Annotated in this window: 40 protein-coding genes, 1 pseudogene and 1 riboswitch (1 of these 42 running past the window's edge); of the genes and pseudogenes, 17 read left to right on the top strand and 24 right to left on the bottom strand. The window is 63.6% G+C overall.

What is annotated here, in order from left to right; genetic code table 11:
• Positions 1–154: 154 nt before the first annotated feature.
• Positions 155–1,324, bottom strand: a complete 1,170-nt coding sequence (locus C7I87_RS08630) for a homoserine O-acetyltransferase MetX (RefSeq protein ID WP_149903802.1) — start codon at positions 1,322–1,324, stop codon at positions 155–157.
• Positions 1,325–1,443: 119 nt separating this feature from the next.
• A riboswitch (SAM riboswitch) is annotated at positions 1,444–1,521 on the bottom strand.
• 136 nt (positions 1,522–1,657) lie between these two features.
• Between C7I87_RS08630 and hisC the strand changes: the two genes are divergently transcribed.
• Together hisC and C7I87_RS08620 are read left to right on the top strand one after the other, a co-directional pair.
• Positions 1,658–2,776 (top strand): histidinol-phosphate transaminase, encoded by a 1,119-nt coding sequence (hisC, locus tag C7I87_RS08625; protein WP_149903801.1) that lies wholly within the window; start codon positions 1,658–1,660, stop codon positions 2,774–2,776.
• A gap of 13 nt (positions 2,777–2,789) precedes the next feature.
• A complete protein-coding gene (locus C7I87_RS08620) occupies positions 2,790–3,725 on the top strand; it encodes a prephenate/arogenate dehydrogenase family protein (protein WP_188393781.1) in 936 nt (311 codons plus the stop codon).
• Here the strand turns inward: C7I87_RS08620 and C7I87_RS08615 are convergent.
• Positions 3,722–4,651 (bottom strand): sugar kinase, encoded by a 930-nt coding sequence (locus tag C7I87_RS08615; RefSeq protein ID WP_149903799.1) that lies wholly within the window; start codon positions 4,649–4,651, stop codon positions 3,722–3,724. The two genes, C7I87_RS08620 and C7I87_RS08615, sit on opposite strands and share 4 nt — an antisense overlap.
• Before the next feature lie 91 nt (positions 4,652–4,742).
• Complete coding sequence (locus C7I87_RS08610) at positions 4,743–5,741, bottom strand: DUF2125 domain-containing protein (protein WP_149903798.1); 999 nt, start codon at positions 5,739–5,741, stop codon at positions 4,743–4,745.
• A gap of 134 nt (positions 5,742–5,875) precedes the next feature.
• Between C7I87_RS08610 and C7I87_RS08605 the strand changes: the two genes are divergently transcribed.
• From C7I87_RS08605 to C7I87_RS08595, 3 genes are all read left to right on the top strand, one after another.
• The gene (locus C7I87_RS08605) at positions 5,876–6,397 is read left to right on the top strand and encodes a gamma-glutamylcyclotransferase (protein WP_149903797.1); all 522 of its coding nucleotides are present in this window, start codon (positions 5,876–5,878) and stop codon (positions 6,395–6,397) included.
• A gap of 122 nt (positions 6,398–6,519) precedes the next feature.
• The gene (locus tag C7I87_RS08600) at positions 6,520–7,467 is read left to right on the top strand and encodes an aldo/keto reductase (RefSeq protein ID WP_149903796.1); all 948 of its coding nucleotides are present in this window, start codon (positions 6,520–6,522) and stop codon (positions 7,465–7,467) included.
• 93 nt (positions 7,468–7,560) lie between these two features.
• A complete protein-coding gene (locus tag C7I87_RS08595) occupies positions 7,561–8,187 on the top strand; it encodes a LysE family translocator (RefSeq protein ID WP_149903795.1) in 627 nt (208 codons plus the stop codon).
• An 18-nt stretch (positions 8,188–8,205) separates the two neighbouring features.
• Here C7I87_RS08595 and C7I87_RS08590 read toward each other — a convergent pair whose 3' ends face one another.
• The gene (locus C7I87_RS08590) at positions 8,206–8,994 is read right to left on the bottom strand and encodes a lysophospholipid acyltransferase family protein (RefSeq protein ID WP_149903794.1); all 789 of its coding nucleotides are present in this window, start codon (positions 8,992–8,994) and stop codon (positions 8,206–8,208) included.
• Between the two features lie 76 nt (positions 8,995–9,070).
• The gene (locus C7I87_RS08585) at positions 9,071–9,976 is read right to left on the bottom strand and encodes a LysR family transcriptional regulator (protein ID WP_149903793.1); all 906 of its coding nucleotides are present in this window, start codon (positions 9,974–9,976) and stop codon (positions 9,071–9,073) included.
• Positions 9,977–10,187: 211 nt separating this feature from the next.
• Here C7I87_RS08585 and C7I87_RS08580 point away from each other — a divergent pair, with 211 nt between their 5' ends.
• The 3 genes and pseudogenes from C7I87_RS08580 to C7I87_RS08570 all read left to right on the top strand — a co-directional run bounded on the left by C7I87_RS08580 (position 10,188) and on the right by C7I87_RS08570 (position 11,743).
• Complete coding sequence (locus tag C7I87_RS08580) at positions 10,188–10,631, top strand: carboxymuconolactone decarboxylase family protein (RefSeq protein ID WP_246696230.1); 444 nt, start codon at positions 10,188–10,190, stop codon at positions 10,629–10,631.
• Between the two features lie 59 nt (positions 10,632–10,690).
• The gene (locus C7I87_RS08575; protein ID WP_149903792.1) at positions 10,691–11,161 is read left to right on the top strand and encodes a nuclear transport factor 2 family protein; all 471 of its coding nucleotides are present in this window, start codon (positions 10,691–10,693) and stop codon (positions 11,159–11,161) included.
• 25 nt (positions 11,162–11,186) lie between these two features.
• Positions 11,187–11,743, top strand: a pseudogene (locus C7I87_RS08570) (pyridoxamine 5'-phosphate oxidase family protein).
• Positions 11,744–11,750: 7 nt separating this feature from the next.
• On the opposite strand, the gene C7I87_RS08565 reads toward C7I87_RS08570, so the two are convergent.
• The 3 genes from C7I87_RS08565 to ftsE all read right to left on the bottom strand — a co-directional run bounded on the left by C7I87_RS08565 (position 11,751) and on the right by ftsE (position 14,225).
• On the bottom strand, positions 11,751–12,476 hold the full coding sequence (locus C7I87_RS08565; RefSeq protein ID WP_149903791.1) for a YdcF family protein: 726 nt from the start codon (positions 12,474–12,476) through the stop codon (positions 11,751–11,753).
• Between the two features lie 110 nt (positions 12,477–12,586).
• Positions 12,587–13,573, bottom strand: a complete 987-nt coding sequence (locus tag C7I87_RS08560; RefSeq protein ID WP_149903790.1) for a cell division protein FtsX — start codon at positions 13,571–13,573, stop codon at positions 12,587–12,589.
• Positions 13,566–14,225 (bottom strand): cell division ATP-binding protein FtsE, encoded by a 660-nt coding sequence (gene ftsE / locus C7I87_RS08555; protein WP_010911739.1) that lies wholly within the window; start codon positions 14,223–14,225, stop codon positions 13,566–13,568. Before ftsE ends, C7I87_RS08560 begins: the two co-directional genes overlap by 8 nt.
• Positions 14,226–14,476: 251 nt before the next feature.
• Between ftsE and C7I87_RS08550 the strand changes: the two genes are divergently transcribed.
• From C7I87_RS08550 to C7I87_RS08540, 3 genes are all read left to right on the top strand, one after another.
• Positions 14,477–15,121, top strand: coding sequence for a hypothetical protein (locus tag C7I87_RS08550; protein WP_149903789.1), 645 nt, complete (start codon positions 14,477–14,479; stop codon positions 15,119–15,121).
• Positions 15,122–15,144: 23 nt separating this feature from the next.
• Entirely contained in the window at positions 15,145–15,687 is a 543-nt protein-coding gene (gene hpt / locus C7I87_RS08545; protein ID WP_027143486.1) for a hypoxanthine phosphoribosyltransferase, read from the top strand.
• Positions 15,688–15,762: 75 nt separating this feature from the next.
• Complete coding sequence (locus tag C7I87_RS08540; protein ID WP_181166417.1) at positions 15,763–16,134, top strand: response regulator; 372 nt, start codon at positions 15,763–15,765, stop codon at positions 16,132–16,134.
• Here C7I87_RS08540 and C7I87_RS08535 read toward each other — a convergent pair whose 3' ends face one another.
• Positions 16,135–17,082, bottom strand: a complete 948-nt coding sequence (locus tag C7I87_RS08535) for a DMT family transporter (protein WP_149903788.1) — start codon at positions 17,080–17,082, stop codon at positions 16,135–16,137.
• A 221-nt stretch (positions 17,083–17,303) separates the two neighbouring features.
• Between C7I87_RS08535 and C7I87_RS08530 the strand changes: the two genes are divergently transcribed.
• Positions 17,304–18,170 (top strand): LysR family transcriptional regulator, encoded by an 867-nt coding sequence (locus tag C7I87_RS08530; RefSeq protein WP_149903787.1) that lies wholly within the window; start codon positions 17,304–17,306, stop codon positions 18,168–18,170.
• Between the two features lie 151 nt (positions 18,171–18,321).
• On the opposite strand, the gene C7I87_RS08525 is transcribed toward C7I87_RS08530, so the two are convergent.
• The 6 genes from C7I87_RS08525 to argH all read right to left on the bottom strand — a co-directional run bounded on the left by C7I87_RS08525 (position 18,322) and on the right by argH (position 26,180).
• The gene (locus C7I87_RS08525) at positions 18,322–19,275 is read right to left on the bottom strand and encodes a DUF4238 domain-containing protein (RefSeq protein WP_149903786.1); all 954 of its coding nucleotides are present in this window, start codon (positions 19,273–19,275) and stop codon (positions 18,322–18,324) included.
• 65 nt (positions 19,276–19,340) lie between these two features.
• Positions 19,341–21,935: a TIGR02302 family protein gene (locus tag C7I87_RS08520; protein ID WP_149903785.1), complete on the bottom strand. Its 2,595-nt coding sequence runs from the start codon at positions 21,933–21,935 to the stop codon at positions 19,341–19,343.
• Between the two features lie 213 nt (positions 21,936–22,148).
• Positions 22,149–23,090 (bottom strand): threonine/serine dehydratase, encoded by a 942-nt coding sequence (locus C7I87_RS08515; RefSeq protein WP_149903784.1) that lies wholly within the window; start codon positions 23,088–23,090, stop codon positions 22,149–22,151.
• A 28-nt stretch (positions 23,091–23,118) separates the two neighbouring features.
• Positions 23,119–24,387, bottom strand: coding sequence for a diaminopimelate decarboxylase (lysA, locus tag C7I87_RS08510; RefSeq protein WP_149903783.1), 1,269 nt, complete (start codon positions 24,385–24,387; stop codon positions 23,119–23,121).
• A gap of 69 nt (positions 24,388–24,456) precedes the next feature.
• Positions 24,457–24,663, bottom strand: a complete 207-nt coding sequence (locus C7I87_RS08505; protein WP_149903782.1) for a lipoprotein — start codon at positions 24,661–24,663, stop codon at positions 24,457–24,459.
• Between the two features lie 116 nt (positions 24,664–24,779).
• Positions 24,780–26,180 (bottom strand): argininosuccinate lyase, encoded by a 1,401-nt coding sequence (argH, locus tag C7I87_RS08500; protein WP_149903781.1) that lies wholly within the window; start codon positions 26,178–26,180, stop codon positions 24,780–24,782.
• Positions 26,181–26,217: 37 nt separating this feature from the next.
• On the opposite strand from argH, the gene C7I87_RS08495 reads away from it, so the two are divergent.
• Positions 26,218–26,898: a thiol:disulfide interchange protein TlpA gene (locus tag C7I87_RS08495; protein WP_149903780.1), complete on the top strand. Its 681-nt coding sequence runs from the start codon at positions 26,218–26,220 to the stop codon at positions 26,896–26,898.
• Position 26,899: 1 nt separating this feature from the next.
• On the opposite strand, the gene C7I87_RS08490 is transcribed toward C7I87_RS08495, so the two are convergent.
• Positions 26,900–29,350: a sensor domain-containing diguanylate cyclase gene (locus C7I87_RS08490; protein WP_149903779.1), complete on the bottom strand. Its 2,451-nt coding sequence runs from the start codon at positions 29,348–29,350 to the stop codon at positions 26,900–26,902.
• Between the two features lie 163 nt (positions 29,351–29,513).
• On the bottom strand, positions 29,514–30,548 hold the full coding sequence (locus tag C7I87_RS08485) for an endonuclease/exonuclease/phosphatase family protein (protein ID WP_149903778.1): 1,035 nt from the start codon (positions 30,546–30,548) through the stop codon (positions 29,514–29,516).
• A 236-nt stretch (positions 30,549–30,784) separates the two neighbouring features.
• Between C7I87_RS08485 and C7I87_RS08480 the strand changes: the two genes are divergently transcribed.
• From C7I87_RS08480 to C7I87_RS08465, 4 genes are all read left to right on the top strand, one after another.
• Positions 30,785–32,137 (top strand): extracellular solute-binding protein, encoded by a 1,353-nt coding sequence (locus C7I87_RS08480; RefSeq protein ID WP_149903777.1) that lies wholly within the window; start codon positions 30,785–30,787, stop codon positions 32,135–32,137.
• 104 nt (positions 32,138–32,241) lie between these two features.
• Entirely contained in the window at positions 32,242–33,126 is an 885-nt protein-coding gene (locus tag C7I87_RS08475) for a carbohydrate ABC transporter permease (RefSeq protein ID WP_149903776.1), read from the top strand.
• 7 nt (positions 33,127–33,133) lie between these two features.
• On the top strand, positions 33,134–34,048 hold the full coding sequence (locus C7I87_RS08470; protein WP_149903775.1) for an ABC transporter permease subunit: 915 nt from the start codon (positions 33,134–33,136) through the stop codon (positions 34,046–34,048).
• Between the two features lie 13 nt (positions 34,049–34,061).
• Entirely contained in the window at positions 34,062–35,162 is a 1,101-nt protein-coding gene (locus C7I87_RS08465) for a sn-glycerol-3-phosphate import ATP-binding protein UgpC (RefSeq protein ID WP_149903774.1), read from the top strand.
• Between the two features lie 43 nt (positions 35,163–35,205).
• Here C7I87_RS08465 and C7I87_RS08460 read toward each other — a convergent pair whose 3' ends face one another.
• From C7I87_RS08460 to C7I87_RS08430, 7 genes are all read right to left on the bottom strand, one after another.
• Positions 35,206–36,288 (bottom strand): ABC transporter ATP-binding protein, encoded by a 1,083-nt coding sequence (locus C7I87_RS08460; protein ID WP_149903773.1) that lies wholly within the window; start codon positions 36,286–36,288, stop codon positions 35,206–35,208.
• The gene (locus tag C7I87_RS08455; RefSeq protein WP_188393780.1) at positions 36,285–37,865 is read right to left on the bottom strand and encodes an ABC transporter permease; all 1,581 of its coding nucleotides are present in this window, start codon (positions 37,863–37,865) and stop codon (positions 36,285–36,287) included. Before C7I87_RS08455 ends, C7I87_RS08460 begins: the two co-directional genes overlap by 4 nt.
• Before the next feature lie 171 nt (positions 37,866–38,036).
• Positions 38,037–39,044 (bottom strand): iron ABC transporter substrate-binding protein, encoded by a 1,008-nt coding sequence (locus tag C7I87_RS08450; protein ID WP_149903771.1) that lies wholly within the window; start codon positions 39,042–39,044, stop codon positions 38,037–38,039.
• Positions 39,045–39,164: 120 nt separating this feature from the next.
• The gene (locus tag C7I87_RS08445; protein ID WP_149903770.1) at positions 39,165–40,517 is read right to left on the bottom strand and encodes a hypothetical protein; all 1,353 of its coding nucleotides are present in this window, start codon (positions 40,515–40,517) and stop codon (positions 39,165–39,167) included.
• Positions 40,518–40,527: 10 nt separating this feature from the next.
• On the bottom strand, positions 40,528–41,577 hold the full coding sequence (locus C7I87_RS08440) for a hypothetical protein (RefSeq protein ID WP_149903769.1): 1,050 nt from the start codon (positions 41,575–41,577) through the stop codon (positions 40,528–40,530).
• 590 nt (positions 41,578–42,167) lie between these two features.
• Positions 42,168–43,394 (bottom strand): cytochrome P450, encoded by a 1,227-nt coding sequence (locus C7I87_RS08435; RefSeq protein ID WP_149903768.1) that lies wholly within the window; start codon positions 43,392–43,394, stop codon positions 42,168–42,170.
• Positions 43,391–43,564, bottom strand: the 3' end of a protein-coding gene (locus C7I87_RS08430; protein WP_149903767.1) for an N-acetyltransferase. It continues 336 nt past the right edge of the window; 174 of the gene's 510 nt are visible here — the last part of the coding sequence; its start codon lies beyond the right edge, outside the window — the gene reads right to left on this strand; it ends in the stop codon at positions 43,391–43,393. Before C7I87_RS08430 ends, C7I87_RS08435 begins: the two co-directional genes overlap by 4 nt.

Genomic DNA, 43,564 nt, shown 5'->3' with positions numbered 1-43,564 from the left:
TTGCTCACAACAGGTTGACACAGGAAGTCTCATGGCTTCGCCTCCTGGGTGGCGCATGACCATGGTCCGAAAAGTTTGCACCTTTTCGGGGTCATGGCTTCGCCTTTCTGTTTGACGCATGACCATGGTCCGAAAAGTCTGCAACTTTTCGGGGTCATGCGCCGAGCCCCCTAGCGCGCGCGGCCGAGCCGATGAAGCCGTTGATGGCGGCAAACAGTTCCGGTTCGTCGAGCAGGAAGGCGTCGTGGCCGCGATCGGTCTCGATCTCGACGAAGGACACCGACGCGCCGGCGGCGTTGAGCGCGTGCACGATCGAACGGCTCTCTTCGGTCGGAAACAACCAATCCGACGTGAAGGACACCAGGCAGAACCGGGTCTTCGTGCCGGCGAAGGCATCGGCCAGCCGGCCGCCATGATCGGCGGCAAGGTCGAAATAATCCATCGACCGCGTCATGTAGAGGTAGGAATTGGCGTCGAAACGGTCGACGAAGGTCATGCCCTGGTGGCGCAGGTAGCTCTCGATCTGGAAATCGGCATCGAAGCCGAAGGTCAGCGCTTCGCGGTCCTGCAGATTGCGGCCGAATTTGCGGTGCAGGGCGGCTTCCGACAAATAGGTGATGTGGGCGGCCATGCGCGCCACCGCCAGTCCTTTTTCCGGGCGCTTGCCGTGCTCGAAATATTTGCCGCCATGCCAGTCCGGATCGGCCATCACGGCCTGCCGCCCGACTTCGTGGAAGGCGATGTTCTGTGACGAATGGCGCGCGCCGGTGGCGATCGGCAGTGCCGAAAAGACCCGTTCGGGATAGCTCGACGCCCATTGCAGCACCTGCATGCCGCCCATCGAACCGCCGAGCACGCAGAACAACTTCTCGATGCCGAAATGGTCGACCAGCATGAGCTGCGCACGCACCATGTCGCGGATGGTGATCACCGGCAGGTCGAGCCCATAGGGCTTTCCCGTGGCGGGGTTGGTCGAAGCCGGCCCGGTGGAACCAAGGCAGCCGCCGATGACGTTGGAGCAGATGACGAAGAAACGATTGGTGTCGATGATCTTGCCGGGGCCGATCAGCACTTCCCACCAGCCCGGCTTGCCGGTCACCGGATTGGTGCTGGCGACATGCTGGTCGCCGGTCAGCGCATGGCAGACGAGGATGGCATTGGAGCGGGCGTCGTTCAGCTTGCCATAGGTCTGGTAGGCGATCTGGAAGGGCGACAGCAGCGTGCCGGCGTCCAGCTTGAGCGGCTTGTCGGGCCCAAAACGCAACACCGGGCTCGACGGTTGGTCGGCCTCGTTGTTGGTCTTTCCTGCACGCAGAGCAGCCATCACGTCTCTCTTGCTGCACCGTGCTTTTGCGGAAATCGCTGCCGATCTCCGCGCCGCCGATGCGTTCGTCCGGCCGGCGGCGAACAATAAAAAACCGGCATTGCCTTCGCAAAGCCGGTTACGTCACGCAAACGGCCCTTTAGCGAATTGTTTAACGTGGCTGCAAGCCGACCGGCCAAATCACCACGGAACTGTCATCGTCCTTCTAGAACTCACCCGCCTCGCCGTCAATGGCGGCCGCTGGCACCACTGCCACCTCTCGACATTGTGTGCCGTGGCTTGTATTTCCGCAGCGGCTTCCGGATGGAGGCGTTTCGACGGATTTTGCAAGACATGAACCAGACACCTGATCAGGCACGTCCGACCCCGCGCGCGGGCATCATGGACATAGACGCCTATGTGCCCGGCAAGAGCACGGCGCCGGCCGGTGTCGCCAAGGTCTACAAACTGTCGTCGAACGAGAACCCACTCGGTCCGTCACCAAAGGCGATCGAAGCCGCGCGCGAAGTCGCCGCCAAACTCGACGTCTACCCCGACGGCACCGCCAGGCGGTTGCGGGAGGCGATCGCCGAGGTGCATGGCCTTAACGCACAGAACATCATCTGTTCCAACGGGTCCGACGAGATCCTTGGCCTGCTGGCGCAGACCTATCTCGCGCCTGGCGACGAGGCCATGTTCACCGAACACGCCTTCATGGTCTACAAGATCTACATCCAGTCGGCGGGCGCCACCCCGGTCGTGGTCAAGGAGGCCGACGAGCGCGCCGACATCGATGCGATGCTGGCGGCCGTGACGCCGCGCACGAAAATCGTGTTTCTGGCCAATCCCAACAACCCGACCGGCACCTATGTGCCGTTCCAGGAGGTGCGCCGCCTGCATGCCGGACTGCCGAAAAACGTGCTGCTGGTGCTCGACGCTGCCTATGCTGAATATGTCCGCCGCAACGATTATGAGGCCGGTATAGAACTTGTTGGCAGCGCCGAGAACGTGGTGATGACCCGCACGTTCTCCAAGATTGGCCTCGGGGGGGCACGGATCGGCTGGATGTACGGGCCGATGCACATCGTCGACGCGATCAACCGCGTGCGCGGGCCCTTCAACGTCAATGCGACGGCGATCGAGGCCGGTATCGCGGCGATCCGCGACCGCGCCCATGTCGAGCGCAGCGTGGCGCATAACGGGACCTGGCTTACCTGGCTGAGCAAGGAGATGACGGGGCTCGGACTGCGCGTGACGCCGAGCGTCGGCAATTTCCTGCTCATCCATTTTCCTGACGACCAGAAGCATTCGGCGGCGGCGGCCGACGACTACCTGACCGCGCGCGGCTATATCCTGCGGCGCGTTTCAGGCTACGGCTTTCCCAACGCGCTGCGCATGACCGTCGGCACCGAAGAGGCCAATCGCGGCGTTGTTGCCGCGCTCACGACATTCCTGAAAAGCCAGAACGCCTGAAAAGCTAGAAGCCATGACATCACCGATGTTTGAAAAGATCGCGCTGGTCGGCATTGGCCTGATCGGATCGTCGCTCGCCCGCGTCATCCGCCGCGAGGGCCTGGCTCGCCATGTCGCCATCTCGACGCGCAGCGCGGCCACGCTCAAACGAGCCGAGGAACTGGGCCTCGGCGATTCCTACACGACGGATGCCAGGGAAGCGGTGCGTGATGCCGATCTGATCATCGTCTCGGTGCCGGTCGGGTCGTCCGGCGCGGTGGCGGAGGAAATCGCACCGGCGCTGAAAAAGGGGGCGATCCTCACCGACGTCGGTTCGACCAAGGCCTCCGTCATCGCGCAGATGCAGCCGCATGTGCCCGATGGCGTCCATTTCATTCCCGGCCATCCGCTGGCGGGTACCGAAAAGTCCGGCCCGGACGCCGGGTTTGCCGACCTGTTCGACAATCGCTGGTGCATCTTCACGCCGGTGCCGGGAACCGATCCGGAAGCGCTGGAACGGCTATCGGAATTCTGGCGTCGCTGCGGCGCCAACATCGACACGATGGACCCGCAGCATCACGATATGACGCTGGCCATCGTCTCCCATCTGCCGCACATCATCGCCTATAACATCGTCGGCACCGCCGACGATCTGGAATCGGTGACCAAGACGGAAGTGATCAAATATTCCGCGTCCGGCTTTCGCGATTTCACGCGTCTGGCCGCCTCCGACCCGACCATGTGGCGGGACGTGTGCCTGCACAACAAGGACGCCATTCTGGAAATGCTGGCGCGGTTCTCGGAAGATCTGGCGTTCCTGCAGCGCGCCATCCGTTGGGGCGACGGCGACAAGCTCTTCGACCTGTTCACCCGCACCCGCGCCGTGCGCCGCTCGATCATCGAGGCCGGCCAGGATATCGACGCGCCGGACTTTGGCCGCCAGGCGGTCGAGCATCCGGCAAAGAGCTAAGCCGTTTCAGGCCAGGTTACTGCCATCATGGCGAGCGTTTCCGCCCGGTTCGGCGCGCCCAGCCTGCCGCCAAAGCGCAGGCATTTGAGCGCGGCGGCCGCACTGGCAAAGCGCAGCGCGTGCTCGATCGGCATGGCTTCCGCCAGTCCGACGGCAAAGGCGCCATGAAAGACATCACCGGCCGCCAGCGTGTCGACCGCCTTGATCCTCGGTGCCTCGACATGGCGGGATGATCCGGCGCTCCGATCGAACCACCAGGTACCTGCCGCGCCGCCCGTGACCGCGACGAACGCGTCGGTGCGGGAGGCCAGGTCCGTGCAGGCGCTCTCCAGAGCCAGCGCGTGGCCGCATATGATGCGGACCGCCGGCTCGGAAGCGACGATGTGCGAGGCCAGCGGCAACAGTTGCTCCAGCACCCCCAGCGGCGCGGTATCGGCATCGAGGATAGCCGGCCGGCCGGCGGCGCGCGCCGCTTTCAGGGCAAGTGCCGCGGCACCCGGCCAGCGCACGTCGGCCAGTACGGCGTCGAATGCCGTGGCGTCGGCGAACGGCAAAGCATCGGGATCAGCCTGCGCGCGCGTGTCGTAGAAGGGCACGATGATACGCTCGCCATGCGCATCGACCAGGATCGAGGCCAGTGCCGAGCGTGCGCCGCCGACGCGGCGCACATGGCTGCAATCGACACCCTCGGCCTTGATCGATGCTATCAACTGATCGCCGACGGCGTCATCGCCGATACTCGCCCACAGCGATATTTCGGCGCCGAGACGATGCGCGGCGCAGGCCGCGCTGGTGGCCATGCCCGAGGCGATCTGGATGCCGTCGGAAGCGATGAATTTTCCCTGATGGTGGGGCAATGTGTCGACACGCAGGATCGTATCCAGCGTGAGCGCCCCGACACTCAGGAGCTTCACGGGTCTGGCCATGGCTGGACTAGATCTCTTTGTTGGACATGATCTCTGGACAACGGAAACCGTTTGTCCGCGAAAACCGGTTCCCACTTTTCGGGATCATGCTCTATTGCACCGGCTTGATCTTGCCCAGCGGGATGAAGCCGAGCGAGGCCTTGCCCTTGGCCACCTTCAGCGGCATCGACGGCTCGCTGCCGAGCAGCGCCAGCGCGCCAAAACCTTGCTCGATCGCATTCTTCTGCTCGGGTATGGCGCCGGCAAGGATAGATGCCACAGCCTTGGGATCCTTGATCCGGATCATCAGATCAGCGTCGACCAGGCCTTCGGCATCGACCGACAGCGGCCCGGAAACGGTGATACGCGCCGTCCCCGACGACAGATCGAGGTTGCGGATTTCGATCCTCTGGCCACGCAGGCTTTTCACCTGCGTGCCGACCAGTGCAACGCCGTTTTTCAGTGTCGCGTCGCCGCTGGCATCGAGCGCCGGCAGCACGCGCCCACCGATCGCGTCGGGGTCGATCTCGAGATCGCCAAAGCTGCCGACATAGTCGAGATCGCCGCTATTCGGCTGCAACTGGCCTGACGCCTTGCCGGCACTGAACAGTTCGACCGGATCGGTGTCGTCGGCCGGATCGGTCTGGCCCGACAGCCCCTCGGCCTGCAGCGATATACGCCGCGGCAGCGGGTACCACAGTTTGACGTTGGCCTGCAGATTGTCCCAATCGATCCAGAGCGGCATCATGCCCGGGACGGAGGTTCGGAGCGGACCGCGCAGATTGGCAAAGGGTGACAAGGGCTGGACGATCTGGGCGGTGGCATTGAAACTACCGGCCGAGGCGGCAATGTTCTTGGCGTCATCCTCATAGGCGAGGTTGTCGCAGGAGACGGCAAAGCTCAGGGGATAGCCACTGACCTGGAGGTTGGCGCAGCCGGCCTGGATGCCGCTCTTGTTGAGCGTGGCAACCGTCTTGTCTGCCTCGGACCTGACCCTGCTGGCCAGGTAGAACCAGCCGGCGCTGTAAAGGGCGAACAGCACGAGGATGAACGCTGCAAGCCACCACAGGCGGCGGCGGTTACCCGGTTGGCGTTCGTCACTTGACGTCATGCTTTGGCTCTCATTAACGCATGGATGGCGTGGACGGATTCTCGATTCCGAACACTAGGTAGACAGAGACGGATGGAAAAAACACCGATTTCCGGTGCGGTGTTGCCATTCTTTTTGCAATCAGGCGCGGCGATATGGGCGATTTTTGGGTGTTCGGCTACGGTTCGCTGATCTGGCGGCCGGGTTTCGCGCATGTCGAAACACGGCGTGCCCGCCTGCATGGCTACCGCCGCTCGCTCTGCGTCTATTCCTTCGTGCATCGCGGCACGCGTCAGCGGCCGGGACTGGTGCTTGGCCTCGACCATGGCGGTTCCTGCATCGGCCTCGCCTTCCGGGTCCCCGGCGAATTGCGCGACGAGGTCATCGCCTACCTGCGCGAGCGCGAGCTTGTCACCAGCGTCTATCTCGAGCGGACGCTCAAGGTTCGTATCGACCGCGGCGGCGCGGTCGAGGCCGTGGCCTACATCGTCGACCGCAGGCACGAGCAATATGCCGGCGCGCTGGATGCGGCGGATGCGGCGGCCGTGGTGCGCGGCGCGGTCGGCCGATCCGGTAACAACGAGGACTATGTGCTGAGTACGCTGAAGCATCTGGAAGCGCTCGATATCCGCGACCACTGGCTGGAGGATGTGGCGCGCCGGATAGCGCCTTTGTGAAGCGCTGGCTGTGCGGAAAAAGGCGGCCAGGCCTTTGACCTCGATGCGGCAAGACCTAGGTTAGGCTCCGAACCCAGCCAGCGGGCGGCATCGCCCGGTCCCAATCATCACGGAGATCCGTCTTGCAGAAACGCCGTCTCGGTCGCACCGACCTTTCCATCGCACCGCTGGTTCTGGGCGGCAATGTCTTCGGCTGGACCGCTGACGAGAAAACCTCCTTCGACCTGCTCGACCGCTTTGTCGGCGCGGGCCTCAATGCCATCGATACCGCCGACGCGTATTCGCGTTGGGTTCCCGGCAACAAGGGCGGCGAATCGGAAACCATCATCGGCAAATGGATGAAGGACCGGGGCAATCGCGACAAGGTGGTGGTGGTCACCAAGGTCGGCTCGGACATGGGGCAGGGCCACAAGGACCTGTCCGCCGCCTATATCGAAAAGGCCGTCGACGCATCGCTGAAGCGGCTGCAGACCGAATTCATCGACCTTTATCTGTCGCACTGGCCGGATCCGACCACGCCCTATGAGGAAACCCTCGGCGCCTATGAGAAGCTGCTTGCCAAGGGCAAGATCCGCTATGCCGGCTGCTCCAACCTCGATGCCGGCCAGTTGCGTGCGGCACTTGACGTGGCAAGCCTGCGCGGTCTGCCGCGCTACGAGGTGCTGCAGCCGGAATACAATCTCTATGACCGTTCCTCCTTCGACGGCCCGCTGCGCGATCTTTGCATGGCCGAGGATATTGGCGTCATCACCTATTTCAGCCTGGCCAAGGGTTTTCTCAGCGGCAAGTACCGCAGCGAGGCCGATCTCGGCCAAAGCGAGCGCGGGGAGAATGTCGGCAGCTATCTCAATCCACGCGGCATGCGCATTCTGGCGGCGCTCGACGCCGTATCCGCCAGGCATTCGGCCAAGCAGGCGGAAGTGGCGCTTGCCTGGGTTATCGCGCGGCCAGGCGTCACCGCGCCGATCGCCAGCGCCACCAAGCCGAGCCAGATGGACAGCCTGATCAAGGCGGTGTCGTTGAAGTTGAGCGCGGACGACGTGGCCGAACTCGACAAAGCCAGCGCCTGAGGCAGCCGGCAAGGCGGACGCACGAACGTCCAAGACGATCCTCATGTCCTGTCATACCGTCCCTCGCACGGGGGCTCGGGGGTAGAGGATCAGATGGCCGGACCGCTTGTTTCGCAGCCGGAGCTTTGGCGCCAATTGCTTGCGCTGTTGCTGGCCGCCACCGTCGTCATGGGTAGCCCGGGGCCGGCGACGATAAGCGTCACCGCTGTCGGCGCCGCCTTCGGCCTGCGCGATTCGCTGCGCTACACCGGCGGGATCGTCCTGGGCACCATCGCCGTGCTGCTGATGGTGGCGACCGGGGTTATGGCGGTGCTTGGGTCGATGCCGAAGCTGGCGCCGTTGCTGCTTGTCGCGTCCGCCGCCTACATCCTCTACCTCGCCTTCAAGATCGCCACCGCCCCGCCATTGGCTGACCGCGCCGCCGACGCATCTCGCCCGACATGGCTGGCCGGTTTTTTCCTCGCGATGGCCAACCCCAAGGCCTACGTGGCGATCGCCGCCGTGTTCGCCAGCGCCTCTGCGAGAGAGGGCGGTGCCGAACTCGGCCTGTGGACGAAACTGGCTGTTCTCGCGGTCATGATCGTTGTCATCCACGCCGTGTGGCTTCTTGCGGGTGCGGCGTTCGCAGGCTTGCTGCGCAGGCCTGTCGCCTCGCGGATCATCAATCTGGTCTTTGCCGCGATGCTGGTGCTGACCACGGTGCTGGCGGTGTACGGTTGACGATCAGGCCAGAGGCCTTCAGGCCTTCGTGCTCAGCTCCAGAAGCCGTTTGATCGCCGTCGGCGGCAGGGCGGGCGGGTTGGGCGCGCGCGATGCCTCGACGAGAAGCTGGTCACAGGCAGCCTCGGTTTCGCCGATCAGCCGCGCCATGAACTCGTCCTTGCCCAGGCCAGGCGGTATTGGCGGCAGGAAGCGTGCCTTGACGGTCCCCGGATAGCGCAGGAACTTGCGGCGCGGCCAATAGAGGCCGGCGACATGGGCGACTGGCACGACCGGAACGCCAAGCTGCGAATAGATTTCGACAATGCCGTATTTGTAGGCCGGCTCATCGCCCGGCGCCCGGCGCGTGCCCTCGGGATAGATGATCAGCTGGCGCGGGTTGCGCGCCATTTCTTCCTTGGTCGCGGCGACCACGGCCTTCAACGCCTTGGAGCGGCTGCCGCGATCAACCGGGATCATGCGCATCTTCAAGATGTACCAGCCGAAGAACGGGATCCAGGTCAGCTCGCGCTTCAGGATGTAAAGCGGGTCCTGGAGGTAAGGAAAGAAGGCGATCGCGTCCCAGAACGACTGGTGCTTGGGCGCCAGGATGAAGGAGCCCTCCGGCAGGTTCTCCTGCCCGGTGATGTCGTTCTTCGTACCGGCGATCTTGTCGTAGAGCCACATCGAGGTGCGCGACCAGAATTTCGGCACGAACCAGGCGCGGTGACGAGGCGACAGGAAATAGTAGGGGGTCCAGAGGATCATCTGGACGATCAGATTGACGTAGAAGACGAAATTGAACGCCAGCGATCTGACATAGAGCATGGGGAGGTCCGGTGAGGAAGTGTGCGTTGGTTACACCAAGCGCGGGGAAAAAGGAAACGGTGCGATGCTGCCCGTTCTACCAGGTCGCCTGCGCCAGGCGCTCCCTCAGGCGCGGGGCGGCGAAGTCGAGGAAGGCGCGCAGTTTCACCGGCAGCCGGCCCTGGCCCGCATGCACCAGGTTTACCGGCCAAGGCTCCGGTTCGAAATCCCCGAGCACGGGGCGCAGTGTTCCTGATCGTACGGCGGCGACGATCTGGTAGGAAAGCACCCGGGTCAACCCGACACCGGCGATCGCCGCATCGATCGCCGCCTCGGCGGTGTTGACCCGGAGCCGTGAGCGGACCGGCACGATAAAATCAGCCTTTTCCACGGTGAAGGTCCAGGTGGCGAGCGAGCCAAGGCCCTCGAAGGTGATGCAGCTGTGCGTCTCTAGATCTCCCGGAGTTTCTGGAATGCCATGTGTGGCCAGATGGGCCGGACTTGCGCAGACGACATGACCGATCGAGCCGACCCTGATGGCGACCATGCGCGAATCCGGCAGCCTGCCGATGCGGACGGCGAGGTCGATATGATCCTCGGCCAACTGGCTTATCCTGTCGCCGAGCGTGAGGCGGATATCCACCAGGGGATAGGCGGCGAGGAAGTCGGTGATGACCGGCAGCACGTGAAGGCGGCCGAAGACGATCGGCGCGGTGATGATGAGTTCCCCCGTGGGGGCGCTGTATTCGCCGCCGGCGGTGCGTTCAGCGTCGCCGACCTCGTCGAGAATGCGGCGGCAGGCAGCGAGATAGGCATGGCCCGCGTCGGTCAGTGTCAGCCGCCGCGTCGAGCGGTTCAACAGGCGTGTCTTCAGGTGCCGCTCGAGTTCGGAGACCTTGCGGCTGACCGTTGCCAGCGGAACGTCCGAACGGCGCGCGGCGGCGGAAAGGCTGCCGCCTTCCGCCGCCGCGACGAAAAGGGACATGGCTTCGAGACGATCCATAGCTTTCTTCCAGAAAATGGAAGGATTGATTGCAAATATGGCGTCTACATCCGCAACATGGAAGGCTGCATATGGGTGGGGTACCTCAACAAGGAAATCCCTTATGCCCCGCATTGCCACGCCTTCATCCATCGCAGCCGCTCCCGCCGCCGCGCAGCCCATGTTGTAGGCCGTGGAAAAACAGCTTGGTGTCGCGCCGAACCTGTTTCGGATGGTCGCCAACAGCCCGGCCGCACTGGAAGGCTATCTCGGCATGATGGGAGCTTTGGCCAAGGGCCGGCTGCCGGCGCCGGCACGCGAGCGCATCGCGCTGGCGATCGCCGAGATCAACAGCTGCAGCTACTGCCTGTCCGCGCATACCTATCTCGGCAAAAACCTAGCAAGGCTCGACGACACCGAGATGCTCGCCAATCGCCATGGCGGTTCCACGGATCCCAAGGCAGCCGCAGCGGTGCGTTTTGGCGCCAGGGTTGCGCAAAGCCGCGGGCATGTCGCCCAGGAGGATCTCGCCGCTGTCAGGCTCGCGGGCTATGACGACGGGGAGATCATCGAGATCGTCCAGCATGTCGCCCTGAACGTCTGGACCAACTATATCAATGAGGTTGCCCAGACCGAGATCGATTTTCCGGTTGTTTCCGCCCGCGATGCTGCCTGAATCCGGAAAGGAGCCGCGGTGCTCGCCGGTCCCCATCCTTCATGCCCAAGAGGAATCCAATGTCTAAGAGCCGCCCGCCGCTTCCGCCCTTTACCGCAGAGACATCAGTCCAGAAGGCGCGCATGGCCGAGGATGCCTGGAACTCGCGCGATCCGGCGCGCGTTGCGCTCGCCTATACGGCGGACAGTCGTTGGCGCAACCGATCCGGGTTCCTGCAGGGGCGCGATGCCATCCAGGCTTTCCTGACGCGCAAATGGAGCCGCGAACTCGACTACCGGCTGATCAAGGAGGTCTGGGCCTTCCATGGCAACCGCATCGCTGTGCGCTTCGCCTATGAATGGCACGACGCCAGCGGCTCATGGTTCCGCAGTTATGGCAACGAGAACTGGGAATTCGACGAAAACGGGCTGATGCGCCTGCGCATCGCCAGCATCAACGACCTGCCGATCGCCGAGGCCGAGCGCAAATATCACTGGCCGCTCGGCCGGCGGCCGGACGACCACCCGACATTGTCGGAGCTCGGACTTTAGAAACGTTTCATGCAAGGAGGTTTCGATGAATGCACACGCTTTTACGAGCGATGTCGCCTTCACGCCGACGGTCAAGGCGATCCAGGCGCGCAAGGGGTCGCGCCAGTCCTACGCCCGCGTCGAGGAGCGCGGCGGTTGGCAAGCCGTCATCACGGCAGACCTTGCCACTTTCATCGAAATGCAGACCAGTGTCTTCCTGTCGACGGCTAATGGCGATGGCCAGCCCTACATCCAGCATCGCGGCGGCCCTGCCGGCTTTCTCAAGGTGCTCGACGAGAAGACGATCGGCTTCGCGGATTTTTCTGGCGCCAGCGCATCAAGATCTGGGGCACGGCGCGCGTTGTCGAAGACGATGCCGAGTTGACGGCAAGGCTGATGCCGCCGGACTACAAGGCGCGTCCGGAGCAGATCATTCTGTTCACCGTCTCGGCCTGGGATGCCAATTGCCCGCAACATATACCGCAGCGTTTCGAGGCGGCAGATGTGGCGGCGGCGCTTGGCGAGCGCGACCGCCGCATCCAGAACCTTGAACAGGAGATCGCGCGCCTCAAGGGCGTTTCAGGGGTTGGCGCCAGGCAATGACGCGGGCTCAGCCGCCGGCGGCGGTCTCGGCCAGCGCGATGCCTTCGGGCGTCGGCTTCACCGGGATAACGCCGCGAGCCAGCGCCAGCAGGTATTTGGTATATTCGGTGAACAGCACCCGCAGTGCCTGCGGCTTGACCAGCCAGCCGCCATTGTCGAGGTTGGAATTGACCACCGGGTAGGGTTCGAGCTTGGCGCCATGCAGCAGCCGGCCCATCTCCAGCAGGCTGCGCGGCATGTGATAATTGTTGGTGACCAGGATCACCGTGCCATAGGCATGGTTTTCCACCCATTTTGCGCTTTCCTCGGCGTTGCCGATCGTGTCGAGCGCGGCTCGATCGATGTCGACACAGCAGGAAAACAGCTGCTTGTCGCCACCGGTCGCCGCCTGGAGTTGGCGACGGCTGGCGGAGGGATGCACGCCACTGATCAAAAGCCGCTCGCCCTTGCCGGATGCCAGAAGTTCCATCGCTGCGTCGAGGCGCGACTGACCGCCGGTCAACACGATGATCGCATCGGCCTTCGCCGGATTGGCGGGCGTGGTCAGGTGGCTAACCTTGTTGGCGAACCAGCCGAAGCCGCCGGCAAACAGTGTTGCAAGGATGAGCAGCGAGAGAGCCGAGAGGCGCCAGGCCGTCCGCAAACGGCTGACCTTGCCGTGGTCGCGCGAGCGAATAACCACTACTGGCATCTGTCCAGCCGTCCCGGTCGAATCCCGCACGTCCATAGCCATATGGTTAATCCTGAAATGCGGCCTTTGATAGATAAAAGACGCACTTTGCGTTACGCAAATTCTCCATCCGTGATCACTTCATCCACACCGTCCAACCGACAACAGGCGTCTCAGGCATCGGGCTGGCGAACGTCGATGTCGCTGAGATAGGCGACGACGGTGACGTGCGAGGTCGCCGCCGTCAGAGCGCCGATGACCAGCACCATCAGGACGACGCCGAGATAACCCGCCGAGCCGATGGCGAAATTACCAAACAAGGCGGTCGCCTGATCGGCCTGCGGCGTTGCCATATTGCGCGACGACCACCAGGAGAACACGATGAAGACGAGCACCGCGGCAGCACCGCCGGCGGCCGCGCCCTTCATGCCGGTGACCAGGAAATGCCGGCGGAATTCGCGTGCGATGAAGCGCGCCTCGGCGCCGACGAAATGCAGCACCTCGATGATGTGGCCGTTGCCGTCCATGGCGCCACGGGTCGCGAACACCACCGTCAGCACTGTCGCGGACAGCATCAACGCCAGCACGGCGACGCCGATGGTCACCGTGGTGCGGGCCATGGCCACCAGCCGGTCGACCCAGGTGCGGTGGTCGTCGAGCGATGCACTCGGCAGTTTCGGCGTGATCGCGGCGCGCATGGCGGCGAAGTCGGGCGGGCTGTTCTCGTCGATGGTGACGATGATCAGGCGCGGCACCGGCAGGTCGTCGATATTGAGGCCCGAACCCAGCCAGGGCTCCAGCAGCCTGGCGGTCGCTTCGCGGTCGATGATGCGGGTCGACTTCACGCCGGGGAATTCGCCGGCAATCTGCGAGGCCTGGGTAAGCGCTGCCTCCATGTCGAGGCCGTCAGCCGGCTTGATCTGGATCGTTGCCTCGCGCGAAATCTGGTTTTCCCAGACCGAAGCCGTGTCGCGCACCAGCGTCACCGCGCCGAAGGTCAGGCAGGACAGGAAGGTCATGATGGCGATGACCAGCACCAGAGCGCGGCCGGCAATGTTCTGCGCCGGCACGATCGGCGCCATCTTGCGCTGGGCGCGCGGTCTCGCCTCGACCGCCTCGGCGTCTTGGTCCTCGAAATGGTCGGCCGATAGCTCAGTCATAGATATCAAGCCTTCCGCCGGCCAGGATCATGCGGCGCGCGTCAACCTGCTCCATCAGGCCAAGGTCGTGGGTCGCGATCACCACGGCGGTGCCGAGGCGATTGAGCTCGATGAACAGCCTGAGCAGGCGCCGCGCCAATGGCGGATCGACGTTGCCGGTCGGCTCGTCGGCGAGCAGGATCTCCGGCTGCTCGATCAGGGCGCGCGCGATCGCGGCGCGTTGCTTCTCGCCGCCTGACAGCACCGGCGGCAGCACATGCATGCGCTCGCCAAGCCCCACCCATTTCAACAACTCGGTGACATCGGTGCGGTAGCTCGCTTCCTCGCGCCCGCGCACGCGCAATGGCAAAGCGACATTTTCATAGGTGGTCATATGGTCGAGCAGGCGAAAATCCTGGAAGACCACGCCGATACGGCGCCGCAGATGCGGCAGTTCGGTGCGGGAGATGCGCGAGCGATCCTTCCCGAAGATGGTGATCAGCCCGCGCGTCGGTTTCAGCGACATGAACAAAAGGCGCAGCAAGGTCGTCTTGCCGGCGCCCGAAGGCCCGCTCAGGAACTGGAAGGAGCGCTCCGGTATGTGCAGGGAGATGTCGCGGAGGATTTCCGGACCCATGCCATAGCGGAGGCCGACATTTTCGAAGCGAATCAATTTCGGCGACCTGAAATTTCTAGAGCACGATGCCGAAAAGTGTGACGCGGTTTTCGGGCGACATCATGCTCTGTCTCTTTTAGAGCCGGCAGCGAGCCGGCCTGTTCTGGGAAAAGACCATCGGCCGGCATGGTTAACCGGCGGTTAATTCCTCGGCTGTTTCGGCGCGTCACGAGAGCTCCGGTGGGGAAGCGTTAACCATTTGTGTTTACGCAAAAGAAACGAAAAGCGAACAGGTGCAATACTAGGCCATGATGGCTGACCAGCGAACCGCGCGCCCGGTTTCCGGCGAAATCATGACCGATCCACCGGCAATTGCCGCGGCGGACCGGATCGCGCGCAGTCCGGCGGCCGATATCATCGATGCCGACTATGAAGTGATGCCGCGCTTTGCTCCTGCCGTGGAAAGCGATTCACCGCCGCCGCGTGTGATCGTCACCCCGCCCATCGAGGGCATGGATATGTTGCGCAAGCCGGAGGCGCCGGCGGAACGGCCATCGGCCTCGCGCGGCGGGCCGATCTTCTGGATCGCCGGCATTGGTGCCGCCCTTGCCGCCTTCTGGGTCTCCGGCGGACATGCGCTGGTGCGCCAGGCGCCGTTCCTGTCCGGCGCGCAAGCGTCGGCGCTGACGATTTCAGGCATCACCTCACGCGTCGACGCCTCGGGAGCCAATCCGGTGCTGTTCGTCGATGGCGAGGCCGCCAATGACGGGGCGAGGCCGGCGACAATGCCGCCGCTCGAAATCCGGGTGACGGGCAATGACGGGCGCACGATCCGCTATACGTTGGGGACATCCGGCCGCTCGCTGGCATCGGGTGAAAGATTCGGCTTTGCCAGCCGGCTCGACGTGCCTAAGAACGGCGTGAGAACCGTTTTGGTTACTTTCGCCGAATAGGCGATCACCGGGGAAGACCAGCAATGCCCATCGTACGCGGCAAGGACATCGAAGTCCTGTTTTCGGCATCGGCGATCGCGCGGCGCAACCTCGAACTCGCCAAGGAGATCGCCGGGCACGACTATCACGATCTGCTGGTGATTTCGGTGCTGAAAGGCTCGTTCATCTTCGCAGCCGACCTGATCCGCGCCATGCACGATGTCGGCCTGTCGCCGGAAGTCGAGTTCATCTTCATCTCCAGCTACGGTGCCGGCACCACCAGCGGCGAGGTCAGGGTGCTGCGCGACATCGACAACGAGGTCGCCGGCCGCGACGTGCTGCTGATCGACGACATTCTGGAATCGGGCAAGACGCTGAGCTTCACCCGCGACCTGATGCTGTCGCGCGGCGCGAAAAGCTGTTCCATTGCCGTCCTCCTCGACAAGCGCATGCGCCGCCAGACCGCACTCAACGCCGATTATGTCGGCTTCGACTGCCCCGATTATTTCGTCGTCGGCTACGGCATGGATGTCTCGCATGCCTTCCGCGAACTGCCGTTCGTGGGTGTCGTCAAGGGCGATGTTTGAGCGACTTCCAAAAAGACTTGCTGACCCGCTCCGCTTTCAGGAAAAGTCAACTTTTCGCCGCCAAATATGCCGGCCATGGCAAAGCTTCTGATCGTCGAGGACGATGAGTCCGTCCGCACCCTCGCAGCCCGCGCGCTCGAACGCGCCGGCCACGCAATCGATATCGCCGCCGACGGCGCGCAGGGGCTTTCGCTGATCCGCGCCGCAAAAGGCGGCTACGATCTCGTCGTCTCCGACATTCGCATGCCGGAGATGGACGGCATCGAGATGGCGGTTGCGGCCGCAGCGCTTTTCCCGGCGATGAAGATCATGCTGATGACCGGCTATGCCGACCAGCGCGAGCGCGCCGAGGAATTGAACGGCATCATCCTCGATGTCGTGCAAAAACCCTTCACGCTGGCCGAGATCCGTTCGCGCGTCGAACGGGCGCTGATCTGCTTCGCCTGATCAGGCCGGATCCCTGGCGACAAGCGCCGGCGCCAGGCTGGTCCGCCGCTCGGTGTTGAGCGCCAGCAGGCCGGCGCCGATAATGAGCGTCGCGCCGATCACGGTTGTCGAGCGTGGTACCTCGGCGAAGAACAGGAAACCCCACAGCGGCGACCACAGGATGCCGCTATATTCGAAGGTGGCGACGCGGTTGGCCGGCGCCAGCCGGTAGCCCTGCGAAAGCAGGATCATGCCGGCCGAGGCGACGAAACCGCACGCGGCCATCTTTAGGAAATCCGGCAGTGTCGGCCAGATCCACGGCCGCACCAGGAATTCGAGGCTCGGGTGGACGGCGTGGGTTATGCCGGCGAGGTGGAACGTGCCGGCAACCACGGCCGCGCCGGTCAGATAGGCGCCATTCTGGTAGAAGGCCATTACAGTGGAGGATTCGGTGTCGCCGATCTTGCGAGCCATCAATTGCGAAAAGCCGTAGAGCACGGCCGAGCCTAGCGACAACAAGGCCGCCCAGTCGAACAGTCCGGCGCCCGGGCGCACCATCACCAGGACGCCAAGCATGCCGATCAGCACGGTTGCCAGCGTCTGCCAGGAAACGCGCTCGCCAAGATAGGGGCCGGCCATCGCCATGATGCAGAGCGGCGCCATGAAATAGAGCGCCACGGCGTCGGCCAGCGGGAGGGCGGCGATGGCCAGGTAATAGACGGTGTAGGACGTGAACTGAATGAAGGCGCGCATCGTCAGCATGCCGAAGCGTCGCGACAGGATGGCGCGGAGTCCGACATCGGCATGGACGAGAGCAATCAGGATCGGCAGGGCGATGATCGAGCGGATCGCCATCACCTCGGTCACCGGGTAGCCGCTCGACACTGCTTTGACGAGCGGGTCCTGCAGCGAGAAGACCAGCACGCCCAGGCACAGGCTCAGGATGCCGCGCACCATCCTATTCTGCATCGGCGTTCAGGCTCCCGCGCATCCGATCCGGGACCCTCTCCAGATCAAAAAGAACCCGCCACCGTTTTCGGGCAGCGGGCACGAGTGAGGACTCTCTGATTGGTCCGCGGCCGATTTCACGGCTGCATATCCAATGGGTGAGGCGACTATCGGCCGGCGTTTGACATGTTGCAAACGAATTGGAATGATGCCAGCAATCAAATCTGCTTATGATGGATGCCATGCGGCCAACCCTCGACAGCGATCTCCTGCGCACCTTCGTGGCCATCGCAGAGGCCGGCAATTTCACGAGGGCGGCCGAGCAGGCCGGCCGCACGCAGTCGGCCGTCTCGATGCAGATGAAGAAGCTCGAAGAGCTGGTCGGCGACAGCCTGTTCGAGCGTGGTTCCCGCGGTGTCGCACTGACGCGGCGTGGCGGCGAACTCATCGTCAATGCCCGCCGCATCGTCTCGCTGCTCGACGAGACGGCGGCGTCGATGGCGGCAGCACCACTGGGCGGGCCGGTGCGCATCGGCATTCCGGAGGAATATGGCCACGCCATCTTGTCGCGCGCGCTCGGCGCATTCTCGAAGCGCCATACCAAGGTCGAGGTCACCGTGCGTTACGCCCATTCGGAGGCGCAGATCGCGGCGCTCGGCGCCGGCGAGCTCGATCTGTGCGTGGTGTTCGAATGGCAGGACCCATCCGGCGGCGAAGTGCTGATGCACGATCCGACGGTCTGGGTGACGTCCAACCTGCATCACATGCATGAGGAACGTCCGGTGCCGATCGCGCTCTACAACCGGGCCAGCTGGTGCAAGGATTTCGCCATCAAATCGCTGGAGCAGCGCGGCCTTGCCTATCGCGTCGCCTATACCAGCGACACCACCGGCGGCCTGAAGCTTGCCGTCACCTCAGGCTTGGCGATCGCGCCGATTTCGCGCAGCAACATTCCGGCGGACTGCCGCGAACTCACGGTCGCCGACGGGTTCGGCGACATCGATTCCTCCAATGTGGTGATGCACCGCAATCCGAACGCGTCGGGCGAGGCGATCGACGGCATGCAGGAGGCGATCCGCGAGGCGTTCGTCAACAGGCACCTGGATTAGGCATATCCTCACGGAAAATTAGCATCTCTTTCCTTGCTCGCGACACAGGGCTCAGGAGCGGTTCATGAAGTGAGGCCTCGACAATCGAATGTCGTGCGGGCGCTCGATCCTCATCGCAGAGAACCGGTGGCCGATTGGCTCCAACGCTGTGCTACTCCGGCGCAATGACTCGCATCCGCATTGCTTGAAGGAAGCCATCGTGGTGAGGGGTCGAGATAAGTTCCTGTGTCACGCGATGGCTAGCGTACTTTGCTACCAGGGCCTCGATGTCATTCCGTTTTCCGGACGAGATAATCAGCTCTTCCGCGCATTGCACGACCGCCTCGTTGATCCGTTCAACTCCTCTGGGCTCGATCGTCGCGAACCGAACAGACCCCTGAGGTTCTCCGGAAAAATCAGCCTCGCCAAGCCGCATTGAGACGTCCATGACGACATGAAGGCAAAGCGAAGGCGATAGCGGTAGATAGCGGGGCAGGATAGGCTTTCCGCCCCGGAAAGGACCAGGATCGTGGAACGCAGCCGGGTTGTCGCAGGTGACGAATTCCAGATGGGTGGAATTTGTCACTACAATCCAATCGGCGTTATAGATGCGCCAAGCATGCTCCGTGAGTTGGCGTGTCATCATGGCGCGGATGAAGTTTGGATAGGTTTCGACCGCGATGCGTCCTGCGTCTACCTCCTCGATAGCTCTCTGTAATTTTGGGTCGGCTTTCCCTCGGCGCGCATTCAATACTTGGTATGCTCGGACTGTCTCAATGACATTCCGGTTGCTACCCTCCACGTATAGCCGCGTAGTGGCAGGAGTGGTGACCATAAGATTTGCCATATAGCCCGAAACGGCGAACTTGATTTCTGCCGACGCATGGCCGTTCGCCAGCGCCTCCACCGAAGGTTTCCAGTACCGTTCGAAAGTCTTCCGGTACTCGCCAAGGGCCTCGGGCTTGGAAAGGAAATCGGGAACGATGTCACCACCCATCTCCCGGCATATGTCGCCAGGATGACAGGGAAAATCTTTCATGTCCGACTTGCGGTAGGCGTGCAGCATACCTCCCTGTGGAACGAAACGCTGGAGGTAGGTTCGCGCCACATAGTGGTCCTTGCGCATCGGACTTCCTTAGCGCCAAGCGCACGCGTTCTATGGGATTGCAGCCATTCCGAGGGCGATAATCTCTATTTCAGCTCAAGCAGCCGTTCCAGATAGCTGCGCTCGATATCGGGGCTGAGCGCGTTGCCGAGCCGCTTGCGGATCGCTTCCAGGATCTGGCGGGCGCGCTGCACATCGATCTCGTCGGGCACTTTCACCGAATCGCCGAAATCAGGACCCTGGCTGGCGCGCGGCCGGCCGAGCGGGTCGCGGTCGGCGTCCTGCTGGCGGCCGCCTTGCTGGCTGCCGCCCTGGTCGCCCTGCATGGCCTGCATCTGCTTCATCATGTCCTTGGCGCCCTTGCGCAGCGCTTCGAGCGCCCGGCCCTGATGGCCGACGGCCTCGTCGCCCTGGCCCTCGCCAAGCGCCTGCTCGGCGCTGCCCATGGACTTGCCGGCCTCGCCAAATCCTTCATTGGGCTCCATGCCCATGCCTTCGAGGCCTTTCTTCAGCTGTTCGAGATCGCTCTTCAACTGGCCCTGGCCTTCCTGCAACTGCTTAAGCGCATCGGCGAATTCCTGCGGCGTCATCGGCTTCGGCCTGGCGAGCGGATCGCGGTCCTGCCCAACGCCTGGCTTGTCCTGGTCCTCGCCACCGCCCTGGCCAAGCTGCTCGTCGCGGTTCTCGCCACGCTGGCGCTCGCCGCGCTGCATCTGGTCCATGCGGAAGGTGTCGTTCATCATCTCCTGCTGGCGCCGCAGGATCTCGCCGAGCTTGTCCATCTGCTGGCGCATCTGGCTGTCCTGCTCACCGCCCTGTTGCTGGCGGCCCGCCTGGAGGTTGTTCATCATGTCCTGCAGCTGCGACAGCAATTGCTGCGCCTTGTCGCGGTCGCCCGACTTCGCCAGGTTCTCGATCTGGTCCATCATGCGGTCGATGTCGCTCTGTCGCAGTTCCTGGCCGTTCTGCTGCATTTGCGGCGCATTCGGGTTCTGCTTGGCGCGTTCGGCGAATTCCTGCAGGAACTGGTTCATCGCCTCGCGCAGTTCCTTCATCGCCTTCTCGATCTCGGCGTCGCTGGCGCCGTTCTTGATGGCGTCCTGCAGCGCCTGCTGTGCCTGGCGCAGCCGCTTCTCGGCGGCCGAGAGGTTGCCCTCCTCGATGCCGAGCGCGATCTCCCAGAGGTAGGCGACCTCGTTGCGCAGCTGATCGTCGTTCCCGGCCAGTTTCAGCCGGCTCATCGCGCTCATGATGGCGAGGTAGTGGGACATGGTGTCGAACGTGTCTTCGGGCCGCAACGTGATGGCCTCCATCAGGTCGAGCACGCGCGGCTTGGCATTGGCGTCGAGCGCGAGCAGGCGGCGCTGTTCGATCACGGCGCGGGCCAGCGGATTGGCGAACGGTCGCTCCGGCATCACGAGCGTCTTCGTCACGCTGGACGCGGTGTGTCCGGCGTCGTCCGTGGCGACGAGTGTCAGCTTGATGCTGCTGCCGGCCCAGACGTGCTCGGTCAGATCCTTCGTGGTCCGAGCGGCATTCGACTTGCCGCCGCGGCGCGGCAGTGTCAGCGGCATGTCGGGCGGACCATAGAGCGGATGCGCGCCTGGCGCCTGTGGGTCGGCCAGCGTGAAGACCGCCTTGGCGGTGGCGGCGCCATAGTCGTCGTCGATCTGGTAGTTGAGCTCGAACGCGCCGTTGGCGGCGCGCTTGGGCTCGCCGACGAAGCGGATCTGCGGCGGCTTGTCAGGGATCACGGCGAAGGCCCAGCGGCCAAGCTGATCGTCGCCCGATTTCAGCGTCAGCGTGCCGTCGCCAGTCAGCTTGCCGATGAATTGGCGCACCTTCGACGGTGTCGGGCTTGCGGCCGGTTTGACCGTGGCGGCGGCTTGCGGGCTGGCCGGATCAATGGCGCGCGCGTTGCCGTCCTTGTCGGCATAGGCGAGCGTTTCCTCGCCCGAGCCTCCGGTGACGCGCAACGAGACGTCGCTACCCTCGGGGACATGGAAAGTCGGCGTCGACTGGTTGGCGTCGGCGGTCAGGAAGATCGGCGGCTTGCCGGTATAGGCCGGCGGCGTCACCCAGGCGTCGATGCGCGGCGGCACGACGTCGAGCGTGCCATGTGCCCTGAAACCGTCCGCTATCCTACCGCCGGTCGGCCCGAAGGAGAAGGCAAAGGCGGTGACGAGCAGCAGCACCGCCACGGCGCGAAGCCCCCAGGGGTCGCGCTCCGGCACGCGCGTGCGCGGCAGGTCGGCGCCGAGACTGTCGAGCTTTCCAGCCATGCGCTTCTGGTGCTCGCGCCAGAGCGCTTGCGAAAAACTGCTTTCCTGGCCGCTGGGCCGGTCGCTCTGCACCTGTACGGGGCTGTGCAGCAGTCTATTGGCGGCCTCGATGCGGCGGTCGACCTCGGCGGCGCCAGGCATGCGGAAAAATCGCAGCGGATAAAGCGCGGCCAGCCCTGCCAGGCCGAACACCACGACAAGGCCGATGCGCGCGAGATCCGGTAGCCGGGGGAAAATGCCGAACCAGGAGACGCTGAGGAACAGGCCGGCGACAACAAGGAGCGGGAGCAGCAGCGGCCAGCCACGCTCCACCGTCATCGCGATCCGCGTCGCCAGCCGGCTCAAGGCCAGGCGTCCGGCCAGGCCGCGATCGTTGCTGAAGGTGGGTCGTTGCGTCATCGGCCCTTCCTAGAACCTGTTCCTTCCTGAAAGGATTGGAATGAGGCTCTATCTCTTTGAGCATGATCTGTCCCGAAAACTGGATTCCACTTTTCGGGACCATGCTGCGAGGCGGGGCAGGATAGCCCAGGCCTCACGACTCGAAGAATACCAGCAAACACGGCAAAGGCGAGGCAGTTTGAGAAAACGTGAAGCCGGCCGAAATGGTTGCAATCAGAAATTGGCGGGGTTTGCGTTGGCCCCACAGACCAGAACGGCGATCCGTTCGCCCGGCGTCGGCGTGTAGCGGCCGGACAGGATCGCGGCGAAGGCAGCGGCACCGCCTGGTTCCGAGATGATGCGCACGCGGTTCCAGAGCGCTTTCTGGGCGGCAATGATGTCGTCGTCGCTGACCAGGATGGAGCGTTCGACGAAGGCTTCGGCGATCGGGAACATCATTTCGCCGACGCGTTTCGGTGCCAGCGAATCGGCGGCGATGCCCTCGGCCGGCGCGTCGACCGGATGACCGGCCTCGAAGGCGCGATGAAGCGTCGGCGCGCCCTCGGGCTCGACGGCCACGATGCGGATGCGGCCGGCATACCAGGCGGCGATGCCGCCGATCAGGCCGCCACCGCCGACGGCGACCAGCAGCGTGTCGATCTCGGGCAGATCGCTTTCGATTTCGAGCCCAAGCGTGCCCTGGCCGATCAACGTTTCCTCCTGGTTGAAGGCGTGGATCTGCAAGGCGCCTGTTTGCTCGGCGAAACGTTCGCTGGCGGCCAGCGCTTCGGCATAACGGGCGCCGCCGACGACGAGGTCGGCGCCATAGCCGCGAATGCGGTCCAGCTTGGCCTGCGGGCTCACCTCGGGAACGAAGATGGTCGCCTTGTGGCCAAGCCGCATGGCGGCGTAGGCGACCGCCGCGCCATGGTTGCCGCCCGATGCGGCGACGACGCCGGCCCCGGGGACTGGCCGTTCCAGAAGATTGGTGAAGGCGCCGCGTGCTTTGAATGATCCGGAATGCTGCAGGCATTCGAGCTTAAGGTCGACCGCCAATGGCGGCCGGTCGAAGTCTGCCATGTCGACGCGCAGAACCGGCGTGCGCCTGATATAGGGGCGGATGCGCGGTTCCATCGCGGCAATGCGTTCGCGCGTGATGGCGTAGCCCTGTGGCATGACTTCCTCCCCGTACAGAGTTTGCGGTCTATGCAAGCCAGTCTGGCACCGAATCCAGCCCGATCAGCTCGTCATAGGTCAGGCGCGGACGCACGACATGGAAACGGTCGCCGTCGACCAGCACCTCCGGCACCAGCAGGCGGGTGTTGTAGGTGCCGGCCTGGACCGCGCCATAGGCGCCCGCGGTGGAAACGGCGATGAGATCGCCCGCCTTCAGCCTGGGCAGGTCGCGGTCGAGGCCGAGATAGTCACCGGTCTCGCAGACCTGGCCGACTACGTCGATCATCATGCGCGGCGTGTCGGCCGGTGACTGCACGACCGGCCTGATCTCGTGGAAGGCGTCGTAGAGCGTCGGCCGGATCAGGTCGTTCATGGCGGCGTCGACGACCAGAAAATTCTTGGCGTCGCCTTCCTTCACGAAAATCACTTCCGAGACCAGGATGCCGGCATTGCCGACGATCAGCCGGCCCGGCTCGAACATCACCTTCAGGCCCAACTTGGTGACATGCTTGCGGACGATCTGCGCATAGGCGTCGGGCAAAGGGGGCGGGTTGTTGTCGACGCGGTAGGGAATGCCGAGGCCGCCGCCGAGATCGACATGCTCGATGGCGTGGCCGTCGGCGCGCAGCGCACCGACCAGGTCGACCAGCAGGGCGAAGGCGTCGTCGAAAGGCTGCAGTTCGGTGATTTGGCTGCCGATATGGGTATCGATGCCGGTGATCCTGATGCCGGGAAGCGTTGCCGCGCGGGCATAGACCTGGCGCGCTCGCTGCCACGGAATGCCGAACTTGTTCTCGGCCTTGCCGGTGGAGATCTTCTTGTGGGTCCTGGCGTCGACGTCGGGATTGATGCGCAGCGACACCGGCGCCACCTTGCCGAGTGCCGTGGCGCGGGCCGACAGGAGTTCGAGCTCCGGCTCGGATTCGACGTTGAAGCAAAGGATGCCGGCTTCGAGCGCGAAGTCCATTTCACGCGCGGTCTTGCCGACACCGGAGAACAGGATCTTGCTGGCCGGGATGCCGGCGGCCAGCGCCCGGCGCAATTCGCCTTCCGAGACCACGTCGGCTCCAGCGCCGAGCTTGGCCAGGGTCCGCAGCACGGCCTGGTTGGAATTGGCCTTCATGGCGTAGCAGACCAGCGTGTCGAGCCCGGCAAAGGCCTTGACGAAGACACGGTAGTGCCTGGTCAGGGTCGCCGTCGAATAACAGTAGAACGGCGTGCCGACCTCTGCGGCGATATCAGGGATTGCGACGTCCTCGGCATGCAGCACGCCGTCGCGGTAGTCGAAATGGTTCACGAGAGTGGTTCCGGAAAGTTGGAGCACGATGACATCGGGTTTGGAAAATCAAACCCAGTCTCATCGGCTCTAGATCAGCGGGTCGAGGATGAACGGCTTGTCCTTGACCGGTTTTTCCGGCTCCGGCGGCAGGGGCTGTTTGGCCCTTTCGGCATCCTTGCGCGCCTGAACGGCCGCCTCGTAAGGCGTGTCGAGACCGGCCTTGCGGCCGCAGGCCGTCACGGAGGCAAGAGCCGCCAGAAGCGTCAGCGTCACCAAAATCCTGCTTCCGGTCATCGATCCATCCGTCCGAAACGTTTGCCAGCCGCCGCTTTTAGCCGAGTTCTCGGCGTATTGCACCCCGGATATTGCTGGTTGCAAAATCGGGATATTGCTGGTCGCAATATCCGGCATCACGCCTTGGCGATGCGCTTTTTCCAGGCGCGGATCTGCTTCCTCACTTCCGATGGCGCGGTGCCGCCGAAGCTGGTCCGGCTCTTGACCGAGTTCTGCACCGCCAGCACCGAAAATATGTCCGTCGTGATGCCTGGGTTGATCGATTGCAGGTCTTCCAGCGAAAGCTTCTCCAGGCTCACCTTCTTGTCTTCGGCCAGCGCCACCGCGCGGCCGGTGACATGATGCGCCTCGCGGAACGGCAGGCCCAGAGTGCGCACCAGCCAGTCGGCGAGGTCGGTGGCGGTGGCGTGACCGGAGCCGGCGGCCTTCTTCATTGCGGCCGCGTTCACCGTCATGTCCGAGACCATGCCGGTCATCGCGGCCAGCATCAGGTCGAGCGTCTCGGCGGCGTCGAAGACGGATTCCTTGTCTTCCTGCATGTCCTTGCCATAGGTCAAAGGCATGCCTTTCATCACCGTCAGCAGGCCGACCAGATGGCCGTTGACGCGGCCGGTCTTGCCGCGCACCAGTTCGGCGGCGTCAGGGTTCTTTTTCTGCGGCATGATCGAGGAGCCGGTGGAAAAACTATCCGACAGCCTGATGAAACCGAATTGCGGCGTCGACCAGATGATGATCTCCTCCGCCAACCGCGACAGGTGCGTGGCGCAGATCGCGGCCATGGCGAGGAACTCCAGCGCAAAATCGCGGTCGGAGACGCTGTCCAGCGAATTGCGCATCGGCTCGCGGAAACCGAGCGCCCTGGCGGTCTGGTGCCGGTCGATCGGGAAGCTGGTGCCGGCAAGGGCCGCGGCACCAAGCGGGCTCTCGTCCATCCGTTCGATGGCGCCGCGCACGCGCGACAGGTCGCGCGAAAACATCTCGACATAGGCCATGCAATGATGGCCGAAGGTCACCGGTTGTGCTGCCTGCATATGGGTAAAGCCCGGCATGACGGTCGCCGCATGTTCCTCGGCCCGCGCCAGCAGCGCCCCGATCAGCCCCTTCAACGCCTCGGCGACGCGAAAACACTCGTCCTTGACCCAGAGCCTCAGATCGACAGCCACCTGGTCGTTGCGCGAGCGGGCGGTGTGCAGCCGGCCGGCCGCCGGACCGATCAGGTCGGCGAGGCGGGCCTCGACATTCATGTGGATGTCTTCCAGCCTGGTCGAGAACTCGAATGTGCCGGCTTCGATCTCTTTCAGGATCGTGTTCAGGCCGTGAGCGATTTTTTCTTGATCGGCCGCCGAAATAATGCCCGTCTGCGCCAGCATCTCACTATGGGCGATCGAACCGCGGATATCCTGCGCGTAGAGTTTGCGGTCGAACGAGATCGACGCGTTGATCGCTTCCATGATCGCGGCCGGACCCGAGGCAAATCGTCCGCCCCACATCTGGTTGCTGGTCTTCTTGTCGCCCATCGCTATAAAACCCGTGCTTCGGAGCAATTTTGAGAAAATGGCAGACGGAAACAGATTTTTCCCGGCCCCGCGCCTGATCCTCGCCGCCCTGGTGGCGGGAGCGCTGGCCGGCGCGGTCGCGGTATATGTCAGCGAGAGCCGGTCTGGCAACAACGCACCGGCGCAGGTGGCCGCCGGCGACAGCAAGGACGACGTCGCCTGCGCCGCCAAGAGCGATCGCGCCAAGAAGATCGCGGCCGCGGCCACCGGCGAGGTCGCGGCACTTTTGCCGGCCGATCCGCCGCAGTCGATGAGAAGCCTCGCCTTCAACGGGCCGGACGGCAAGCCGATGACCATCGCCGACCATGCCGGCAAGACGGTGCTGCTCAATCTCTGGGCGACCTGGTGTGCGCCATGCCGTGCCGAAATGCCGGCGCTCGATGCGCTGCAAAAAGAGAAAGGCAGCGGCGCCTTTCAGGTCGTCGCCGTCAACGTCGATGCCGGCGACGATGTGAAGCCGAAGAAGTTTCTCGCCGATACCGGTGTGCACACGCTTGGATACTACCGGGATTCGACGATGACGCTGTTCAATGACCTCAAGACGCGCGGTCTGGCGCTCGGCCTGCCCGTCACCATGCTGATCGATGGCGAAGGCTGCCTGATCGCCCATATGAACGGCCCGGCCGAATGGTCGGGCCGGGACGCCAAGCGGCTGATCGAGACGGCGCTCGGGTCGTGAGCTAGGCCGAGCGCACGCTCGGCTTGAGCAGGACGAGACTGCCATCCTGGCGGTCGGCGCGCATCGCAGTGCGCTTGCCGTTGCCGGTCAGGTCATCGAACACCTCGATGGGCGCCGGTTTGCCCAGGTAATAGCCCTGGCCGATCTCACAGGCCTCGGCGTCGAGGAACTTCAACTCGCCGAGCGTCTCGACGCCTTCGGCCAGAACCGGCAGGCCAAGGCCGCGCCCCAGCCCGAGCACCGCGCGCACGATCGCCGCGACCTGGCCGTTCGTATCGACCGCCTTGATGAAGGAGGCGTCGATCTTGATCTTGTCGAAGGGAAAGGCGCGCAGGTTTGAGAGCGATGAATAGCCGGTTCCGAAATCGTCCATGGCCACGCGCACGCCGAGCGACTTGACCTGCCGCAGCGTTGCCAGCGCACGCGGCATGTCCTTCACCAGCGCGGTTTCGGTGATCTCCAGTTCCAGCCTGGTCGGAGCAAGGCCTGTCTTCAGCAGGGTCTCGTGGACCTTGCGGCTGAAATGAGGGTTGTGGAGTTGCACCGCGGAGACGTTCACGGCGACCGTCAGCGGGTTTTCCCATCGCGCGGCTTCCTCGCAGGCCGCTTCGAGCACCCAATCCCCGATCTGGCCAATCGCGCCGCTGTCCTCGGCCACCGGGATGAAAATGGCCGGCGAAACCTCGCCGCGTTCGGGATGGCGCCAGCGGATCAGGGCCTCGAAGCCAACCATCTTGCCGCTGCTGATCTCCTTCTGAGGTTGGTAGACGAGGTAGAATTCACCGCGCACGACGGCGTGGCGCAATTCGTGCTCCATCACGCGTTTGTCGCGAGCTTCGGCGCCCATCGACGCCTCGAAATAGCGAAAGGTGTCCCTGCCTTCGATCTTGGCGCGATAGAGTGCAGTATCGGCGTGGCTGATCAGACTGGTCTGGTCCTCGGCATCGAGCGGATAGACCGCGATGCCGATGCTGGCCGAGACCAGGCCGCCGCCGACCGCTGCCCGGTTTTCCTCGCGCATGGCGGCGAGTATCGCGTTGGCGATCCGGCCCGCCGCCTGCGGGTCGGGCAAGTTGGGGGCTATGATGGCGAATTCGTCGCCACCCAGGCGCGCGAGCATCTGGCCGTGGCGCAGAACGCCGGAAGCGCAGCTTGCCACTTTCTGCAACATGGCATCGCCCGCACCGTGCCCGTAAAGGTCGTTCACCTCCTTGAAGCGGTCAAGGTCGAGCAGCAGAAGCGCAAGATGCCGGCCTATGACGCTTGTGTCGACATTTGCGACGCGGTTCATGGATGCGATTTCCATGTCGAGACGGCTGGAGAAGGAGCGGCGATTGGCAAGTCCCGTCAGCGGATCGAAATGGGCAAGGCGAAGAATCTCCTGCTCCGCCTTCCTACGTTCGCGGATGTCACGGACGGCGACGACATTGTGGGGCTTGCCGCAATAATCGATGCTCCTGGCGATCAGTTCGACGGGAATTCTCGTCCCGTCGCGGTTTCTCAGCTCCGCTTCTCGTGGCTGGCCCTCCAGGCTTGTCGCATCGGATGCGGCACGTTCGTCGAAGAGTTCGCCCAGTTCCATACCGTTCATCGTCGCTGGCGGCATGCCGGTCAGTTTGCCGATGCTGTCGTTGGCGCTGACGATGCGTCTGCCGTCGCAGACGATCAGGCCTTCCACGGCTGCATTGGCCAAGCCGTGCATGCGGTCGACCTCGAGTTTCTGGCGCCGGAAGCGCAGATCGATCCACAGCGCCGATGCCGACAGAACCAGGATCACCAGCGTCGCGGCCGCCGCCGCGAAAGCCTGCGAGGTCGGCGCGATCGTATATTCGGATATGACGATCGAGGAATCGGGAAAGATCGAGACGGCGCCCATGCCGATGAAATGCAAGGTGCAGATAGCCAGCGTCAGCAGCACCGCGCCAGCGGATGTCGCTGCCAAGGAAGTGCGGCGCAGAACGACACGCAGCGCCAGTGCCGCAAGCGTCATGCCGGCCAGCAGGGAAACGGCGACGAGCAGCAGGTTCCATTCGATCCGGCCCTGGATCTCGAACGCCGCCATGCCGATGTAGTGCATGGCTGCGATGCCGGCGCCCAGTATGGCGCCGCCGACGAGATGGTAATCGATCTCGTCGCGCAAGGTGGCGATCCACATGCCGGCCGCCGTCAGTGCGACCGAGGCGGCGAGCGAGAGCACGGAGAGCCCCGGATCGTAGGCGCTGGGGATGCCCGGGGTGAAGGCGAGCATCGCGATGAAATGCGTTGCCCAGATGCCGAAGCCGGTCGAGGTGGCCGCGATCATCAGCCAGGCAAGCCGGTTGCGGTCTGTCGAGCGGCTGATGTGGTGAAGCAGGTTTACAGCAGAGAAGCAGGAAATCCCGCAGATCAGCGCTGCCAGTGCGACCAGTCGCAGATCGTGCTGCTGCACGATGCAGTTATAGACCGTCAACATCTTATTTCCCCTAGCCCATAGGAAATAAAAAAGGAAATATGACTGATTAATGCTTGGCTGTTGAAGGATCGATAAAGCCGTCTGCAACCATAGCGTGCCTTGTCGGCGCAGGATGGTCACCAGAGCGCCGGCCGATTCAGCCGCGCCGATTTGAACACGACGCCTATTTCAGGCCAACCGTCACGGTCAGGGCTTCATGATCCGAGCTCGGGTTGCCATCCGGCAACACCGCCGGAAGGACCGCCGGCGCGCTGGCCGCGAGGCCACGCGTGAAGAACCAGTCGATGCGGCCGACCGGCGTGCCCGCTGGCCGGCGCTGGGTGGGCAGGTCCATGTTGTTGGCGGCCTGCCAGTCATAGCCGCGCTCGGCAAGGGCCGCGAACAGCGGCTCGTGGCGCTCGGCATGGATCAGCCGATCCGGTTCGGCCGTGACCCGCGCCATCCACGCCCGCGGGTTGTCATGGCGCTCCTCATGGCTTGCCGTCAGCGTGTTGAAGTCGCCGCCGAGCAGTACCGGCGCTTCCGGATCGTATCTGTCGATGGCGTCGAGGAGATGGCGCGTCTGGGCGGCCCTGCCGGACGGATCGGTGCGGTTTTCAAGGTGCACCGAGACGACCGTCACCCTGCGGCTGCCGATACGCACCTGGCCGCCGATCGCCATGCGCCCGCCTATGCGCGGCTGGCCGCGCTCCGGCCGGAACCAGCCGCCGGCAGCGTCCAGGCGCACCAGGAAGGGGCGCAGTAGCGGCATGGCGCTGGTCACGGCATTGCCATGAAAGCCCTCCGTATTGGCTGCTTCACCGGTTTCCATGCGTTCGGCCTCGTTGCCGCCGGCGAGTTCCACGAACTCGACGCCATAGGCGAAGGCATGGCCCAGCCGGTCGGCAAGCACGCTGAGCGGATGGCCGTTGCCGGAGCGCGCCATGCCCTTGTCCACTTCGGATAACAGCACGACGTCGGGAGCGCGCCCGACAAGCGTTTGTGCGATGGCATCGACATGACGGAGCCGCTCGACGTTCCAGGCCACCACTTTCAAGGTCTCGCCTGCGTTCGCGTGCGACGCCTTTCCGCCGATTTCGATCTGGCCAAGGGCTGGAATGGCGGCGGCAAGCCGCAGATGGGTGGCGCTGTCGCGCGGGCCTTCGCGCATCGCCTGCCTGTCGGCGATGGGCACGTGCGTCAGCTGCTGCACCAGCATTTCATCAGTCCTTTAGCCGGATAACCATGACGACCTTTACGTCCGTGGCAGCCGCCCTAGCTACCTAAGGCGTGGGTGTGACGTTTTAATGCCGGTGCAGCCGCCGAGGGGGAGGAAAGACCAGCTGTCCACAGGGCCTGAGAGGCGACAACAGAACTGTCACATACCTTCTCTAAGAGAGCGGGCAAGGACTTGCGCAAGACCCTTGTCAACAGTCATTCAAGAGGAAAGAAATCATGACCATTATCAAGCGGGGCCTCGCTGCCCTTGCCGCAGGCGCGCTCAGCACCGCGCTGGCGGTTCCTGCCTTTGCGGAGCCGGTAAAATTCGATTTCTGGTTCGGCCTATCGGGCGACCTCGCCCGTGTCGTCGACACGATGTGCAAGAACTTCAACGAGTCTCAGAAGGACTACGAGGTGGTCTGCACCAGCCAGGGCAACTATGACGCCACGCTGCAGAACACCATCGCCGCCTTCCGCGCCAGCAAGCAGCCGGCCGTAGTCCAGGTCTACGACGTCGGCACCGCCACGATGATGCTGTCGGGTGCCTACAAGCCCGCCGACAAGCTGATGGAAGAAAACGGCTACAAGATCGACTACGCCGACTATTTCCCCGGCATCGCCCGCTACTACGCGACCTCGAAGGGCGAGATGCTTTCCTTCCCGTTCAATTCCTCGACCGCGCTGATGTACTGGAACAAGGACGCCTTCGCCAAGATCGGCAAGACCGAGGCGCCCAAGACCTGGGAAGACGTGGGCGCCGACCTGCAGGCGATGAAGGACGCCGGCTATGAATGCCCGATGGCGATCAACATCTCGGCCAATGAAAGCTGGCAGCTGATGGAGCAGTTCTCGGCTATCCACAACCAGCCGATCGCTACCAAGAACAACGGCTATGACGGTCTCGACGCCCGTCTCGAGGTCAACAAGACCAAATTCGTCCAGTACGTCACCGACCTCAAGAAGTGGTATGACGCCGGCCTGATCAAGATCAAGTCCAAGGATCTCGGCCAGGACATGGTCCAGGCCTTCGCTTCGGGCACCTGCCAGGTGATCATGACCTCGGTCGGCGATCACGGCACGGTCGGCAAGACGCAGAAGGAAGGCATGAAGTGGGATGTCGCCGAACTGCCGGCCTATGCCGGCACCGAGCGCAAGAATTCGCTGGTCGGCGGCGCTTCGCTGTGGGTGCTCTCCGGCAAGTCGGACGCTGAGTACAAGGGCGCGGCCGCGTTCCTCAACTTCATCCACGATCCCAAGACCGCTTTGTTCTGGTCGACCAACACCGGCTATATTCCGGTGACCAAGTCGGGCTTCGACTACATGAAGTCCACCGGCTTCTACGACAAGGCGCCCTACAAGGGCCGCGAGGTCGCCATCGCCAGCCTGACCGCGTCCGAGCCGACCGAAATCACCCGTGGTGTGCGCCTGGGCAACTTCACCCAGATCCGCGCCGAATTCGGCACGCAGATGCAGGCGATCTTCGCCAACAAGGTTGGCGTCCAGGAAGGTCTCGACACGCTGGTCAAGAATGGCGACGCTATCCTCGACCGCTTCCAGCAGACCTATCCGGGCGAGACCCTGCCCTGATCTGCGAAAGGTCCCGGGCCGCCCGACGAGATTCGACGGGCGGCCGTTTCGTATATAATCTTATCTTGCTCTAGCGCTGGCCGTTCCGCGGCCTCGGCGGACCGATGGAAAAACGCGTCACTTTCGCCAGTTGGACAATCGGCATCCTCTTCGCGGTGCCGCAACTCCTCCTGATCTTCACGTTCTTCTACTGGCCTGCCGGTCAGGCGGTATACTGGTCGCTGACGCTGCAGCAGCCCTGGGGCGGCGGCAACATCTGGGTCGGGCTCGACAATTTCCGCTCGATCCTGGCCAACGCCGTCTACTGGAACTCGATCACCGCCAGCCTTGTCTTTGCCGGGATCAGCACCGGGCTTGCGATGTTTGTTGCGCTTGTGCTCGCCGCGCTCACCGACCGCCAGCTTGCCGGCTCGCGTTTCTATCGCGTGGTGCTGATCTGGCCTTACGGTATCGCCGCACCGGCCCTGGCGATGGCGTTCCGCTTCATCCTGGCGCCGGAAGCCGGCTTCATGGCCGTCGTCAATCAGGTCTGGCCCGGCTTCTGGGATCCCGGTCTCGACGGCGCTGACGCCATGGCTTCGATCATCATCGCCTTCTCCTGGAAATATGTCGGCTACAACTTCATCTTCTTCCTCGCGGCGTTCCAAGCCATCCCGCGCTCTCTCATCGAAGCCGCCGCGATGGACGGCTCCGGAGTCATGAGGCGCTTCTGGGACATCCAGTTCCCGCTGATCACGCCGACGATCTTCTTCCTGCTGGTCATCAACATCACGGAAAGCTTCCAGGATTCGTTCGGTATCGTCGACATCATGACGTCGGGCGGCCCGGCGAATGCCACCAATCTGATGGTCTACAAGATCTATTCCGATGGCTTCAAAGGCCTCGATTATTCGGGCGCCGCCGCGCAGAGCATCATCCTGATGCTGCTCATCGTCGTGCTGACCATTTTCCAGTTCCGCTTCATCGAGCGGCGCGTGCACTACAGGTGAGACTGATATGGTCGAGCGCACCCCGTTCCTCAACTTCTTCACCCATCTGATCCTGTTTGTCGGCTTTGTACTTTGCATCGCGCCGTTCGTGGTTGTGGCCGTGGCCGCGTCGCACAACCTCAGGGATGTCAACGACGTGCCGATGTCGCTGCTGCCGGGCAGCGATTTTTGGACAAACATCAAGACGGCGTGGACGACGGCCGACCTTGGCCCCAAGCTGCTCAACAGTTTCGTCATGGCTGCCGGCGTTGCGGCGGGCAAAGTAATTATCTCGGCGCTGACCGCCTTCTCGATCGTCTATTTCCGCTATCCCGGTCGCACCTTCATCTTCTGGCTGATCTTCGTCACGCTGATGCTGCCGCTGGAAGTGCGCATCGTGCCGACCTACGCGGTCGTCGCCAATGTGCTGTCGCCCTACCAGACCATCCTCGACATCACCGGGCTGAGCTGGCTGATCGGGAAGATCTCGGGCGTCGAGGTTTCGCTCAGCCTCGGGTTGCTCAATTCCTATACCGGGCTGATCCTGCCGTTGATCGCGACCGCCACCGGGACCTTCCTCTACCGGCAGTTCTTCCTGACCGTGCCGGACGAGCTGACCGAGGCGGCGCGCATGGACGGCGCCGGCGCGCTGCGCTTCTTCATCGACATCCTGCTGCCATTGTCGCGCAACAACATGGCCGCGCTCGGCACCATCATGTTCCTGTGGGCCTGGAACCAGTATCTGTGGCCGCTGCTCATCACCACCGACCAGTCGCATGCGACTGCCGTCACCGAGCTCAAGCAACTCATCCCCAATGTCGGCGGCATTCCGGAATGGAACATCGCCATGGCCGGAACGCTTATCGTCATGCTGCCGCCGCTGATCGTCGTGGTGCTCATGCAACGCTGGTTCGTGCGCGGCCTGATCGCCACCGAGAAGTAACAAGGAGACAAAGATGGCCTCCATCGCAATACGCGGCGTCAAGAAAAACTATGCCAAGACGCAGGTCGTGCATGGCGTAGATCTCGACTTCGCCTCGGGCGAATTCGTCGTCATTCTCGGCCCGTCCGGCTGTGGCAAGTCCACGCTGCTCAGGATGATCGCCGGACTGGAAGAGATTTCCGACGGCACGATCGCCATCGACGGCACGGTGGTCAACAAGCTCGAGCCGCGCGAGCGCGGCTGCGCCATGGTGTTCCAGAATTACGCACTCTATCCGCATATGAGCGTGGCCCAGAACATCGGCTATTCGCTGAAGGTTGCCGGTGTTCCCTCGGCCGAACGCAACCAGCGGATTCAGGCCGTGGCCCGCACGCTGGAGCTCGAGCATCTGCTCGACCGCAAGCCGATGGCGCTTTCCGGTGGCCAGAGGCAACGCGTCGCCATGGGCCGCGCCATGATCCGCGAACCAAAGGTCTTCCTGTTCGACGAGCCGCTGTCCAATCTCGACGCCAAGCTGCGCGTGCAGATGCGTTCGGAAATCCGCAAGCTGCATCGCCGGCTGAACGCCACCTCGGTCTTCGTCACCCACGACCAGGTCGAGGCGATGACGCTGGCCGACCGGCTGGTGGTGATGAATGGCGGACGGGTCGAACAGGTCGGCACGCCTGGCGAAATCTACACCCGCCCGGCCAGCCGCTTCGTCGCCACCTTCGTCGGCGCGCCGGCCATGAACATCCTTGAAGGCACCGTCGAACTCGACGGGCTGTCGCTGCTCGGCGGCAGCCGGCGCCTGGCCGTGGCTCGCGCCGGTCTGCCGGTCGGCACGAAGGTGGCGATGGGCATCCGGCCGGAAGCGGTCCGGCTGGTGGCACCGGGAACGGCTGGCGCGCTCAATGCCACTGTCGACCTGGTCGAGGAACTGGGTGCGGGGCGGGTGATCTATGTCGATCTCGACGGGGCGCCGTTTTCGGTGATGACCTCAGAGGCCGTTCATCACGAGCCCGGCAGCACCGTCGGCCTGAAGATTTCGCCAGACGACATGCACTTCTTCTCGTCGGAGACAGGGACCCGTCTCGATGTCTTCAAGGCTTCCGTGCCCGAGCCGGCACTCTGATTCCCGAAAACGCGCGTGGGTTCTGCGCCTTCAGCCGTCGGCCTCAAGCGAAGACGTGCGCCTTGCCCGACACGGTCAGCCGCACGATCTCGCCGACAGCCGGCGCGTCCATGCCGGATTTGCGCAGGATCAGCGGCGTGTTGCCGATCGCGGCCGCATCCGGCGGGTCGGCATTGTTGAGGAGCCGCACCGCGATCGTGCATGTCGAGCCGGCGAATTCGGATTCCGTCACCTCGCCGAACAGCATATCGGGCGTGCCCGACATGCCCTCGCGCGAGGTGCGTTTCAGCCCGATCTGCTCCGGCCGCAGCATGATGCGGGCGATATCGCGGCTGTCCGACGTGTCGACGGCGATGCGGCCGAGCGGCGAGTTGGCGAAGCCGCCGGAAATGCTCGCCGGCAGGATGATGGCATCGCCCAGGAACTCGGCGATCATCCTGTCCTTCGGCTTGAGGTAAAGTTCGCGCGGCGTGCCTACCTGCGAAAACTTTCCATCGCGCATCACCGCCACCTGGCTGGCGAAGGACAGCGCCTCGGCCTGGTCGTGCGTCACCAGGATGGTGGTGATGCCGGCCGCCTCCAGAAGTTCGGCCACAGCCTTGCGCATCGAGGCGCGCAGGCCGGTGTCGAGTGCCGAGAATGGCTCGTCGAGCAGCATCAGCCGTGGTTTCATCGCCATGGCGCGGGCCAGCGCCACGCGCTGTTGCTGGCCGCCGGAGAGTTCGTGCGGGCGACGTTTGAGGATCGCCTTGTCCAGTCCCACGATATAGGCAAGCTCGACGATGCGCTCGGCGCGCCTGTCGTCGTCCCGTCCCATGCCGAAGCCGATATTGTCCGAGATGGTCAGATGCGGGAACAGGGCGCCGTCCTGCGCCACCACGCCAATGCCGCGGCGATGCGCCGGAACGGCGGCGCCACCATTGGCCAGCACCTGCCCGTCGAGCACGATACGGCCCTGATCAGGCGCCTCGAAGCCGGCGATCAGCCGCAGCAAGGTCGTCTTGCCGCAGCCGGAAGGTCCCACGATCGCCGTGCGGCTGCCGCTGGCGACGTTCAGGTCGACGCCGGCCAGTGCGGCGACCGGGCCGTAATGCTTGTGCAGATTGCCGAGTTCGAGAAAGCTCATCGTCCGGCCATCCGCTTCGACTGGACATAGAGCAGCCAGGTCAGGGGCAGCGACATCGCCACCATGATGAAGGCGTAAGGAGCCGCCGAGGCGTAGTCGATCTCGCCGCTGTAGGACCAGAACGCCATCGCCAGTGTGCGGGTGCCGTTCGGCGCCAGCATCTGGGTGGCGGTCAACTCGTTCATGATGCCCAGCGCCACCAGCGCCATGCCGGCCGCAGCACCCGGCGCCGACAGGCGGATTGTCGTCGACCACAGCGCGTTGAGCGGACGCCGGCCGAGGCTGGCTGCGGCGCGCTCGAGCTCGACCGGTGCCTGGGCGATCGACGCGCGCAGGCTGACCAAGGCGCGGGGCAGGAACATCAATGAGTAGGCGACCAGGATGGTGAACAGGGTTTGGTAGAGCGGCATTGCGATGCGCACCGTAATGGTGACCAGCGCCAGCGCAATGACCACGCCCGGCAGCGAGCCGACAATGTAATTGCATCCCTCCAGAAGGCGCTGCAACGGTCCCGGCGCGCGGATCGAGATCCAAGCCATCGGCATCGCCGCGACAGTGGCAAGCAGCGCCCCGGCGAGCGACAGGAACAGTGTCTGGCCGAGGGCCAGGCCGATTTCGTCGAGACGCCAGACATCGGCGCCGCCCGCGATGAGCCAGCGGCCGATGGTCACGAACGGAACGCCAAGCGCCAGCAATGTGGTGACGACGAGCAGCAGCAAGCTGGGCAGGGTGGCGCGGCTGAGGTTCATCCGCTGCTGATACCGCGCGGCGCCCGAGCCGACACGGGCATAACGCTCCTCGCCGCGCACCAGCACTTCGAGGCCGAGCAGCACGAAGCAGCAGGTCACCAGCACGCCGGCCAGCATGTTGGCGGCCGGACCGTTGAAGGTCGACTGGAACTGGTCGACGATCGCTGTGGTGAAGGTGTCGAAGCGGATGAAGACGTAGAGGCCATATTCAGCCAGCAAATGCAGGCCGACGAGCAGCGACCCCCCGCAGATGGCGAGCCTGAGCTGCGGCAACACGACACGCCAGAACACGCGCCAGGGTCCGAGGCCAAGTGCCGCCGCCGCGTCTTCCAGGGCAGGATCGAGGCGGCGCAGCGCCGCCGACACCGGCAGATAGAGGAAGGGGAAATAGGCGATCACGGAGACCAGCACGCCGGCCCATAGGCCGTGCAGCCCGGGCACCATGGTGATCCAGGCATAGGAGTGCACGAAAGCGGGGATGGCGAGCGGCGCCACGCAGAGCCAGGACCAGAGCCGGGCACCGGGCAGGTTGCTGCGTTCGGTCAGCCAGGCCAACGTCACCGACAAGGTGATGGCGATCGGCACGGCAAGCAGCACCAGCAGGCCGGTGTTGACCACCAGTTCGCCGACCCGTGGCCGGAAGACCAGTGCCGAGACGGTCTCCCAGCCGGTCTGCACCGCGATCCATATTATGAAAGCGAGCGGCAGCAGCGCCAGCAGGGAGACAAATATGGCGGCGGCGACAAGCCAGGGCGCCGCTCGCCGCTGCGCCCGCCGGCGCATCCTGGGCGGCAGGCCCGAGCGTGCGAGATCGACCGCGGACTGCATCAGCTCACACGCCGCGCAATTGCCGCCCGGTGGCGGCAATTGAAGGACCACGGTCGCGGTCGGATAAACAGCGTGTCGTCATAGACGAATGCAATCTCGAAAAACAAAACGCTCCCGCGGAAAGGAGTCCGCGGGAGCACGGTCTGACGCTCTTATTAGGACGAACGGCAACTAAAGCAAGCCGGCTGCCGTCATCAGGTCGGTGACCTTCTTGGAGTTCAGCGTCGTGGCGTCAACCTTCGGCGCCTGCAGGTCGGCCAGCGGCACCAGCTTCGGATTGGAGTCCGCGCCCTTGCCGACCGCGTATTCGAAGGAGGTTCCGTTCTTCAAGATTTCCTGGCCGCCCTTGCCGGTCACCCACTTCAGGAAGGCCTGAGCTTCCTTGGGATGCTTGCTCGAGGCCAGCACGCCGCCACCGGAGACCGATACGAAAGCGCCCGGGTCTTGGTTCTTGAAATAGTGCAGAGCAACGTTCTTGGAGTTTTCGCCGGTCTTGGCCTGATCGCCAAAGTAGTAATAGTGGTAGATCAAGCCGCCTTCGATCTCGCCGGCATTGACCGCCTTCATCACCGTGCTGTTGCCCTTGTAGGCGGTGAAGTTCTCCTTCATTGCCTTCAGCCAATCGGCCGTGGCGGCCTCGCCCTTGAGCTGCAGCAGCGCGCTGACGATGGCCTGGAAATCGGCGCCGGAAGGCGAAGCCGCCCAGCGGCCCTTCCAGCTGGGGTCGGCGAGATCAAGCATCGACTTGGGCAACTGGTCGGCCTTGAGCTTGGTCGTGTTGTAGGCAAAAACGGTGCTGCGCGCGGCCACGCCCACCCATTTGGCGCTGGCTGCCTGATAATCCCGCGGGACCTGCGCCAGCGTGTCTGCGTCGACCGGCGCGAACAGGCCGGCATTCTCGACCAGCACCATGGCCGGCGAATTTTCCGTCAGAAACACGTCGGCGGGTGAGGAGGCGCCTTCGGCGACGATCTGGTTGGAGAAGTCGCTGTCGCCACCATTGCGCAAGGTGACCTTGATGCCGGTGTCCCTGGTGAACCCTTCGGCCCATTCCTTGGCCAGGCTTTCATGCTGGGCGTTATAGACGATGATGCCGGCATCCTCGGCCGTCGCCGGACCGGCGGCCAGACTGATTGCGAGCGCCGCTACGCTGGCCAGGGCAAGAAAGGGGGATTTCATCAGGTACTCCTCGGGTTGCCCGCACTGCGGGTGCGTCCGAGTAGCAATTCATGAATGGGTTAGTCAAGATTGAAAGGCAATCGGCATGATCACGGTTTCGCATGTCCGTTGCCGATGGCATCACCCGATATGCGGTGCTGGTGGCTGCTCCTGCGGGATGCAACCATCGATCATCGGATGAATGGTCCAGCGCTGATCCAGCCCCTGTTGTGTTCGTTTGGTCTCCGGATCGAATGCTTCGTTCAGCATGGCGCACCAGGTTCTGCGCAGATTTTCGCAGCGTGTCCTGAACGCGGCGCTGCCGAGCCCGTCACGCATATCCTGCGCGGTGAGGTCGGTGGCCTCGCCCGGCGGTTTGGGCGGGATCGTGCCCGTGTCGGAAAAGTCCGGACTCCACAGAAGATAGTGTTTTGCGTCGACACCGGCGGCTGCATCGAATTTGACCACCGCCATCAGCGGATGAAACTCGTGCCAGCCCTTGTGATAGCCGTCATAGACATGTTCGCCGAGGACTGCCACATGATCGCCCATCCTGATGGGGCCGAGCGCCTTGTCGCCGACATTGGCGTCCTCGACATTGCCGGGGTTCCAGTTGAACAACCCTTGTAGTACCGGCTTGACTCCGCCGAAGTAGGACGCCGCTCCGCCGATGGCGCCGCCAATAGCCGCTCCGAGCAATCCTCCCAGGAACGAGCCGATGGCGCAGCCCAGCGCGCCCAGGAAGAACGAACCTATGGCGCAGCCGACAGCCGCCCCGATACTGGCGCCGGCGGCCGCCGCGGCCGCCGTGACGACCAGGGCCGCCGTCAGCAAGATGACGATGGCCGGCGCCCATTGCCGCATCTTGATCCAGAAGTCGCCCTCGGCCTCGCAGTGCAGGCCCCAGCGGGCATGATCGTCGGCGGTTGCGTAGCCCAGGTCCGTCTTCAGGTCATCGCGCGGCAACAGCAACTCATGGCCCTGAAAGCCGTCGTTGAGAATGTCGTTCGCCGGATGGGCCGCGATGTTGGCGGCGTATTCGGCGACGACGGTGCCGTCGGCATTGTAGCGATTGGCGGCCGCCAAAGCCGCCTCGTTGGTCTCGGCGTTGAGGATTTCAGTCGTCGGATGCGGCATCAGTATGACGTCGAAATACTGGTCGTTGTCGAAGGCACCGAGATCGCTGCGGAACGGATTGTAGGAGACGATGCCGACGGCGCATTTCGGATTGTCCTTGTCGAGGCAGACCAGGCGATGGTTGAGCCATTCCCCGGCGGCCTTGTCGATCGTCGCGGTGGCGGACGCCAGAAATGCGATTGCCGCGGCAAGTGCTGCACCGACCGGGCCCAGCAGCAAGCCGAAAACGGCTGCCAGCCCGGTGATGACGATGATCTGCAGCGCCTGGCCGGCGAGGAAAGCCAGCCGGTCGTCCTCATTGTAGGGCTTGCCACCGGCCGGATAGAGAAAGCAGCTCGTATAGTGCTTGTAGGCCATCGGAGCGCCCTCAGCCTTTCGTGGCGGTGAGCGTCACACCGCCGGTCATGGTGCGTGATCCGCTTTCGCCGATCGTGAAGACATGGACGTTGAAGGTCTTCGAGCCGCGGAAGGCGGCGTCCCTCGGTTCGATCTCGACGGTGATCTCGGTGATCTGGCGTGGCTGGAGTGAAAGCGTTCTTGGAACGATCCTGACCGACCAATCGTCCGGGACGGGAAACCGGCCATAGGCCTGTTCCTCGAGGGCCCTGGCCCAGCGCGCCTTGCTCTCGGCCAGCCGCGGCTGCGGGTTGTCCGTGCGCTCGTCTCGACCTTGGCCGCGTAGCGGGGCACATGGCCGCAGCTTCGGCAGGCCGTAGCAGTCCGCCTCGATCTGGAAACGCCGGACGACCGAGGCCTCGTTGCGGACGCTGAAGACGAACCTTGCCGGTGAGCGCATCTCGGCAATGTTGACGTTCTTCTGGCCAAGGTTGTTGCTGGGGTTGGCGTCATCGCCCCAGGAAAGCTGTGCCTGGAGGCAGTAGTGGCCGCCGGTGGCGGGCGTGGTCCAACTGAACTCGGCATAGGCAGGGCAATCGATCGTACCCTTGGCCCCGAGATTGACGGCGGTGTTGGCGATCGGACGGGAAACGGTCTGTGCGCCGAAGGACAGGTAGGACAGCGCCACCCCGACGCCGACGGCCGGGGCATCATAGGACCCGTTCCAGACGCGCACACGCACGCGATAGGTATGTGCTGGCTGGAGCGCACCGGTGACTGGTGCGGCGCCGTCGAAAATGTCGATGTCGGGATTGTCCCAGGTGACCGCGAGTCCCTGCGCCATCAGATAGTACTGGGCGTAGAGAAGAGGATCGGCGCGCTTGTAGATGTCGGGCGGCAGTTGAATACAGCAATCGTTCTGCGCCGGGCTTGGCAGCCGCCGGCGCTTGGCCAGCCGGCACAGCAGCATGCAAATCGTTGCAAATAGTACCTTCAGCCCGGCGGCAAGACGCTTCCAGAATTCGGAGGCGAACAACAGCAGGGCCGCGGTTCTGACGTGGTTGACCAGAGATCCTGCCATGTCGTGTTTCCCACGCTGAGAGGACGCAACGGTAATGTTTTCCTGGCGGACGTGTCCCCGCCGATTTTCCAGAGGCTATTTCTTCAGTGATCTCTGTCTTCTGTAGAAGTAGACGAAAGCGACAAGGACTATGGCTGCACTGACAAGGCTGCCCTCGAAAGTTCCCGAGCCATTGTCGGGAGAAAATCCAAAAATGCGTTCAACGAAATCCATTTCGGCGTCCCTCCGATCATTTGACGCTACAGAAGGGCTTACCTTACGTCAATGAATGCTTGGTCCGCGCTGTTCCTCATGTCCGGGCTCGGAACCAGAAAACCCGTCAGGGAATTTCGCGGGCCATTCCGCAAACTTTCGTGATTTGCCCGTAGATTGGCTTGGACATTATTTCGCCGGCCACTTAACAAATCAGTGCCGAGGCGCGAAGATCGGGGAGTGAACTCTTGTGAGCGGCAAGGACGAGGCCGAACTTTCCCGGCTGATGCGGGCCGCGTCAGTCGACATTTATAACCTGCTTCAATCAGTCGCTAAGGCATGAACTCTTGCGGCGGGCCAACAATTCCTCGTGATACAAGCGCACGAACGGGCGCCGCTCAAGCTGATGGCCGGTCCACGGACAGGATCATTGGTGCTGTTTCCAAACCGTAAAAGAGCACCGAGTGCCGCCTGGCGACCTTGGGGATATCCAGGCGCCAGCCTTTTGCCTGCGTAAAAAGGGCTTCCAGCAGCACTGCCAGTTCTACCCGTGCAACATGCTGACCAAGACAGGCATGAAGCCCGGTGCCGAAAGCAAGAGCCGACGAAACACCGGAGCGCAGATCCAGGCGGTCGCCACCCGGAAAGACCGAAACATCGCGGTTGGCGCTCGCCAAAACAGGCACGACTGCCTGTCCGGCTCGTATGGTCGCGCCGCCGATCCGCAGATCTCCCGAGGCAATACGGGCTCCGGCATAGTGCACCGGCGCACAAAAACGGAGCAGTTCTTCTGTTGCAGATGACCAGTCGACATTCCCGTCTTCGAGCAACGACAGCTGCTCCGGCGAGCTTGCAAGCGCTACCAGCGCGTTGCCAAACGTGTCGACCACCGTCGCCTGCCCGGCAAAGAGCAGAAAAACGATGTTTGCTATGGCGTCGTCTCTCTGCCAGCGACCGGCCTCGACCTCGGCGAGCATCTGAGCCGAAATGCCGTTTGGGCGGACGCAACCCTGTTCTATCGCTTGCGATACCCATGCCTCCAGCCGGCGGCAGGCCTCATTGGCATCGTTGTCGATACCACCAGCCCGTATCTCCAAGGCCTTCGCCATACGCTGGGCGTCGCTTCCGATCCGCCAGGGATCATCGATATCCATGCCAAGGAGTTGCTCAAGGCCTGAAAACGACAGCGGCAGACCTATGTCACGAATAGCGTCGAACCTTGGCTTTCGTGAAGCCGCCAACGTCAGTTCCGTTGCTTTTGCCATAAGTCCGTCGAACAGTCCTCTGCCCGCTGAAAACGTCAGGGAACCAGCAAGTGGGCGGCGCAGGCGCATGTGTTGCGGCGGGTCGGACAGAAGCATGGAATGGGTCAACAGATCCAATGCCGGACTGGCGCTGATCTTCTGCCTGACTTCTTGGTAGGTGCCGGGCGGTGCCTGCAACAACAACGGGTGCTTCAAGGCTTCCGATACGAGTGCGTGGCTGAACACGTAGAAGGCGACGCCGACCTCCGGATAAGGAGGCTTGCCCCAACTGCCCCCTCCCTCTTTCCGACGGTGAGCGAATTCCGGAAAGGGATCGCTGCCAAGGGCGAAAGGGTCGAAAAGATCGGTCTGGACCGTCATCGGGCGAGATCAACGGCAAAGATGACGCGAAACCCGCCGGAACTTATGTCCTGCGGTAGAAAACTGGGCGCCAGATGCAGGAATTCGCATTGCAGAACACGCCTGTAGAATCGCAATAGCGGATCCCTTGTTATCGACGTGACCGAAGGCATCACGCCGGTCCGATGCCA

The sequence above is a fragment of the Mesorhizobium sp. SARCC-RB16n genome, from assembly GCF_008520305.1.
Taxonomy (GTDB): domain Bacteria; phylum Pseudomonadota; class Alphaproteobacteria; order Rhizobiales; family Rhizobiaceae; genus Mesorhizobium.
Note: the sequence above shows the minus strand (reverse complement) of the source record. Positions and strands in the feature narration are given on the sequence as shown.

Bases quoted from the DNA above. Each gene is read 5' to 3' on its own strand.
- C7I87_RS08455 (WP_188393780.1), bottom strand. From the start codon at position 37,865: ATGCAGTCCGCGGTCGATCTCGCACGCTCGGGCCTGCCGCCCAGGATG.
- C7I87_RS08515 (WP_149903784.1), bottom strand. From the start codon at position 23,090: ATGCCACAGGGCTACGCCATCACGCGCGAACGCATTGCCGCGATGGAA.
- C7I87_RS08535 (WP_149903788.1), bottom strand. From the start codon at position 17,082: ATGCAGAATAGGATGGTGCGCGGCATCCTGAGCCTGTGCCTGGGCGTG.
- C7I87_RS08505 (WP_149903782.1), bottom strand. From the start codon at position 24,663: ATGACCGGAAGCAGGATTTTGGTGACGCTGACGCTTCTGGCGGCTCTT.
- C7I87_RS08525 (WP_149903786.1), bottom strand. From the start codon at position 19,275: ATGCGCAAGGACCACTATGTGGCGCGAACCTACCTCCAGCGTTTCGTT.
- C7I87_RS08530 (WP_149903787.1), top strand. From the start codon at position 17,304: ATGCGGCCAACCCTCGACAGCGATCTCCTGCGCACCTTCGTGGCCATC.
- C7I87_RS08575 (WP_149903792.1), top strand. From the start codon at position 10,691: ATGTCTAAGAGCCGCCCGCCGCTTCCGCCCTTTACCGCAGAGACATCA.
- C7I87_RS08470 (WP_149903775.1), top strand. From the start codon at position 33,134: ATGGTCGAGCGCACCCCGTTCCTCAACTTCTTCACCCATCTGATCCTG.
- C7I87_RS08590 (WP_149903794.1), bottom strand. From the start codon at position 8,994: ATGCTCTATGTCAGATCGCTGGCGTTCAATTTCGTCTTCTACGTCAAT.
- C7I87_RS08595 (WP_149903795.1), top strand. From the start codon at position 7,561: ATGGCCGGACCGCTTGTTTCGCAGCCGGAGCTTTGGCGCCAATTGCTT.
- C7I87_RS08440 (WP_149903769.1), bottom strand. From the start codon at position 41,577: ATGGCAGGATCTCTGGTCAACCACGTCAGAACCGCGGCCCTGCTGTTG.
- C7I87_RS08480 (WP_149903777.1), top strand. From the start codon at position 30,785: ATGACCATTATCAAGCGGGGCCTCGCTGCCCTTGCCGCAGGCGCGCTC.
- C7I87_RS08630 (WP_149903802.1), bottom strand. From the start codon at position 1,324: ATGGCTGCTCTGCGTGCAGGAAAGACCAACAACGAGGCCGACCAACCG.
- C7I87_RS08580 (WP_246696230.1), top strand. From the start codon at position 10,188: ATGGTCGCCAACAGCCCGGCCGCACTGGAAGGCTATCTCGGCATGATG.
- C7I87_RS08495 (WP_149903780.1), top strand. From the start codon at position 26,218: ATGGCAGACGGAAACAGATTTTTCCCGGCCCCGCGCCTGATCCTCGCC.
- hpt (WP_027143486.1), top strand. From the start codon at position 15,145: ATGCCCATCGTACGCGGCAAGGACATCGAAGTCCTGTTTTCGGCATCG.
- C7I87_RS08450 (WP_149903771.1), bottom strand. From the start codon at position 39,044: ATGAAATCCCCCTTTCTTGCCCTGGCCAGCGTAGCGGCGCTCGCAATC.
- C7I87_RS08445 (WP_149903770.1), bottom strand. From the start codon at position 40,517: ATGGCCTACAAGCACTATACGAGCTGCTTTCTCTATCCGGCCGGTGGC.
- C7I87_RS08620 (WP_188393781.1), top strand. From the start codon at position 2,790: ATGACATCACCGATGTTTGAAAAGATCGCGCTGGTCGGCATTGGCCTG.
- C7I87_RS08435 (WP_149903768.1), bottom strand. From the start codon at position 43,394: ATGACGGTCCAGACCGATCTTTTCGACCCTTTCGCCCTTGGCAGCGAT.
- C7I87_RS08460 (WP_149903773.1), bottom strand. From the start codon at position 36,288: ATGAGCTTTCTCGAACTCGGCAATCTGCACAAGCATTACGGCCCGGTC.
- C7I87_RS08475 (WP_149903776.1), top strand. From the start codon at position 32,242: ATGGAAAAACGCGTCACTTTCGCCAGTTGGACAATCGGCATCCTCTTC.
- C7I87_RS08485 (WP_149903778.1), bottom strand. From the start codon at position 30,548: ATGCTGGTGCAGCAGCTGACGCACGTGCCCATCGCCGACAGGCAGGCG.
- C7I87_RS08605 (WP_149903797.1), top strand. From the start codon at position 5,876: ATGGGCGATTTTTGGGTGTTCGGCTACGGTTCGCTGATCTGGCGGCCG.
- C7I87_RS08550 (WP_149903789.1), top strand. From the start codon at position 14,477: ATGATGGCTGACCAGCGAACCGCGCGCCCGGTTTCCGGCGAAATCATG.
- hisC (WP_149903801.1), top strand. From the start codon at position 1,658: ATGAACCAGACACCTGATCAGGCACGTCCGACCCCGCGCGCGGGCATC.
- C7I87_RS08615 (WP_149903799.1), bottom strand. From the start codon at position 4,651: ATGGCCAGACCCGTGAAGCTCCTGAGTGTCGGGGCGCTCACGCTGGAT.
- argH (WP_149903781.1), bottom strand. From the start codon at position 26,180: ATGGGCGACAAGAAGACCAGCAACCAGATGTGGGGCGGACGATTTGCC.
- C7I87_RS08520 (WP_149903785.1), bottom strand. From the start codon at position 21,935: ATGACGCAACGACCCACCTTCAGCAACGATCGCGGCCTGGCCGGACGC.
- C7I87_RS08490 (WP_149903779.1), bottom strand. From the start codon at position 29,350: ATGTTGACGGTCTATAACTGCATCGTGCAGCAGCACGATCTGCGACTG.
- C7I87_RS08585 (WP_149903793.1), bottom strand. From the start codon at position 9,976: ATGGATCGTCTCGAAGCCATGTCCCTTTTCGTCGCGGCGGCGGAAGGC.
- C7I87_RS08560 (WP_149903790.1), bottom strand. From the start codon at position 13,573: ATGACTGAGCTATCGGCCGACCATTTCGAGGACCAAGACGCCGAGGCG.
- C7I87_RS08610 (WP_149903798.1), bottom strand. From the start codon at position 5,741: ATGACGTCAAGTGACGAACGCCAACCGGGTAACCGCCGCCGCCTGTGG.
- C7I87_RS08465 (WP_149903774.1), top strand. From the start codon at position 34,062: ATGGCCTCCATCGCAATACGCGGCGTCAAGAAAAACTATGCCAAGACG.
- C7I87_RS08540 (WP_181166417.1), top strand. From the start codon at position 15,763: ATGGCAAAGCTTCTGATCGTCGAGGACGATGAGTCCGTCCGCACCCTC.
- C7I87_RS08565 (WP_149903791.1), bottom strand. From the start codon at position 12,476: ATGGCTATGGACGTGCGGGATTCGACCGGGACGGCTGGACAGATGCCA.